A 57,238-nucleotide genomic window follows, 5' to 3' on the forward strand; every position below is an offset into this window, starting at 1 on the left:
AGCGTAAGCTCATGCTGAAGGAAGAGATCACGCGGCTCAGCCCGCATTAGGAGGAACGGATGCCGGGGCACGACCCCGGCTCTCCCCACCGGAGCGGCACGTACCTTTGAAACGCGCCCCCTCCGTCCAAGGCGCCTGCCGCATCCGCGTCGGGCGCCTTTTTCCTGTCCGACCTATAGGATCGCACTGGCATCGGGCGCCCTGCTCGGCTTTGCTCGCGCCATCACGTCCCGACGCGGGGCGCGCAGCAGGAGCCGAACCATGCCGGATATCGAACTCTACGGTCACCCGGATTCGGGCCATGCCTGCAAGGTGGCGCTGGCGCTCGGGCTGGCAGGCCTTGCCCATCGCACCTACCGCGTCGACATCTGGGCCGCGCCTGCAACGCGGCCGCCTGCATTTCTCGCGGCCAATCCGGCGGCCGAGGTACCGGTCCTGCTCATCGATGGCATCGCCCATGTGCAGTCGGGGGCGATCCTGCTCGAGATCGCGGGTCGATTTGCCTGTCTTGGCGGGGAGAGCGTGAGCGGGATGCGCCGCGCCCGCGAGTTGGTGATCTGGGAGGCGAACCGCATCGGCATGTGCCTGCCGCAACTCAAGGAAGCTCGCAGGCCCGGCGGCGATGACTTCGCGCCCGAGGTGCTGGACTGGTTGCGGATGCGCTTTGCGGCAGACGCCCGGCGCTTCGACATGCTTCTCGGCAGCGCCGCTTTCCTGCACGGCAGCAAGCCGGGCGTGGGCGACTGCGCGGTCTGGGGCTATGCCCAATGGCTGGAGGAGGCCGGGGTCGCGCCGACTCCGCGCATGGGGGCTTGGATCGACCGGATGCGGGGGCTGGACGCCATGCGGGTACCGGAGGCGTTCTTTCCACCCCATTAGGTGCCCCTGCCCGCCGGGCTCGGGCCGGGCAGACGGCGAACCGTCTGCCCCTATGGGTCAAGCGAGGTACTGGCCACCGTTGGCCGAGAGCGTCGAGCCGGTGACGAAGCCCGCCTGTTCGGAGGCGAGGAACACCACGCAGCGCGCGATTTCCTCGGGCTCGCCCAGACGGCCCACGGGGATCTGCGGCAGGATCACGTCGTTCATCACTTTTTCAGGAATCGTGCTCATCATCTCGGTGTTGATGTAGCCCGGGCAGATCGCGTTCACGGTGATCCCGGCGCGTGCGCCCTCCTGCGACAGCGCCTTGGTAAAGCCGATGTCGCCCGCCTTGGCGGCGGCATAGTTGGCTTGTGCGAACTGGCCCTTCTGGCCGTTGATCGAGGAGATGTTGACGATGCGGCCGAACTTGCGCTCACGCAGACCGGGCCAGACACAGTGCGTCATGTTGAACAGGCCGGTGAGGTTGGTGTCGATCACCTCGCGCCACTGCTGCGGCGTCATCTTGTGGAACGGCGCGTCGCGGGTGATGCCGGCGTTGTTCACGAGGATCTCAACCGGGCCGTGCTCGGACTCGACCTGCGAGATGCCTGCCTTGCAAGCCTCGTAATCGCCCACGTCCCATTTGTAAGTGGCGATGCCGGTTTCCTCGGTGAAGGTCTTCGCCTTTTCGTCATTGCCCGCATAGGTTGCGACGACGTTATAGCCTTCCGCCTTCAATGCCTTGGAAATGGCGGCGCCGATGCCGCGGCTGCCCCCCGTCACGAGTGCCGTTCTTGCCATCTCTGCTCTCCCTCGCATGCGATTGGTCTGTTCCGACAGTCTCGCATCACGCAGGGTCAAACAAGCCCAACCTCGTCGCAAAAGGTCTCGGCGTCGCGCGCGCCCTGCTCCCAGGTGCGGCACAGCTTGTCTGGATCGGTAAAATCGATCTTGTCGGCGGGGGTCTCGTCCGACGGCATCACATAACGCCGCCCCGAGACCCGCGGCAACTTGCGGTAGCGCCGGGTGAGCAGCACCAGCGTCTCGCCCTCGTCGGGCTCGGGCATCGGCGCCTGATCGGCCATGCCGCCATCGACGACCGGTCGCCCGTCCCAGTCGGGCGGCTCGAACACCGGGGGAATCACCGCCGCGGCGCAAACCAGATCGACAAGCCGTCCGTCGCTCGCGGCTGCGTTCGCATCCACGAGGCTGACCTCGAGACCCAGCTTTTCGGCCCATGAAAAATGCGGTGAGTTGATCAGATGCAGCTCGGCCTCATAGGCCAAGGTCGCCGCCACGCCGCTTATCTTCGGCAGACCGCCCGCGGGCGGGTGCGCGATCAGGATCTGCGTTCGCGGGCCTTGGGCGACCGTCCGCGCCGCCGCGTCGTCGAGCACCTTGCTCACGACCTTGCAGTAGATCCGCTGATGCGGACTGATGTCGCCCGCCTCGCGGTCGAACAGGTTGCTCTGCTGTTCTTCGAAGGCCTCGCACATCGCGTCGAGCAGTTTGCGTTCGCGGTCCGCCACATAGGCCGCCGCCGACAGCGCACCACCCGAGACGCCAGCGATGCGCTCGGGCGCGATCCGGGCGCGCTGGCCGAGCACTTCCATGAAGCCGCCCTGCCAGAAACAGCGCAGACCGCCCCCCGAAAACACGAGTTGCCGAGGAGCGGTCCAGGTCACGTCAGTCGCGCTCGATGCACAGGGCGACGCCCATGCCACCGCCGATGCACAGCGTGGCGAGGCCCTTCTTGGCGTCGCGGCGCTGCATTTCGTGCAGCAGGGTGACGAGCACGCGGCAACCCGAGGCACCGATCGGGTGACCGATGGCGATGGCGCCGCCGTTGACGTTCACCTTGGCCGGATCCCAGCCCATTTCCTTGTTCACCGCGAGAGCTTGGGCGGCGAAGGCTTCATTGGCCTCGATCAGGTCGAGATCGTCGACCGACCAACCGGCTTTTTCCAGCGCCTTCTTCGACGCATAGATCGGGCCTTCGCCCATGTAGGCCGGGTCGAGACCGGCGGTGGCATAGGCGGCGATGCGGCCCAGCGGCGTGATGCCCCGGCGGCTTGCCTCCTCGACCGACATCAGGAGCGTCGCGGCAGCACCGTCGTTGAGACCCGAGGCGTTGGCCGCCGTCACGGTGCCGTCTTTGGAGAAGGCCGGGCGCAGCTTGGCCATGGCATCGATGGTGGCGCCGTGGCGGATGTATTCATCGGCGTCGGTGACGATGTCGCCCTTGCGGGTCTTCACGATAAAGGGGACGATCTCATCCTTGAAGCGGCCCGCCTTCTGGGCCTCCTCGGCCTTGTTCTGCGAGGCGACGGCGAACTCATCCTGCATCTCACGGGTGATCTGGTGGCGGCTCGCCACGTTCTCGGCGGTGGTGCCCATGTGGTAGTCGTTGAAGGCGTCCCAGAGGCCGTCCTTGATCATCGTGTCGGTGAGCTTGATGTCGCCCATCTTCTGGCCCTGCCGCAGCGTCTGGGCGTGCGGGGCAAGCGACATGCTCTCCTGACCGCCGGCGCAGACGATCGAGGCATCGCCAAGCTGGATGTGCTGTGCGGCGAGGGCGACGGCGCGCAGGCCCGAGCCACAGACCTGGTTGAGGCTCCAAGCGGCGGCCTCTTGTGGCAGGCCCGCAATGATATGCGCCTGACGCGCGGGGTTCTGGCCTTGGGCGGCGGTCAACACCTGACCCAGAATGGTTTCGCTCACCTCGGACTTGTCGACGCCGGCGCGCGACACGACCTCCTCGAGCACGGTGGCGCCGAGCTGATGCGCAGGCGTGTTGGCGAAGGCGCCGCCGAAGCTGCCCACCGCAGTGCGGGCGGCCGAGGCGATAACGACATTGGTCATGAAACTCTCCCTGACAGACGGGCCGGCACGCGCCGGGGACCCGGATCGGGGATGAGCCTACCAGCCTCTGCCGTCAGGGCAACGGCATTCGGGCCGCGGGCCGGGGCACATGCGCCGGATGCCCCCAAAGATAGCCTTGCAGGCAATTCGCGCCGATCCCGGCGAGCGTCTTCGCCTCGGCCTCGGTCTCGACCCCGCAGGCGACATGCGCCATGCCGAACTGTCGGGCGACCGCGATCAGCGCACCGCAGAGCACCTGGTTGTCGGGGTCTTCCTCGATGCCGCGCACGAAATGCGCGTCGATCTTCACGAGGTCAAACAGGAAATCGCGTAGATGGCGAAACGCCGTCTGCCCCGACCCGAATTCATCAAGAGCGAAGCCCACACCGCGCGGCCGCAGCTCGGCCATGAAGCGGCAGACCACCTCGGGCAGTGTCATCGCCGAGGTTTCCGATATTTCGAGGATCAGCCTTTCACCGATGCCGGGGCCACGCGCGAGCCCATCCTCCAGCGCCCGCCGCCAGCGCCCGTCACCGATCGAGCGGGCCGACATGTTGATCGACAGCCTGAGTCTTGGGGCGCGGCGCAGCGCCTCGAGCCCTTCGCGCAGCGAGGCGCGGTCGAGATCGCGGCCCAGCGCGGTTTCCTCGACGCCGGGCAGGAAATGCCGCGCGGGCAGCAAACGACCGGCGTGATCGCGCAGACGGATCAGACCTTCATGAAAGGCGGTGTCGCCGGTCTTGGTCACCATGACCGGCTGATAGGCCAGTTCGGTGCGCCGCTCGGCCAGCGCCTCGCGCACGAGGCGCGGAATGTCGGCAAGGTCGAGGGCCTGCGCATGGGCAAAGGGATCTGTGGGCTGATCGGTCTTGGACGTCATGGCGGGCCCCTGTCTGAGGTGATCCCGCAACCCTGCACCATTCCCCCCTAAGGCGAGGTGAACGGCCCTACCAGCGCGACAGCGCGTCCTCGTCCTCGGGCGTCGCCTCGACCCAATGCGCGCCGGTCTCGGTAACCTCCTTCTTCCAGAAGGGGGCGCGCGACTTGAGATAGTCCATCAGGTATTCGGCGGCCTCGAAGGCGGCCCGGCGATGCGCCGCCGCCGTGGCCACCATCATGATCGGCTGGCCCAGAGGCAGCGCGCCGTAACGGTGGATCACCATGAGATCCGCGAGATCCCAGCGCGCCATGGCCGCCTCGGCGATCGCCGTGATCGCGGATTCGGTCATGCCGGGATAATGCTCGATTTCCATGCGGATCAGGCCGCCATCGCGGTCGCGTACGATGCCGGTAAAGCTCACCACCGCCCCGACCTCGTGGCGGCCATGGGCAAAGGCGTCGAGTTCGGCGCCGGCGTCGAAAGGAGCCTCCTGAACCGAGATCTTCACCTCAGCCCCCGGTCATCGGCGGGAAGAACGCGACCTCGCGCACGCCCGCGAGAGCCGCGTCGAACTCCGACAGCTCTTGATCGAGCGCCACGCGCAGCGCCGACACGTCCGAGAAGGCCATGGCATAGCGGTCCTCACGGGCGCGCAGTTCCTCGACCAGATCCGCCACCGTGGCGGCCTCGGTCTCGATCCGCTCGCGCGGCAGGCCGATGCGCTCGCGCACCCAAGCGAAATAGACCACGTCGATCATGGCGCGCGGCTCCGGCCCGCTTCGGGCTTGGGCGCATCACGCAGGAACGGCAGCGCCTTGGAGAAGTAATCCCAGCCGGTCATCAGCGTCAGCACCGCCGCGACCCACAGCAGAACGATCCCGGCCCACCAGCTGATGACCATGCCCCAGTATTTCCAGACCAGCCCCAATTCGTCCGGCGTGCCGCCCGAGAGGATCGAGTCGACCATGGTCTCATCCATGCCGAAGCTCTCCATGACGAAGTAATGCTCGAAGGCCCCGGTGGAAAACAGCACCGCGATGGCAACCATCTGCGCGGTGGTCTTCCACTTGGCGAGCTTGGTGACCTTCAAAAGCCCCGCCTTGGCCCCGAGGAACTCGCGCAGGCCCGACACGAAAACCTCGCGAAACAGGATCAGCGTCGCGGGCAAGAGAATCCATGGGTTCATGCCGGAAAAGCCGGTGATCACCAAAAGCGCGATGATCACCATCGCCTTGTCGGCGATGGGGTCGAGCATCGCGCCGAACTTCGACTCCTGCTTCCACGCCCGCGCGAGATAGCCGTCGAGAAAGTCGGTCACCGCGGCAGTGACGAAGAGCACCAGCGCGAACCAGTCGGCCCAGGGCCGGATGAAGAACAAGAACATCACCGCGACGCCGGGGGCAGCGAGGAGACGCATAACGGTGAGGATGTTGGGCAAGGTCCATGTCATGCGCCAAGAGATAGCGCGGCACCCCCGGTCTTGCCAGAGCCAGCGGTCGATCCGTGTCATCGGAACGGTCATGGCGCGCAGCGCCTGATTTGGCCCAGCGCAGGCGTGGTGGACCGGCGGTCCGCCTCCGGCAGGAGTATTTCAAGAGCAAAGTGGCCCGCCCGGCCTCAGCCTTGCTCGTGAAAATGACCGTAGATCTTCTCGGCCAGACTTTCCGAGATGCCCTGCACCACCTTGAGATCGGCGAGGTTGGCGCGGCTCACCGCCTTGGCCGAGCCGAAATGCGCCAGCAGCGCGCGCTTGCGCGTGGCGCCGACACCCGCGATCTCGTCGAGCGGCGTGGCGCCCACGGCCTTGGCGCGCTTGGCGCGGTGGGTGCCGATGGCAAAGCGGTGTGCCTCGTCGCGCAGCCGCTGCACAAAGTAGAGGACGGGATCGTTGCGCGGCAGGGCGAAGGGCCGCATGCCGGTGCGGTGGAATTCCTCCTTGCCGTGATCGCGGTCCACGCCTTTGGCGACGCCGATCATCGCCACGTCGTCGACACCCAGTTCGTCGAGGATCTCCTGCACCGCGCTCACCTGCCCCGCGCCGCCGTCGATCAGCAGAAGGTCGGGCCAGGCCGGGCTCTCGCGGTTCGGATCTTCCTTGAGGAGCCGCGCGAAGCGGCGCGTCAGCACCTCCTTCATCATGCCGAAGTCGTCGCCCGGCGTGATCTCGGTGCCCTTGATGTTGAACTTGCGGTATTGGCTTTTCTCGAACCCCTCGGCCCCGGCAACGATCATGCCGCCGACCGCATCGGTGCCCATGATATGGCTGTTGTCGTAGACCTCGATCCGGCGTGGCGGCGCGTCGAGACCGAAGGCCTCGGCCAGCCCTCGCAGCAGCTTTCCTTGCGTCGCCGTCTCGCTCATCTTGCGCGCAAGGCTTTCGCGCGCGTTGCGCGCAGCACCTTCGACCAGTTCGGCCTTTTCGCCCCGCTGCGGCACGACGATCTCGACCCGCCGACCAAGCGCCTCGCTCAGAGCCTCGACCATCAGGTCCGGATCGTCGAGACCGTGGCTCAGGATCAGCTGCCGCGGTGGCTCGCGATCGGCATAGAACTGGCCGACGAAGGCCTGCATGACCTCCGAAGGGTCTTCTTCGCCGGAGACGCGGGGATAGTAGTCGCGGTTGCCCCAGTTCTGGTTGCCACGGATGAAGAACACCTGCACGCAGGCCTGCCCCCCCTCGACGTGCAGTGCGATGACGTCGGCCTCCGACACGCCGCGCGGGTTGATGCCTTGGGCCGTCTGCACCTGCGTCAGCGCCCGGATCCGGTCGCGCAGGGCGGCGGCGCGCTCGAACTCCATCGCCTCCGACGCCTCGGCCATCTGGCGGCCCAGCACCTCCTGCACCTGCGTCGATTTGCCGGACAGAAAGCGCACTGCGTCGTTGACGCTCGCGGCATAATCCCCGGCGCTGATTTCGCCGGTGCAGGGCGCGGAGCATCGCTTGATCTGGTGCAGCAGGCAGGGGCGCGTGCGGCCCTCGAACACCGAATCCGTGCAATTGCGCAGCAAGAACGCGCGCTGCAACTGGTTCAGTGTACGGTTCACGGCCCCCGCGCTGGCGAATGGCCCGAAGAACTGCCCCGCGCCCTTGCGTGCGCCGCGATGCTTGCCGATCTGCGGGAACTCATGCGCCGAGATATGGATGTTCGGGAATGACTTGTCGTCGCGCAAAAGCACATTGTAGCGCGGCTTGAGCTGCTTGATGAGGTTCTGCTCGAGGAGCAGCGCCTCGGTCTCGGTCCGCGTGGTGAGGAACATCATCGACGCGGTTTCGCGGATCATCCGCGCGATCCGGCCCGAATGGCCCGTGGGCCGCGCATAGCTCGACACCCGCGCGCGCAGGTTGCGCGCCTTGCCGACGTAGAGCACCCGGCTTTCGGCATCGAGCATCCGGTAGACGCCGGGCGAGCCGTCGATCAGCCGCAGCTGCGACCGGATCAGCTCGTGGCCGGTGAGAGGGGTCCGTGGCGTGTCGGTCTTGGTGTCGGTCATGCGGTCCATATCGGCATCAGGCGCTGGACCTGCAATCTAGTTGTCCCGAGCCCATGTGCAAAGCTGTCCACCGGTTCTGGGGATAAGGATGTGGGCAGGGTCGGGACGGCGGGGATTTTGTGTGGAGAGTCAGGGAGTTGATGGGTATGCCCAATTATTAGGCAATGCCTATACTCCTGTTTTCCTTACGCAAACCGACCCGGTTCGCAAAGATTTCATCCCCAACCCGGTTTGGGACAGATTGCGCACAGCCCCGGTGGACGAACAGGTGGATGAGCCTGTGGGCAGGGCTGCGGGCAAGATCAGTTGTGGCCCTGGATATCCGGGGTCTGCCAGCCCAGATGCTGGCCGCCGTCGACGCACAAGAGCTGCCCCGTGACGCCCGGCGCATCGAGGAAGTAGCCCAGCGCCGCGCAGATGTCCTCGGGGTTGGAGCCGCGCTGCAGCACCGTGTTGGCGCGCTGTGCCGCGTAATGGTCGTCGGACTGGTTGGCGCCCTGCAGGGTCGGACCGGGACCGATGGCATTGACCCGCAGCCGTGGCGCCAGCGCCTGTGCCGCGGTGCGGGTGAAGGCCCAGAGCCCCATCTTGGCGATGGTGTAGGACATGAAGTCAGGGGTGAGCTTGCGCACCCTTTGGTCGATGATGTTGACCACAAGGCCTTGGGCCACCGGCTCGCCGCGCGCGTCGCGGGCAGGCTCGGTGATCCCTTGGGCCACGTGTTGCGTCAGCACGACGGGCGCGCGCAGGTTGCTCTCCATCGCGCGGTCCCAGCTGTCGCGGGTGCCGCTGTCGATGCTGTCGTATTCGAAGATCGAGGCCGAGTTGACAAGGCAGGTGATCGGCCCGCCCAAGGCCTCGGTCGCGCGCGGGATCAGGCCCTGCACCGCCGCCTCGTCGAGCAGGTCCGCGCCTAGCGCGTGGGACACGCGACCCATGGCGCGGATCTCGGCCACGACCTCCTCGGCAGGGCCCTGCGAGGTGTTGTAATGCACGATCACGTCGAAGCCGCGCGCCCCGAGATCGAGCGCCATGGCGCGGCCCAGACGCGTGCCAGCGCCGGTGACGAGCGCGCGCGCCTTCATGCCAGCACCGACACGCCGTAGGCGACGTAAAGCGCGGTCAGCGCCACGCCCCAGCCGCGGGTCACGTCGCGGCCCCAGTAGACGAAGGGCACCAGCAGCAGCGAGGCCGCCAGCATCACCCACAGATCGAAGCCGAGGAAATCGGCTCCCACGGGGATCGGCCCCACGAGGCTCGCCACTCCGAGGATTCCAAGAAGGTTGAACATGTTCGATCCAATCACGTTGCCCATCGCCACGTCGGCTTGACGACGGATAGCGGCCATGACGGTCGTTGCAAGCTCCGGTAGAGAGGTGCCGATCGCCACGAGGGTCAGGCCGATCGCGGTCTGCGAGATGCCCATCGCCTCGGCAATGGACACCGCCCCCGTCACCAGCAGGTCCGCACCCACCGGCAAACCGATCAGACCGGCCAAGAGATAGACCGCGATCTTCCAGCCGCGCATCTTGGGATCGGCACCCTCGACCTCTTCCTCATCGATGGTACCCCGACGATGCTTTCGCGCCGCGCGGGCGGCATAGATCAGCATTGCCGCCAGCGCCGACAGCAGCACCAGCCCCGAGCCCCAGCCCAGCACGCCAGTAAAGGCCAGCGCCATGAACAGCACCGTGGCGCCCATCATCTGCAAAAAGCTCGACCGCGTGTCGGACCCGCCGCTCGCGTGCAGCGTCGTGATCAGCGCGGGAATGCCGAGGACCAAAAGCACGTTGGCGACGTTGGAGCCCACCACGTTGCCCAGAGCGATGCCTGGTGCGCCGTCGAGAATCGCGTCGACCGACACCAGAAGCTCCGGCGCGGAGGTGCCGAAGGCCACGACCGTCAACGACACGATCAACGCCGGAATGCCCAGTCGCAGGGCAAGGTTCACCGCCCCCTTCACCAGAGCATCCCCCGCGAAGACGAGGAGCACGAGTCCCGCCGCCACCATCAGCCAGTCCATCAAAGCTTGTCCTTTCCACAGGGGCACGGCCCCTTGCCTATCCTCGGTCGCCCGCAGGCGACGCAGCGGCCCCGACCCAGCAGGCCCTTGGGGCCGCGGGGCTTCGGAAGCCGCAGTTTTCCGAACATGGCGAGCACGATCATGCCCACCAGAAATAGCGTGACGATCTTGATCAGCATCTCAGAGCCCGAAACGGGCAAAGCCGGCGCGCTCTTCGATGGCCCCCATCGTCTCGCCCGCTAGCGCTGCACCAAAGCGGCTCAGAAGTGGACGGCGCTTGGCATAGCGGCGCAGCCGCATCTTGTCTCCAAAGCGCGCCTTGAGCACCGGCACCAGATGACCGACCCCGTCGGCGAGGCCTTTCTCGACCGCGCGCGCGCCGATCCAGATCTCCCCGGTGAAGAGACTCGGATCGTCCGCGAGCTTCGCGCCGCGCCGTGTCTTCACATGATCGATGAAATAATCGTGCATTTCCCCGAGCCAGCGTTCGAGCCGCGCCACGTCTTCGGGCTTTTCGGGGCGAAACGGGTCGAGAAAGCTCTTGGATCTGCCAGCGGTATGCACCCGGCGTTCGACGCCGTGCCGCGCGATCATCTCATGCGCGCCGAAACCGGCCGAGATGACCCCGATCGAGCCCATGATCGAGCCGCGATCCACGAAGATCTCGTCGGCGGCGCTGGCCAGCCAGTAGCCACCCGAGGCCGCCACATCCTCGACGAAGGCGATGACCGGCACGCTCTTTTCCTCCGCGAGCCTGCGGATGCGCGCGGCGATCAGCGAGGATTGCACCGGCGAGCCGCCGGGCGAGTTGATCTCGATGGCGACGGCGGCGGGCTTGCCGCGCTTGAACGCCTTTTCGATCATCGCGGCAGTGCCCGCGTCATCAAGGCCGCGACCGGCGATGCCGATGGCGCCCTGAAGGCGGATGACGGAAACGACGGGGCCCTTGGGGCGAAACGGCAGCCAATTCATCATGGCTGACATCTAGGCCCCACATCACCCCATCACAAGATCACGAGCGAATGCGCCAGCCAGTGCGGAAAATAAGCCAGATGACCCCGAGGCAGATCGCCGTGAACAGGCTGATCGCCGCGAGGCTCACCGCGATCGACACGTCGGCCTGCCCGAAGAACGACCAGCGAAAGCCCGAGATCAGATAAACTACAGGATTGAACCGGGTGACGATCTGCCAAGCCGGGGGCAGCATCGAGATCGAGTAGAAACTGCCGCCGAGGAACACCAGCGGCGTGATGATCAAAAGCGGGATCAGCTGCAGCTGTTCGAAGTTCTTGGCCCAGATGCCGATGATGAATCCCAAGAGCGCAAAGCTGATGCAGGTCAGCAGCAGGAAGGCCAGCATCGCCAGAGGGTGCTGGATCGTGAAATCCACGAAGAGGAACGAGGTGGCCAGGATCACGAGACCGATGAACAGCGCCTTGGTCGCCGCCGCCCCGACGAAGCCGAGCGTCACCTCCAGAAAGCTGAGCGGGGCCGAGAGGTATTCGTACATCGTCCCGATGAACTTCGGAAAATAGATCGCAAAGCTGGCGTTCGAGGTGGCCTGTGTCATCACCGAGAGCATGATCAGTCCGGGAATGATGAAGGCCGCGTAATCAACCCCCTCGACCTGATCCATGCGGCTGCCGATGGCCGAGCCGAAGACCACGAAGTAGAGCGAGGTCGAGATGACGGGCGAGATGAAGCTCTGCAGCAGCGTGCGAAAGAAGCGGGCCATCTCGGCCTTGTAGATCGCGGATACGGCGCCGAGGTTCATGCCGCGTCCTCCTTCACGAGACCCACGAAGATCTCCTCGAGGCTGGAATTGCTGGTGGAGAGATCCGCAAGATGCAGCCCTGCCTCGCGCAGGTCCGACAACAGCGAGGTGATACCGGTCTGATTGGCACGGGTGTCGTAGGTGTAGATCAGGGCCGTGCCGTCCTCGCTTCGCACCAAACCGTCGCGCCTCAGGCGCTCGGGCAGTTCGGCCACCGGCTCGGCCAGCTCGATCCGAAGCTCCTTGCGACCCAATCGGGCCATCAGATCCTCGGTACGCTCGACCAGCATGATCCGACCTTTGGAGATCACGCCGATCCGGTCGGCGATGGCCTCGGCTTCCTCGATGTAGTGGGTGGTGAGAATGATCGTGACCCCCTCGCCGCGCAGCCGTTCGACCACGCGCCACATGTCGCGGCGCAACTCCACGTCGACACCCGCCGTCGGTTCGTCGAGAAACAGCACGCGCGGGCCATGGCTCAGCGCCTTGGCGATCAGTACCCGGCGCTTCATGCCGCCCGAAAGCTCCATCACCTTGGCGCCCTTCTTGTCCCACAGCGACAGGTCGCGCAGCAATCGCTCGAGATAGGCGTCGTCGCGCGGGCGATCGAAGAGGCCGCGGGTAAAGCGCACGTTGTTCCACACGGTCGAGAACGGCTCAAGCGCGATCTCCTGCGGCACCAGACCGATCAGGTCGCGCGCGCGGCGCCAGTCGCGCACCACGTCGTGGCCACCGACCTCGACCACGCCGCCAGAGGGCATGGTGATGCCGCAGACGGTGGAAATGAGCGTGGTCTTGCCCGCGCCGTTGGGGCCGAGAAGCGCGATGATCTCGCCCTCTTCGATGTCGATTGAGACGTGGTCGAGGGCGGTGAAGCCACCCGAATAGGTCTTGGTCAGGTCACGGACCGACACGATGGGGGGCATCTGGAAGCGCCTTTCTAGGGATCGTGGCGACGATAGCTCTGGCCCGCCCCCTGCGAAACCCCGCCCGCGGCCGATCTCCGCGCGCCAACGCACACACCAGTCTCGGGAACCGATCAGTCGTGGCGCATCCGCCAGGCCCGGAGCGCATGGCCCGGCAGGATCGCCGCGCAGCGCACGTAGCGCCCGGCGAGCCGCGCCGGATCCGAGCCCGCCCGCCACAACCATTCGAGCGCCAACCGGCGCACGAGGCGCGGCGCGCGGCGTTGCGAACCTGCAAGGAAATCGAGCCCTGCACCGATCGACACGAAGCCCATGCCGGGATGCAGATCCCGTCCCCGCGCGGCAAGCTGCTCCTGCTTGGGCGCGCCAAGCGCGAGAAACACGAGGCCCGCGCCGCTTTCGGCCACGGCATCGAGCGCCGCCTTGGCCTCCGCGCCGTTCGGGTCGAAACCCATCGTCGGCGCGATTCGGGCCGCGACCCGCAGCCCCGGTACAAGCTGCTGCAGAGCCTTGGCCGCGCGAGCGAGGCTTTCGGTGGTCCCGCCGATGAAGGCCAATGCCACGTCCTGTTGCACCGCCTCGCGCGCCAGTGGCACGATCAGGTCGGCCCCGGGCAAGAGCGCCACTTCACGCCCTGCCAGACGCGACAGCCAGACCACTGGGTTGCCATCGGCCGTGATCAACTCGTGGCGCACATAGGCCTCGAAGAAGCCCCGGTCGCGGCGCAGCTTCACGAGATGGTCGAGATTGAGTGTGGCCAGAGCGAAACCTTCATCGCGCCTGAAGCGATCCGCGACGTCGCTCAACAAAGCGGCCTGCCCGGTCACATTGACCCGGACCGCTCCGATACCGAAACGGAATTCCATCGCTCTTATCGAACCTCGTCTCGATATCATTTGCCGCGAAGCCTCACCGCGCGCTGCGGACCAAATCCCAAGTTCCAGACCATGGACGCGCCGATGTTCCCAGCCTACGGATATTCTAGGCGAAAATGAGGATGACCGCTACTTACGCTGCGGAATGGCGAACCGAAGCAAAGGTATACAACCCGTAGTGTCGGCAGCGCCGATAGACGGTCCGGTTCTGTCGAAGGAGGTCGAAAGCGACGAATGAGCGAAGTGTCCCTTATCGGCTGCGGCTATGTCGCCGACCTCTACATGCGCAGCTTCAAGGCTCATCCCCGAATCCGCGTGCTGGGCGCCCATGACCGCGATGCTGCGCGACAGGCCGCTTTCTGCGCGCACTGGGGCCTGACGCCACTGCCCGATGCCGCCGCCGCTTGCGCCGCCCTGCCGCATGACGGGCTGGTGCTGAACCTCACCAACCCCAAGAGCCACGCCGCGATCACCCGTGGCTGCCTGAGAGCGAGCCGTCACGTCTGGTCGGAAAAGCCGATGGTCACCGACATGGAGACCGCGCGCGAGTTGCACGACCTTGCCCGCGCGCGCGGGCTGCAGCTGGCCACCGCCCCCTCCTCTGTGCTGTCGCAATCGGCCCAGGGCCTTGGCCGGGCGCTGCGCATGGGCGTGGGCGGCCCGCCGCGACTGATATATGCCGAGCTCGACGACGGCTTTGTGCCCCGCGCACCTTATCACAGCTGGGCCAGCGAGAGCGGCGCGCCATGGCCCGCCGAGGACGAGTTCGCCACCGGCTGCACGCTGGAGCATGCGGGCTACTGGCTGTCGTGGCTCATCGCGCATTTCGGCCCCGTGGCGCGGGTGGTCGCGGCGGCGGCCGAGGTGATCCCCGACAAGCCGGGCGTGCGCCGCGCGGCGCCGGATTTCTCGGTGGCGGCGCTGTTTTTCGAAAGCGGCCCCGTGGCGCGGCTCACCTGCTCGATCGCGGCCCCGCATGATCATAGGCTGCGGGTGATCGGCGATGAGGGCGTGATCGAGGTAGCCCGGGCCTGGGACAACCACGCCCCCGTGCGCTACCGCCGCCGGATGCGCCTGCGCCGCCGCCTGTTGGAGAGCCCGCTGGTGCGCGATGTCTCGCTCAAGGGCGCGCATCAGTCCAAGCCCGGACGGCGCGGGGCCGCGAAGATGGATTTCGCGCTGGGCCCTATCGAGATGCTCGACGCCATTTCGCAGGGCCGCGAAAGTCGGCTCGCAGGCGCCTATGCGCTGCATCTGACCGAGGTGACGCTGGCCATTCAAGAGGGCGCGGTGCGCGAGATGACGACACGCTGCGATCCGATGGAGCCGATGCCTTGGGCGCTGTGATCGCCATTACCGGCGCGGGCGGGTTTCTGGGCCGCGCCGTGGTGGCCCGCGCGCGGGCCGCCGGCCATCCGGTGCGGGCGATCCTGCGTGGCGCGGTGCCGCCCGAATGGGCCGCCGATCCCGGTATCGAGGTGGTCCGCGCCGATCTCGAGCGCGGCATCCCCACCTGCGACGGCGTCGCGACGGTGATCCACGCCGCCGCGCGCATGGATGGCGACGACGCGGCGCAGATGCAGGCCACCGTGGCCCCGAGTGCCGCGCTGCTGGAACGTGCGGCGCAGGCCGGGGCGCGGCTGGTGCTGGTCAGTTCGATCTCGGTGTTGGGGACGCAAGACCTCGCGCCCCTCGACCTCGTGGACGAGACCACGCCGATGGAACAGCACCCGGAGACGCGGGATGCCTATGCCCGCGCCAAGATCGCGCAAGAGCGCGACGCCCGGGAGATCGCCGCGCGCCACGGCGTGCCGCTGCGGATCGTGCGGCCCGGCGCGATCTTCGGTCCGGGCCGGTTATGGAACGGGCATATGGGGCTGTCGCTCGGGCCGCTCACGCTTGGGCCGCGCCATGCGGGCGAGCTACCGCTGTGCTGGCTGCGGCATGCGGCGCAGATCCTCGTGCTTGCCGCCACGACACCGCAGGCGGAGGCTTTGGAAGTGATCCACGCGCTCGACGACGACCGGCCCGACCGGGCGCGCTATCTTTCGGCGCTGGGACGGCGCGGCCTGCCGCTGGGATGGCGCGGCTTTGACGCAGCCGCCGGGATGCTGGCCCCGCTCGGCTCCCGCCTGCCCGGCCTCTTGCGCCGCGAGACCCTGCGCGCGCGGCTGATGCCGCTGCGCTATGCCAACGCCCGCGCCCACGCGCTGGGGTTCAAGGCCGAGGCCGGGTTCGAAGCGGCGATGGCAGACGCGCGGGGCATGGCATGAGCGCGCCCGGCCCGGTGATGTGGCTCACCGGCGAATACCCCCGCGCCACCGACACCTTTATCCAACGCGAAGTCGCGGCGCTGCGCGGCCTCGGCGTGACGGTGGAGACGGCTTCGGTGCGGCGCACCGACCCTTCGCACCACGTCGGCCCCGAGCAGCGCGCCGAGGCCGCCGCCACGTTCCACCTGCTGGAGACAGCACTCCACCCGTGGCGCATGACCCGGGCCAAGCTCTCGGCGCTGCGCCACCCCCGCCGCTTTGCCCGCGCATTGGCGCTGGCTTGGCGCACCGCACCCAAGGGCCTCAAGGGCCGCATCTACAACCTCGTCTATTTCGGCGAGGCGCTGGTGCTGGCGAACCGCATGAAGGCGCGTGGCATCACCCATCTGCACAACCACATCGCCAAATCCTCGGGCACGGTGGCGATGCTTGCCTCGGAGGCGTCGGGCGTGCCGCACAGCTTCACCCTGCATGGCCCCGACATCTTCTTTGCGCCCGAGCACTGGGCTTTGGGCGAAAAGATCGCCCGTGCCCGCTTTGTCGCCTGCATTTCCGATTTCGCGCGCGCGCAAGCGATGCTGTTCTCGGACCCCGCGCATTGGCCCAAGCTGCACGTGGTGCATTGCGGCGTCGATCCCGCGCGCTACGCCGAGGCCCCTGCCGCGCCGGACGACCGCCTGCTCTTCGTGGGCCGTCTCTCGGCGGTCAAGGGCGTCGCGGTGCTGCTGCATGCGCTGGCGCAGGCGCGCGAGACACGTCCCGCTCTCACCCTCGACCTGATCGGCGATGGCGAGGCGCGCGGTGCGCTGGAGGCGCTGGCGCGCGATCTGGGGCTGGCAGAGGCGGTGCGCTTTCACGGCTACCAAGGTCAGGCCGAGGTGGCGCGCGCCCTGCGGAATACCGGCGTGCTGGTGCTGCCGTCCTTTGCCGAAGGCGTACCGGTGGTCCTGATGGAGGCGATGGCGGCGGCGCGGCCGGTGATCGCCACCCGGGTCGGCGGCGTGTCCGAGCTGGTCGAGGACCACCGGTCCGGCCTGCTGGTGCCGCCCGGTGCCCAGGCACCGCTGGCGTCGGCGATCGCCGCGCTTGCCGGTGACGCGACGCAGCGCGCGGCGATGGGGGCGCATGGGCGCGCGGCGGTCATCGCGGGATTCGACGCCGAGCGAGAGGCCGCGCGCCTGCTCAGCTTGCTGCGCCACGGCCCCGGCGGGCCGATCCGCCCCGAGCCCGCCGCATGAGCGCGCGGATCGGAGTCGTCGCAATCGGCCGCAACGAGGGCGCGCGGCTGAAGCGCTGTCTGGCCTCGCTCGCGGGCACGGGCGCATCCGTGGTCTACGTGGACTCGGGCTCGACCGACGACAGCCTCGCGATCGCGCGCGCCGCTGGCGCGCGGGTGGTCGAGCTCGACGCCAATGCCCCTTTCACCGCCGCCCGCGCCCGCAACGCGGGCTTTGCCGCGCTGCGCGAGGCGGGCTTGCCCGAGGTGGTGCAGTTCATCGACGGCGATTGCGCTCTCGATCCGGGCTGGCTCGCGACCGGCGCGGCGGCCCTGGCCGCAGATCCGGGCATCGGCATCGTCACCGGCTGGCGCACCGAACTGGCCCCCGAGGCCACGCTCTACAATGCCATGGCCGAATGGGAATGGCACCGACCGCCGGGCGACATCCCGGCTTGCGGCGGCGACATGATGCTGCGCGCGGCGCAGTTCGAGGCCTTGGGCGGCTTTGACGGGGCAATCATCTGCTCGGAAGACGAAGACCTGTGCCTGCGGGTGCGCGCGGAAGGCCTGCGGGTGCACCGCCTGCCACGGATCATGACCCGTCACGACATGGCGATGACGCGGCTGGGCCAATGGTGGCGGCGCTCGGTGCGCGCGGGCCACGGCTTTGCCGAAGTGGGCGACCGTCATCCGGGCCATTTCGCGGCCGAGCGTCGCCGGGTCCGCGCCTGGGGGATGGCGCTGCCGATGGGGGCGATTCTGGGAGGGGCCGCGCTTGGCCCGGCCGTGCCCTTGGGCGCGCTGATGCTCTATGCCGCGAGTTGGGCGCGCAGCACGCGCATGCTGCGCCGCGAGGGACAGGATGCGCGGCGGGCGGCCGGGCTGGCAGCGCTCCTGACGCTGTCCAAGTTGCCCAATGCCCAAGGCATGATCACCTACCGCCTGCGCCGCCTGCGTGGAGGCGAAATGCGGCTTATCGAATACAGATGAAGCGCGGCCGCGCAGAGCTGCGATCGAGGCTTATTCCCGCCCCACTTTCCGGGCTATTCTAGGCCCTGTTGAGCGGGTGACGAGGATCGGTAACGATGAGCGAACGCAGCAGACGGGACGGGCGCAGACGTCTGGACGCAGGCGCGCGCGCCGCGATTCTCGACCGGGTCGCAGCCCTCGAGCCGCAGGACGCACCGCCGGACGTGTCGAAGGCGCCCGTACGGCAGACCGAGCCGGTGCAGCCCGATGCCACCACGCGCGCATTGCGCGCCGCCGTGCTTGGCAACGAAGAAGCCTTGTTGCCGCAGTTGCACGACCTGTGGGGCAGCCTGCGCCGCATCCCGGTCGATGAGGCGACCCTCGAAAGCAACCTCGTCATTACGGCAAGCCGCCGCGATCCGGCCCACGCCGCCTTCGATCTGCTGCGCACGCGGCTGTTACAGGCGCTCGATGAACATGGCTGGAAACGGGTGGCGATCACCTCGCCCACGCGCGGCTGCGGCAAAACCTTTACCGCCGCCAACCTTGCCATCGCGCTGTCGCGCTATGAGAACCGGCGCACGGTGCTGCTCGATTTCGACATGCGCGCGCCGGGGCTGTCGGAGGTGCTGGGCCTGCCCGCCCCCGGCCCGATCTCGGACTGGATTCGCGGCGTCACATCGAGCGGTACGCATCTGCAACGGCTCGGGCAGAACCTGCTCGGCATAGGCGGCCTCGCGGTCGGCCTCAACGACAAGGTCGAGACCTATCCCGCCGAACTGCTGCAGGACCCCAAGGCTGGCATGGTGCTCGACCAGATGCAGGAGGAGCTCGCTCCCGATGCGGTGCTGTTCGACCTGCCACCGGCCCTCAGCCATGACGATGTCACCGCATTCCGCCAGCGCTATGACTGCGTGCTGATGGTGGTCGGCGGCGGGCGCAACAGCGCCGAGCAGATCCGCGAGGCGGTGCGCCGCATCGGTGACGACAAGCCAATTCTCGGGATGGTCCTCAACCGGGCCGAAGAGGAACACGCCTCGGGCACCGGCTGATCCGCCGGGCCGGGTCGAGACCTCAGGCGGGGGCCTGCCGCCACCAGCCCCGCAGCCGCCGAACACGCTCCCACTGACGCGAGAACATCTTCGCCTCACGGCGGCGTACGCGGCGCGCACGTCGGCGCGCCTGCCGCCGGTCGATCTCGGGGATCACAACCACCGCGCGCACGCCCAAGGCACGTTCCAGCTGCGCCGCCGTGCGGATCTGCGGGTTCACCACCTCGAGCGACAGCGCCAGCGCCAGCGCCGCAAGCAGCACCCCCACCCCTCCGGCGGCCGCGATCTTGCTGCGCGAGGAGGAGGAAGAATAATCGGGCGGCACCGCTTTTTCGAGGATCTCGAAGCGCGTGGTTTCATCCCGGCTCTCGAGCAGCTGCGCCATGGCGGCCTCGGTGCGACGGACCGTCACCGCCGCCAAAGCCTGCTGAAGCTGATCGCGGCGGCGAGCGAAGTCATTGTAGCGCCGTTCGGTCTCGGGCGCTGCGGCAAGGGCGGCCTCGATGCTTTGGATGTTGTCCGAGATCAGCCGCCGTTGCTGTTCGAGTAGCGACCGGCGACGCGTCGTCTCGTCGTCGCGCAGCCGGTCCGAACTGGTCTCGAAGGCGATGACCTGCTGTTCGAGATCGATGCGCTGGGCCACAAGCCGCGACAGCTGATCACGCTGCACCGCAACGCTGGAGGGCAGCGAATCGAAGTTCTCTTCCTGGAACCGGGCGAATTCGGCCTCGAGCGCGCCCAGCTCGTCGCCGAGCCGGGCTTCCTCGGCCTCGAAGAACGCCAGCGTGCGCTCGGTGCGCCCCTCGCGACGGCTCTGCGCGGCGGCAACGATTTCATCGAGAAGCGCGTTGGCGAGATCGGCCGCGACCTGTCGTTCGCCGACCTCGACGGTGATCGCCAGCCCCGAGGGCACGGTTTCGGGCCGCCAGGCCAGCGCCGGATCGACGAGCTTGGTGATCTCGATCGCCCTGCGCATCTGGGTCAGCCGTTCGGAGGGCGGCAGTTCGGCGAAGAGTTCGAACCTTTCAGCCAGCGTCAGAAGACGATCGCGCGCCATGATCTTCTGCTCGATGAGGTCGAGCTGCGTGTCCGCGACCGCGGCGGCGTCACCGCCCGCGTCGACCAGCGGCGTTTCGATCTGGATCACCGCCGTCGCCTCGTAGGACGGCGGCCGGGTCAGGGCGAACCATAGCACGAAGGGAATTCCGAGCAGGCAGACCAGCAGGATCGCCCAAGCCCGTCGGCGCAACGCACCGCGTAGATCGCGCAGCGAGGAAAGATATTCCATCAACGACTCCCGTTGCGCGCCGGTGGCCATCGCCAACCGCGCCGGTCCCATTGCCGCCACACCCAAGCCACAATTAGCGCATCACGGTTCGGCTGACCATGCCGGTCGGGTGGGTCAACTCAGTGTTGCGCAGCTTGAAACCAAGGTCTGCCTCATCATTGATCGACGGGGCCTCGATCATCACGACAAAGCGCCCGTCAATGATGGCCCAAGCCCCTCGAAACGCGGTGCCGACCGCATAGGGACCGACCGCCATCCGTAACCGCGCCACAAGCCCGTCACCCACGATCTCGATCCGCATCGCCTCGAAGCCCAGCACGCGGCCGCTCGCAGGATACTGCGCCTTGTAGGCAGCCTCCTTGGCGGCAAAGACCAGCCGGGCGACCTGGCCCGGGCTGACCCCCGGCACGGGTTGTCCGATCTCATCGGTGCTTGCGATCTCGCTCCAAAGCGCGGGATCGAGCGGCGTCGCGGGTTCGATATCGAGGCCCAGTGCCCCCGCGCCTCGCCGCACCACCGCGACCGCCAGATCCGCGTCGTGGCTGATGCTGCCGCATAGCCCCTCGGGCCAGAGCGGTGCGCGGTCGGGGCGCATCGGGACTGCCATGGCCGGAAGCCCGAGCCGACGCATCGCCCGGCGGGCCGCGTCGCGCCCGGCGGCGAACTCGGCACGGCGGGAAGGGATGGCGTGCGCCATCGCCGGGATCTCATGGGGAGCCAGCGCCCCGCCTGCCCCGATCGGCACCGCGCAGGCCGCGGCCTCGGGCCCGCCCCACGCCTCGATCCAATCCGCGATCTCAGACATGCCCGGTGCGCCGGGCCCGCAGCGCGCGGCGGCGGGCCATCATCTCCTCGCGCTGCCCGGCGGCGGTGAGCGCGGCCATGGGCGGTACCATTGGTTCCGGCGTCAGATCGGCCTCGATCCGTGCTGCGAGGTCTGACAGGCGCGGAAGTCCGAAGATGTCAGTGATCTGCAATCCGGTGACACCGAGCCTGTCGCGGATCTCGCGGTGTGCACGCACCGCAAGGAGCGAATGCCCCCCTAGATCGAAGAAGCTATCGTTTGGCCCGATGTCCTGCGTGCCCAGAAGCTCGCGCCAGATCGCCGCGATGGCCGGGGCCGCTGTCCCGGCCTTGACGATGGGCGAAGCGGAAACCACGGAGGCCGCCTTGGCGCGCGCGCGCGTGGCATCGATGGGGCGCGATGCGGAGGCGGAACGCCGCGCGGGGGGCGGCATCGCCGCGCGGTCCGTCTTGCGGTTAGGGGTCAGCGGAAACCGCGGCAGCGCCACGATCCGGGCGGGCACCATGATCGCGGGCAGCCGCGTCGTCAGCGACGCGCGCAGCGCCCCCTCGTCGATGGCCGCATCGGTTTCGAGATAGGCCACGAGCCGCGCGTCGCCGGGGGCATCCTCGCGCAGCACGACCACGCAAGGACCAAACCCCGACACCGCATCGAGGGCCGCCTCGATCTCGCCCAGCTCGATCCGATGACCGCGCAGCTTCACCTGGCTGTCGGCACGACCGAGATATTCGAGCGTGCCATCCGCCCGCCAGCGCGCGAGATCGCCGGTGCGGTAGATCCGCTCACCGGGCCGGAACGGATCCGCGCGAAACCGCTCCGCCGTCAGGTCCGGTCGGGCCCAGTAGCCCCGCGCCACCCCTGCCCCGCCGATCCACAGCTCTCCTTCCACCCCCACGGGGAGCGGCGTCATCGCGTCGTCGAGCACATAAGTCCGGGTGTTCAGGATCGGCGTGCCGATCACGGCGGCCGGGGCCTCCGGCGTCACTTGCCGGGTGGTGGACCAGATCGTCGTCTCGGTGGGGCCGTACATGTTCTCGAGATGGCTGACACCTGCGGCGCGCAGATCCTCGGCCAGCGCGGCAGGCAGGGCTTCGCCGCCCAGCAGCAGCCGCGACAGCCGGCCCAGCGCCGCGCGGCTCACCTCGTCGGCCACGAGCATTCGGGCCATCGACGGGGTGCACTGCAGATGCGTCACGCCGTGGCGATGGATCTGCGCCGCGATCGAGGCATCCTCGGCGACAGGTGCGGCGGCAAGCGCATCATTCAGCGCCGCGAGCCGCGGCAGGGCGGCCAGCACCCGCTCGGGCGCGATGCCGAAGTCGATCAGGCAGGCGATCTCGTCGGCCCCCGCCGCGCGCAGCTGCGCCAGCCGCGCCGCACCGTCCCTGACCGTGCCAAAGAGGCCTTGGTCCTCGAAGTACCGCTCGAAGGCGTGATCGAGCACGGCCTCCATTTCATCGGGGGTCAGCGCGTCGGGGTCGATCGCCCCGTCGGCGCCGCGCCGGATCGCGGGAAAGGCCGCCGCATGGCTGGCGATGAGACCGGCAGCCGAGCGCAAATAGGCCTTCATCGGTCCCCGTGCGGCCTCGCGCGCCGCCTCGCGGGTCTCGTCGAGATAGGCGTGCAGCATCACCGTCACCCGGAAATTCGCCGGATCGTGCCCCGCTTCGGCCAGCGCCGCGCGCCAATCGGCGATGCGCGCCCCGAGATCCTCGACGCTTTGCCCCAGAAGATGGGTGAGCACGTTGGCCCCGATACGGCCCGCCTCGCGCCAGCTCTCCGGGTTGCCCGCAATGGTGAGCCACAGCGGCAGCTCGGCGCTCACCGGGCGGGGGCGCGTCACCACCTCCTGCAGGCTGCCGTCGGCGCGCGGGAACGCCACGGCCTCGCCGCGCCAGAGCTTGCGCACCGCGTCGATGCTGTCACGCAAGGCGGTGCGGTTGTCGGGGGGCGCGTTTTCGGGGCGCAGCACGAAGTCGCCCGGTTGCCAGCCCGCCGCCATCGCCAACCCCGCACGTCCGCCCGAGAGCCGGTCGACCACGGCCCAATCCTCGGCGATGCGCGCCGGGTGATGCAGCGGCGCGACGCAGCTGCCCGCCCGGATTGCCACACGCGAGGTGACGGCAGCGACCGCGGCCCCGGTCACCGCCGGGTTGGGATAGGCCGCGCCAAAGCCATGGAAATGCCGCTCGGGCGTCCAGACCGCCTCGAAGCCATGCGCATCGGCAAAGCGCGCGCCTTCCATCAACAGCCGGTAATCCGCCCCGTCGCCGTCCTCGTGGCCCCAGTAGAACAGGCTCAGCGATGGGCCCGCCGTACGCGCCTGCGCACCCGACGAGGTAAGCAGACGCTCCGCCTCGCCTTGGATCACCACCGTCAACCCGCGCGAGAGGGTCCAGAACAGCTCGAGCACCGAGATATCGAAGGAGATCGATGTCACCGCCAGCAGCACGTCACCGGGGGCATGCGGCACCCGGGCGTCCATCGCGGCAAAGAAATTCATCACGTGCCGGTGCTCGATCATCACCCCTTTGGGGCGGCCGGTCGAGCCGGAGGTGAAAATCAGATAGGCCAGATCCTCGGGCGTGGCGCGAGGAGCGAGGGGGGTGGACGCTGCCTGTGCGATGCGCGGATCATCGAGATGCAGCACCCGTGCCGCCCGCTGTGGCAGGGCCGAGGCCCCGCCCGCATCGCTGATCACCAGAGCGGCGTCGCTGTCTTCGAGATAGAGCGCCAGACGCTCGGGCGGATAGGACGGATCGAGCGGCACATAGGCCGCGCCAGTCTTGAGCACCGCGAGCGCCGCGACCACCATGCCCGCCGAGCGGCGCAGGTGCAGCCCGATACGCTGACCCGGACCGGCCCCCATGTCGCGCAGCACCCGCGCCATGCGGTTGGCGCGGGCGTCGAGTTCGGCGTGGCTCAACCGCTCATCGCCACAGATCAACGCGGTGGCGCCGGGATTTTCGGCGGCATGGTGCGCGATGGCGGTGTCGATGGTGCCCTCGGGGATCACGCCATCCGTCGCGTTCCACGCCTCGAGCACGAGATGTCGCTCAGTCAGGCCGAGCGCGGGCAGCACCGACATGGCTCCGCCGGGCTGCGCCGCGTCGGCGTCGAGCAGGACAGCGAGACGTTCCGCCAGAAGATCGAGCGCACCGGGCATCAAGGCCCCCGGTGCGGCATGGAGTTGTCCGGTCTCGGGGTCGAGCGCGACCGTCGCGCCCTCGGGACAGGCCTCGCCCAACGCGAAGGCCGGCATAGCGAGCGGCATGCCCAACCGGGCAGGCAGATCGGCGGCAAATCCCCCCTGCCCGCGCAGCGCCGCGCATTGCGCGCCGATCCGGCTCGCCAGCGCGGCCAGATCCTCCCGCGGATCGATGACCACGCGCAGCGGCACCCAGTCGGAAACATGCCCGGCCACGGGTTCTGTCTCGGGCGGCAGCATCAGGGTAATATCGGCCGCACCGCCCGACAGCCGCGCCGCCATGAGCGCCCAAGCGGCAATAAGTCGGTCTGGCGCGTGGTCGCTTTCGAGGGTTCGGCTGTCGCCCATGCCCCCTGTGGTCTCGCCCTCTGGCCCGCCGTTACGCAGCAGACCCGGCAGACGGTGCGGGCGAAGAGCTTCGAGACGCGCCCGCCAATCCGGCTCGGCGCGCGCCGCCTGCGCCATGCGCAGCGTCAGTGCCTCTGCCGGGCCGGTCTCGGGCAGTCGGTCACCGGCGCTGGGCAGCGCCTCCGGGGGGCAGGCGGAGCCATCCGGGCGACACAGCCCGGACAGGCGCAGCACCCCGTCTTCGAACACGAGATCCATCGCCTCGGCCGACACGGCGCGCAACATGCCCGGCGCCTCGGACGGCTGGGTCGCCTCGAGCATTTCGGCATGCCGCACCAGCACCGGCCCGCGCGGGCCCGCGATCTTGGGGCAGCACAGCGGATTGGGATGCGCCCCATGATCGAGCGCGTGCACAAGGCGCCAGGCCTGTGCGACCGGCCCGCGCCCGTCGATCAGCGCATCGGCCGCCGGTCGGTCGGCGGCGCGGTGGACCTGCCCCGGCGCAGCAGGCTGCGGGCGTCGCCGCAGCCCATGCTGCATCTGTTCGAACACCTCGGGCAGGCTTTCGATCGCGGCGGCGAAGCACAGCGCGTTGAGGCTGCGCGCGGTCGCATCCCCTGCGACGTCAAAGCCGCGCCGCACGAGAATGTCGCCCGCATCGACCCCCGGCGTCATCAGGTGCCAGGTGATGGCATGGCGGCGCGCCCCGTCGAGCAGCGCCCAGACCGGCACGTTGCGCCCCACCCGTTCCGGCAAGGGCCCGTCGTGAAAGTTGATCGCACCCCGCGCGAACCGCTCCAGAACGGCTGCGGGCAGCACATCGAGGTTGCCTGCACTGAGGAGCCAGTCGATCCCTCCGGGCAGATCCTCCAACCGGTCGGGATCGAGCAACGCGATCCCTTCTTCGGCGGCCAGCGCCCGCAGCGGGGCAGAACGGGTGATGATCAACGCCAGATGCAGCCCCGCACCGCGCGCCATCCGCGCCGTCTCGAGCGTCAGGACGGTGTCGCCGATGAGGGCCAGAGTCGTGTTCATGCGGGATGATGTCCGGATCGGCCAGACGCCCCCGTGCGTCGGTACTGGCGCAGCTCGAACCAGGCCATGTCGCGCAGGAACCGCGGCGGATCGCCGGGATCGCGGCGCGTCATGAGGCAACGGAGGCGGTGCAGCCCACCGGCCCCCATGTGCAGCATCGTCGCCGCCGCAGCCCCCAGCGCGCCATGATGCTTGCGGAAATAATGACGGCGCGAGGCGAACCAGTAATCCGGCACGCGGCGCCATTCGCTCAGGCCGGTCGACACCGAGCCGATGTGCAGCACCACGCTTTCGCGCACGAAATGCGTCTCGAACCCGGCCTTTCGGGCGCGGCGGCACAGGTCGGTTTCCTCGAAATAGAGAAAGAAGGTTTCGTCGAATCCGCCGATCGCGTCGAGCAGTTCGTTGCGGATCATCAGGCTCGCCCCGGCCACCCAGTCGACCGGCCCCGTGCGTTCGGGAACCCCCATCCAGACGCTGTGACGCGACAGTATCCGCGTCACCGGGCCAAAGCGCATCGGCCCCTCGATCTCGGACAGCAGCGACGGAAACCGAAAGGCCGCCATGTGCTGCGTGCCGTCGGGGTCCTCGATCAGGCTGCCCGCCAGACCGGCGGCGGGATGCGCTTGTAGATGCGCCAGCAGCGCCCGGATCGCCGCCTTCTTCGGAAAGGCGTCGGAGTTCAGGATATAGACGAAATCCGCCCGACCGCCGTCTGACAGACCAGCGGCGATTCCGACGTTGTTGCCCGCGCCGAAGCCGCCGTTGTGCCCCGATTGCACGACCCGCACCCGTGACCCCCAGCCGCGCGTCTCGACCGCCTCGCGCAGCATCGCCTCGGAGCCGTCGCCTGAGTCATTGTCGACGATCACGATGCCGCCCTCGATCCCCTGCATCGCTACAAGAGCGCTTTCGGTGGCGCGCAGCGTCATCTCCGGCGTGCGCCAGTTCAGGATTACCGTCAGCAGTCTGCTCATGCGTGTCTACTCCGCGGCATGACGTTCAGAAGCCCGGGCCTCGGTCTCGAGCGCCTCGATCCGGGCCCGCATCCGTGCCGCGAGGGCCTTGGCATTGGGGTCCAGCACCATGCTGTCGTGATCGCCCGGCACTTCGACCACCTCCAGAGCCGGTGCCCAAGCGCGCCAGCCGTTGTCTTCGAGAACGTATTGCCGATCCTCGTTCACAAGCCGCCGACCCGCAAGATGCCAACGCCCTTCGATCGGGGGGCGGAACAGCGTCATGGGCCCCGGCCAACGCCGTAGCTCATAGGCGGCGGAGGCCGTGTAGAAGGCGGATTCGATCACGACGTCCACCGGGTTCGCAGTCGGCTGCGCCGCGGCGCGGCCATAGCGGCGGCGGTCAATCTCCCAGCGCAGCCGCTTCTTGAACCAGCGCAGCGGATAACTTGGCCCGGCCCGGCGCAACTCGATCGCCTGAATCGCCAGCCGGTCGCGTCGGCTCAGCGGCGGTCGCACCGGCAAGGGCGTGTCGAGCAGCATCAGCGCCGTCACCTGCTCATCGGCACGCGTCAGTTGCCGCGCCATCTCAAGCGCGATCAGGCCACCGCCCGAATACCCTGCAAGCATCCATGGTCCGCCCGGATGCACGCGTCGCATCTCGTCCAGATAATCCCGCGCGGCCTCCTCGAAGCTTTGATGCGGAGCCACGTCGCCAGCCAGCCCGCGCGCCTGCAGCCCCCATACCGGGCGCGCGTCGCCCAGATGCTGGGCGAGATGGCGCAGGTTCATGACGTTGCCGAACATGCCCGCCGCGATGAAGAGCGGCGTCCCGTCTCCGTTCGGGTTCAAGGGTACGAGATGCGCGGCCTCGCCGCCAATGGGGCGCAGCTGAACTGCATTTGCCTCGGACCCGGTCTCCGGCGCGGGTGTCGCCGCCCGCGTGCCTGCGTCCAGTCGAGCCGCGAGGCTGCGGATCGTCGGTGCCTCGAACAGTGCCGAGATCGGTAGCGACGTGCCGGTTTCGCGGCGGATCGCCGCGAAAAGCCGCACCGCGATCAGCGAATGCCCCCCGAGGTCAAAGAAGCTGTCGTCCGGCCCCACATCTTCGACCCCGAGCAGCGCAGCCCATTGCCCGGCGAGCCAAGCTTCGGTCTTGGTCTCGAAGCCTTCGGCGAGCGGCGCGGGCACCGCCTCCACCGGCGCAGCGGGGCGGATCGCCGCGGCGGCGGCGATCAGCGCGGGCAGCGGCTGCGCGGTCATCGCGATCTGCGGCAGGCCTGCACCCATCGCCGTGAGGAAAGCGGCACCGCCTTCGACAGGCCGAATGCCGTGGCGACGCGCTTCGCGCATCAATGCCCGCTGCGCCGTGGCGGCCGTGTCCTCCGGCGCGGCAGCGCCGCTGCTCGCGACAAGGTCCATGCCCTGCGGCAAGCGGCGCAGCTCGAAGCTCAACACTTCGACGCAGACCTGCCCCTCGAGCGTGCAGAGTACGAGATCGAACCACGCAGCTCCCTCCTGCTGTCGCGCCAAACGCGCGCGGCTCAATATTTCGGACGGCAAGGGCGCGTGGATCCGCAGCTCCGTATAGCCCGCGGGCACCCACATGAGACCCGGATCGTAGCCCTCGATCAGACCAATCGCCCAGCCGGTTGCCATGTCGAGCAGGCCGGGATGCAGCGCGAGGCCGCCCTGCGCGCCGGACGGCAGGCGCAGCCGGGCCAGACCCTCGCTCGCGCCCTGCCGGCTTTCGCCGATGACCTGCCACTGCGCGCCGAAATCGAGATGCGCGCCCTGCGGCAATACCAGCGGCGCAGGCGCCGGCAACCGGGCCGCGATCTCCTGCGGATCGATCGCTGCCACTGCGGGAGGGGCAGAGCCGAGGCGGCAGGTGGCGACCGGGCCGAAGGCAGCGCCCGGCGGCGCGGCCTCGATCTCGACCAGCCTGGGAGCTGCGCCATGAGCCATCCCGGGGATCAGCCGCGCCCGCACGCGGGTCGTGCCGTCATCGGGGGTGTGCAGCGGGGCTAGAAAGCGCAGATCGTGCAGCGTGAAGGGCACGAAGCCCTCCGGCCCGGCGATCTCGGCCATCATCTCGACATAGCCGGTGCCGGGCAGCAGCGCGTCGCCCGCCCGCGTGCGGTGCTGGTCCAGAAACCAGTGCGCGGCCGGTGTCCAGTGGGCACTGAACACCGTCTCCTCGCCTGTCTCGCCTCCTTCGGAGCATCGATCGAACATCGGCAGCGACACTTCGATGCCCGTGGTGACCTCCGCCTCGTCGACCGCGCCCCGATCCGCATCGGCCGCCATGCCGGTGTCCGCCCAGATACCCCAGTCGATCGCCACCACCCGCGTGGCCCCGCCCTTGCGCGACTGCGCATAGGCGTCGAGTGCCGCGTTGGCAGCGACGTAGTCGGCCTGACCCGCAGGCGTGGTCCAGCCCGAGCTCGACCCGCACAGCGCCATCCAGTCGAGCCGACCGTCGGCAAACAGAGCGTCGAGCACCATGAGGCCCTGCAGCTTGGGCGCGATCACGGCCTCTGCCGCCTCCGGATCGCGACCCAGCACCGGCGCGTCATCGAGCAGGCCCGCTGCGTGGATCACGCCGCTGAGTGGGCCGAGATCGGCTTCTGCCGCAGCGACGGCATCGCGCATCTGGTCGGGATTGGTCACATCGGCGCGCAGCACCTCGACCCGTCCGCCCAAGGCGTCGAGCCGCAACAACGCACGCAGCAAAAGCAAATTCCCGTCGCTGCCGCCAGCCGCGACAAGACCCGGCCATTCGGCACGGGGCGGCAGGTGGCGGCGCGAAACCAGCGCGATCGGGGCCCCCCATTCGCGGATCAGGGTTTCGGCCAGCGTCAGGCCGATGCCGCCCAAACCGCCGGTGATCAGGACCGCGCCGCCTCGGCGCAGCGGCAGGTCGGGCGTCTCGGGGAGTTGCGCGCGCTGCACGCCGCGGCGTCGCCGCACCCCGCCACGCCAAGCTACGGGCGCAGGATCGGGCGGCGAGAAGGCCTCCTCCAGCACCGCCTCGACCTGTGCCGCGCGCTCGCCCCGGCGTGGCGTGGCAAGGTCGAGCCGCGACAGACCGAGCCCGGGCAATTCGCGCGGGATCACCGTTGCCGGTCCGTCGAGCGTCGCCTTGGCCGGATCGGGTCGGTCCTGCGGACGCGCCGCATAGGCGTCGCTGCTCACCACCAGAAGACGCAGCGCCCGGTCGCCCTGCGCCGCGTGCCAGCCGCGCGCCAGATGCGTCAGGCTGTGATAGCCGCGATCCTGCATGTTCTGCAGATGCAGAACAGCGTTATCGCGCGCGGCGCCGGTCACGGTCCACAGATGCACCGCACGTTCGGGCAGCAGATCCGCCTCGGCCAGCTGCGCCAGCAGCCAGCCATAGGCGTCTTCGCCCGCGTCGGTCCGAATGACCCAGTCCGCCGGGCCGGTCTGCGCCTCGCGCGCGCCCGGCGTCACCGTGGCCACCGCGTGACCCGCTGCGCGCAGGCGGGCCACCAGCGCCGTGCCAAGTCCGGTCGCATCGCAGAACACGAGCCAGCTTCCTGCCTGCCGCGCCGCCAAATCGCCACCGGCCTCGAAGTCCCCCTCGGGGTAACGGCGCGACCAGTCGGGCCGCCAAGCCCAGCGCGCGATATCCTCTTCGCGCGCCGGCAGATCGGGGGCGACCGGGGCTGTGGCGCGGGCCGCGGTGGGGGCGATGAAATGGCGTGATTCGTCGAAGACGGTTCCCGGCAATGGCACCTTGCGACGACCCAAGCCCGAAAGCTGCGCCTCGTCGAAGCGTCCCCCCATGGCCCAGAACCGCCCCAGCGCCATGAGCATGTGACGGTCGTCGCCGCCAGGCTCGGACTCGGGGCGCAGACCGGCCAGCGTACGGCCCGGCCCGATGCCGGGCTGCTGCGTGGCAAAGGAGCCGAGGCTGGTGCCCGGCCCGATTTCCACGAAAATCCGCGCGCCCGTGCCAAGCCCGTGCAACGCCCCGTCGAAATCGACGGTCTGGCGCAGATGCCCGGCCCAATAGGCCGGATCGGTGGCTTCGGCGGCGGTGAGCGCGCGGCCCGTGCGATTGGAGATGACGGGAATCTGCGGCGGCGACAGGCGCATGCTCTGCAGATGCACCAGAAAGCGCGGCAGGATTGGCTCGAGCAGGCGGCTGTGCGCGGCCACCTCAATTGGAATGCGGCGGCTGTCGATGCCGCGCGCGGTGAGCCGCGCCGATAGCGCCTCGATCGCCTCTACCGGCCCGGAGGCCACGCACAGCGCCGGCGCGTTGATCGCGGCGAGGTCGAGATCGGGCCCCAGTTCGGCACGCAGCGCGTCGGCGGACAGCGCCACCGACAGCATCGCGCCGGGGTCGGTTTCCTCGAACAGCGCGCCGCGCAGCCGCACCAGCGCCAGCCCGTCCTCGAAGGACATGATCCCCGACAGGACGGCGGCGGTATTTTCGCCCATCGAATGCCCGATCAGCCGCGCAGGCCGCACGCCCCAGCCGATCCAGAGTTGCGCCAGCGCGTGTTCGACGATCAACAGCAGCGGCAATTGCAGCGAGGGCCGGCGCAGCTCGGCCGCGGCTTCGGCCTCGTTCCCCGGAGCCGGATCCCACAGCGCCCGCAGCGCGTCTCCCGCCGCCCCCATCGCGGCAAAGCCGTGGTCGATCCAGTCGCGGAACACCGGCTCGGTCTCGTAGAGATCGCGCCCCATGCCGGGCTGCTGCGCGCCACCGCCCGGAAACAGGAACACCACCTCCGGATCGGCTTGGGCCTTGAGCGTCGCGGCACGGCGCGGGTCGTGCCCGTCCAGCAGATCGGCGGCTTCCGCATGGCTCTCGGCCAGAAGCACCCGGCGATGCGGCTGCGCGCGGCGGCCCTGCGCCAGCGTGTGGGCGATGTCGGCCAGCGGCACCTGCGGGTGCGCCCGCAGATAGGCGGCGAGCCCGGCGGCGGTGGCGTCGAGCGCCGCGCGAGTCCGCCCTGACACCCGGATCAACTCGCACGGCCAGTCGGCCTCGGCGGCGGGCCCGCGCGCGGGAGCCTCTTCGAGCACCGCATGGGCGTTGGTGCCGCCGACACCGAGCGAATTCACCCCGGCGCGGCGTGGCGCTGCGCCACGCGCCCAAGGCGCCGTGGTCGCGGCCACCTCGAAGGGCGATCCCGCAAGCGCGATCGCGGGATTCGGCGCCTCGAAGCCGGGCGTGCCGGGGATCGTGCGGTAGTGCAGCGCCAGCGCGGCCTTGACCAACGAGGCGGCCCCCGCGGCGGTGTCGGTATGGCCGATGCCGGCCTTGACCGAGCCGATCCGGCAGAAACCTTGGGCCTGCGTCGTCTCGCGGAAGGCGCGGGTCAGCGCCGCGACCTCGATCGGGTCGCCCAGCGCGGTGCCGGTGCCGTGACATTCGACGAAACCAAGGCTCTCGGCCCCGACCCCGGCCATGCGCAGCGCCGAGGCCACCGCCGCTGCCTGCCCTTCGACCGAAGGCGCGAGGTAGCTCGCCTTGCGCGCACCATCGTTGTTGATCGCGGTGCCGCGGATCACCGCCCAGATATGGTCGCCCGCGGTCAGCGCGTCTTCGAGCCGCCGCAGCACCACCGCGGCGGCACCCGATCCGAACACCGTGCCACCGGCGCGGTGATCGAAGGCGCGGCACATGCCGTCTCGCGCGAGGATCTCGCCCTCGCGATACAGGTAGCCCTGCCCCTGCGGCTGCTCGATGGTGGAGCCGCCGGCGAGCGCCATGTCGCATTCGCCGGTCAGAAGCGCCTGCACCGCCATGTGCACCGCCACGAGAGAAGTCGAACAGGCGGTTTGCACCGAGATCGCGGGGCCGGTGAGGTTGAGCATGTGGCTCAACCTCGTGGCGAGGAAATCCTTGTCGTTGCCGGTGTGGCGCAGCAGGAAGGCACCAGTGCTCTCCACGAGCGCGGCGTTCCCCATCAGGTTGCGCATGTAGTAGTCGTTGGGCCCGCACCCGGCATAGACGCCGATGGCACCGTCAAAGCGTTCGGGCACGTGGCCCGCGTTCTCAAACGCGCCCCAGGCGGTGCGGATGAAACGGCGGTGCTGGGGGTCCATGATCGCCGCTTCCTTGGGCGTCAGACCGAAGAACCCCGCGTCGAACAGGTCGTGATCCTCGAGAGGCGCGCCGAACGGCACGTAATCGGGCTGTCGGCTCAGATCGGCGGGCACACCGGCCTTTTCCAGCTCCTCGGGCGTCAGCCGGCGGATCGCCGTGCGCCCTTCGGACAGCATGTCCCAGAAGGCGTCCAGTGAGGGCGCGCCGGGCAGGTCCACCGCCATGCCGACAATGGCGATATCGCCCGCTCCCAGCTCACTCGACCCCGTCATGACGCGCGCTCCCGCCTGCCTTGCACCGCTCTGCAGACTGATCGGGGAATGCGGCGGTTTTCCGGCCCTTCTCCGACCGCCCCGCGACGCGATCACCCCGGACCGATGGCCCCGAGCGTCGTCAGTGCAGGCCAGTTGATAGCCAGACAGATAGCCGTGACAAGGAGGCCCACCCCCCCGAACACGAGATCGTGCAATGGGTCCCAAGCCTGTTCGCGGCGCGCAACCCAGATCAGAACAGGATAGGCCAGAAGATGTGCGACGCCCTGCCCGATGAGCCCGCCCGGCAACCCGCCCCAAGCGAGGCCAAGCGCAAGCCCCGCCACCGTGAGAACCGCCCGCGTCGCCTGCAGCGCGAAGAAGTTGCGCGAGCGCCCCGAGGCCAGCACGGCCTGATCGTAGGTCACGCCGATCAGCACCGGGATCTGCAGCACCGAGACCAGCACCACCACGCTGCCTGCCGCCGCGTAGCGACCGTCATACATGATGTCGATGAACCAGTTGCCCAACAGCCCCAGCAGCGCCGTCGCTGCCAGAAGCCCCGAGGTGGCCAGCACCCGCAGCCGTCGCAGCCGGGTGAAGTTGGCGTGGCTCTGAGATGGCGGGCTTTCGCGGTAGACCGGGATCAGCATCCGGCGTGTCACCATCTGTCCGAGCATCACCGGAAAGGTCGCGAGGAACAGGCCGATGTTGTAGACGCCGAAATCCGACAGCGACAGATAGCCGCCAATGAGCAGCCGGTCGCTCTGGCCCGCGGCAAAGCCCGCGACCGTGGACAGAAAGATCCATTTGCCGAACCGCACCAGCTCGCGCGCCGCCTCAGCCTCGAACCGCAGCCGGTTGCGATGCCCCGGCAGGAACAGGTTGAGATAGACGAGCTGCGCCAGCGCCCCCAGCAGACCCGAGACCACCAGCGCCCAGATCGAACCCCAGGCCCAGGCCAGCGCCAGACCGAAGACCAACTGCGTGCTCTGCGTACCCAGCTCGATCAGCGTAACCCGGCCCGCGCGCAGATGCCGGTGCGCCGTCTCGAGCCGAGTAGGGTTGAAGCCGTTGAGAACCAGCGAGAACGCCGCCACCGACAGGTATTGCGCCAGCATCGGCTCGTCGTACCAGACCGCAGCCGGGCCCGCGAGCGCCAGCGCCACCAGCCACAGGCCGAAGCCGCGTCCGATCTGGATCGTCCAGGCGGTGTCGAGAAAGGCCGGATCGTCGCCCCGCCGGCTTTGCATGATGGCAGGGGTGATGCCCACGTCGGAAAACATGCCGAGGCCCATCATCACGACCATGACGATCGCCATGACGCCGAAGGCCTCGGGAAACAGCAGCCGCGTGAGCAGCAGGTTCGAGCCAAGCCGCAGCAGTTGGCTCGCACCGAAGCCCGCGATCATGATCCCGGCCGAGCGCAACGCCCGACCGCCGATGCCCTCCGACCGCAACCGCCCCATCAACGCCGCCGTCATCTTCCGCGGCTCCATCCATCCGGGGCAGGCTTCATCCGCACGCCCAGCGCCACGGCCCCGTAGACCGCGAAGCCCAGCGGGTCGCGCAGCGCCAGCCGGGCGGCTCCGCGCGCGCCCAAGGGGGGTTTGTCCTCGCGCGCCAGCAGCTCGGGGTGCAGGCGCGCAAGCTCGCGCATGCCCGCGTCCTGCCGCCCGCGCACCCGCACCAGCGCCCCGAGCCCCTCGGCCACCGGCCAGTCATAGGGCTCGGGCACTGCGATCCGTTCCTGCGGGGCGAAGTGCAGACGCACGAAACCGTCGTCGGAGATGAGATCGGGAAACCGGCCCCAACGCGCGCGGCCCGCCGGGTTCACCGCAAAGATGCCGCAGCCCGGCACGCCGTGGGACATGAAGGGCAGCCGCGCCCAGAGCCGCGCATAGGCCCGCGCGACGCCGCCCTGCCCGGTGATGCGGGGTCGACCGCTGGCGTAAAGCGGCACGGCCGCATCGAGCGCGGCGTGCAGCCTTATGAGCAGGCGCGGCGATACGGTGACGTCGGCGTCGAGATAGACCCGGATCGCCTCGGGCGGCAGATCCGCCTCGCCTATGTTGAGCGCCGCGATCTTGGAGCCCTGCGCAAGCTCGATCACCCGCAGCACCCAGCCCTTATGCGCGAAGGCATCGCGAAAGGCACAGGCACGCGCGGCGGTGGCGTCGTGACAGCCGTTTGCGATGACGGTGACGCCGACCGCGCCGCTCTCGGGCGGCGTTGCTGCAAGCAGCGCCACGAGGCAGCTGTCGATCAACCCGGCCTCGTTGCTGGCGGGGATCAGGATCTCCATCGGCCTAGGCCCGGTCATCGCAGCGTCTCCGTCATGATCGTGGCCTCGTCGTCGCGGCCATAGGCGATCTCCTCGATACCGGCCAGAAGCAGCCGCGCGCCCCCCGTGCCGATGGAGAGACGATCGCCCTGACGCGAGATTGCCATATCGCGCAGCGCCTCCGGCAACACCGCGCGGTCAAAGCCCGGCCCGCCGTCGACCCTGTCGCCGGGGCCTGCGTGGATCTCGTCGTCTCCGGCACCGCCTAATAGCAGATCCTCCTCGGGTGTGCCCACCAGCCTCTCGGCGGCCTCGCCACCGATGAGTGTCACCCCGTCGTCGAAGCTGCCCGGCGCGCGGCTTTCCCAATCGGGCCCGGTTTCGTTGTAGTGCATCAGGGCGTCCCAGCGCGGCGTGGCGTCATCGAGATGACGCAGCGCGCCCCAGCTGCCCCAGCGCGAGGGGGCGGCGATGTCGAGATAGGCGGTGGCCTGCGTGCCACCGACCTCGGCCCAGTCGTCGAACAGCGTCTCGATCAGCTCCGCGACCTGCGGCGCGTGCGACATCTCGCTCAGAAACGCGGTGATCGCTTCGTCGTCGCGCCCCGCTTCTCCCGCGACCATATGCGGCCCGCCCTCGTACATCACCAGCCGCAGCCCATGCCGGGCCGCGACCTGCGCATGGTGCGGCCAGAACCGTCCGACCAGTTCGTCGGCATCGGCGCGCAGCGTCTCGATCGCCCGATCCTGCGCGCGGCCCCGCACGATGTCATCGCGCAGCGCGTCCAGATTGTCGTCGCTTGCCAGATCGTGCCCGACATAGCCGGTCACGGCATAGGCATCGAAGCTCTGGGCCGGAGGCCGTGCACCCTGCGCCACGGCAAGCGGCGCCTCTAAGGCGGCGGTCTCGAGACCGGGCCAGCCGGTTTGCACGCCGATCACCCGCACAAGCCGCGCCTCGGCCTGCGCGCCAAAGGCGTTGGCCCAGATGTCGGCCACCTGCGCCGCGCGCAGCCCGGCGAACTGCATCCAGGCACCCCTTGGTGCCGCCTCGCCCCAGAGCGTGCGGGCTTGCGTCTCGGCCCAGCGCGCTTGCCTGAAGCCGAAGTTCCAGACTTCGTTGGACCACTCCGCATGGATCTTGAGCCGGGGATCGAGCGCGTCCCGCATCAGCGTGGCAAAGCCGCGCACATAGGCGTCGTCGGCCAGATGCGGCAGCGTCACCCAAGGATCGGCACCGATCTCGTTGGAGAGCCGGGCCAGCACTTCGGCGGGCACGCCTTCGGTCCAGCGTTGATCGCCCTCGCGCGGCCTCTTGGCCCAATGTGCCGCGTCGGAGCCATTGGTCTCCATCCAGTCCATGAAGCGCAGCAGCCGCAGGCTTGAGATCCGCGCGAGCCAGTCGGGGTTGAACAGCGCCCCCGCCGCGGCATGAGACAGCCGGTCCTCGCGTACCACGGTGATGTCGCGCAGCGGATCGGCGGGATCGATCGCGGTGACGTCGATCTCCACCGGCCCGGGTCCGGGGGCATAGTCGAAGACGATCTCGCCCGGTGCGCGCGATACCTCCTGCCCGCGCCCGCCGACCGAGACCTCGCCCCGCCCGGCGTGGCGCAGCACGTAGCGCCCGGCCAGCGAGGTCGCGGCTTCGGGCTGGTCGGTCAGGATCAACGTGCCGACGCGCTCGACGCCTTCGGGGATCGACAGGAGATGCCCGCCCGCATCGACATGTCCCTCGGCCCTCAGCGCCTCGGCCTCGACCCCGCCCCAGCGACCGGGCAGATGCCCGATCCACGGGCGCGAGGTCTTCATCAGATCGAGAAACGGCTGCTCGGTCGACCAGTCGGAGATCCCGGCAAGGTTCATTCCCAGCACTGGCGCGGCCATGACCGGAGGTACACCGACCGACATGAACGTAAGTACCAGCGCCAGACCGACGCGGCGCAGGCCCCAAGGCAGAGCCGCGCGCCTCACAACACCGTCCGGATCGGGGCCGGGCCGGAGATCGGCGGAGCGGACGCAGGGGATCGATACCCCCGCGCGGCGACCGCCTCGGTCAGCCCCAGCACCGCCCCCGCCCCGAGGAAAGTCAGCGGCGTCAGCGTCGCGTTGGGCAGCAGATCGAAGAGGTTCACCCCGAGGATCACCGCCAAGGTGATGCTGGCAGGGTCCGGTGGCACCCGCCCCGACCGCGCCCAGAGCAACAGCACTGGAAAGGCGAGCAGGCCGAACTCGGCCAGAAAACCGACCCAACCGAAGGTGCCGATCACCACCAGCCAGCGCCCATCGGTGACCGTCAGCTCGCGCCCGCTCTGCGCATCGTAGATCTGATTACGGCCCCAGATACCCCAGCCGAAGACCGGACGCTCCCCGACCCGCTCGAGCAGCACGTCCTCGTTGTCGAACCGAAACCCCATTGACTGCGCCCGGTCGGGATCGACGCTCTCGGCCCAAGCGAGGATGGCCTGCTGCGGCACCAGCTCCGCGCCCTTGAGCAGCGGATAGCCCAGCGCCAGCACCGCCATCGCGGCGGCGCCAAAGAGCTGAAGCCTGCGGGGCGCAAGAGCCAGCACCGGCACCAGCACCACGGCATAAAGCAGGGCCGCCAATGACTTGCAGAGGACCAGAAGGACGCCGAGCCCCGCCGTCACGGCCCAGAGCCCGACCGCCTCGCGGCCGCGCGCCTGCCGCGCCAGACCCGTCGCGGCGAGCACGGCCATCGCCACTAAGATCGCGACCCAGAGCCCGTGGTAAAGAAACACGATGGGCCGGAAGCCATCGCCGCGCACCATCTGGCTGAAACTGTGCTGGAAATAGCCATAGACCCAGATGTTGATCTGCGGGCTGAGCCGGACCTCGATCAGGATCGGCAAGGTGTAGGCCAACGCGCCCAGAACCATCGCCCAGAGCAGGAGCCGGTGGTCGCGGACCTCGCGCAGGAACACCCGTGCGAGCAGGAAGGGCACCACGAGCAAGAATTGTAAAAGCACCAGCCCCGGCACCTCGGCGAGCCGCAGCGCTGGCAGCAGCCTTGGCCCGTAGCGCAGCGCGTCGTCGTTGCCGAGCACCGTCATCAGCGGCGACAGCACGAACGCCGCCAGCGCGATCCGCATCAAGGGATGGCGCGGCACCAGCTCTGACAGGCGGACGCGGCCCAGCATCAAGGCCACGACCAGCACCGACAGGCTCGGGATCGTGTCCTTATTGAGCGAAGGCAGAAGCGGCGGGTCGAATTCCGCGGGCATAGGCGGCAGCAGCAGGTAGCCTGCCATCATGCTGGCCAGAAGCGCGCGCCCTGGGCTCAACCGCTTGAACAGCAGGAGTGTGACCAAAGGCCAGACCAGCAGGGCGATCGAGGCGACAGCGTTCGGCATGTGGGCCCTGTTCAGCGTTTCGCCTACCGCTCTGCCGCATCACGAGGGCGCGGCGATGGCAACCGGATGGCAAGGGTCCGGCATCCATCCGATACCCTCGGTCACAGGGACCGGGCAAGGGAGGGCTGTGACTTTGAGGTCAGACCCCGGTGCCGCGCATCACCACTTGCAGAGTCCGGCCAATCACCTGCAGGTCGGTCAGCGGCGACAGCGCGTGATAATAGCTGCGGTCATAGGCGGCGCGTTGCACGAAGCTCGCCTCGTTGCGGACCGAGGTCTGCCAAAATCCGGTGATCCCAGGCCGCATCGCGTAGTACTCGGTGCCGGGATACTGGTCTTGTTGCGAGGGCATGAATGGCCGCGGCCCCACAAGTGTCATATCTCCAAGCAGCACGTTGAAAAACTGAGGCAATTCATCGAGCGAGCTGCGGCGCAAGAAGCGGCCGATACGGGTGATCCGCGGGTCTCGGCGAAGCTTCTGATGATGGTCCCACTCAATGCGATCGGCCGGGTTCGCAGCCAGGTGGCGCTCAAGCACGGCATCGGCGTTGAGTACCATGGTCCGGATCTTGAACATGGTGAAGCTGCGGCCCCCCAAGCCCACCCGCCGCTGCGAATAGAAAGGGCGGCCACCTTCGAAGGCGACCACCAGGGCGATCATCAGCACGACGAGTGCCACCGGAAGAATTACTATCGAGGTGAACAGGAGATCGACGCCGCGCTTGGCCCGACGGCGATAAAACCCGTCCCAGTGGATCGCCGACATGCTTCGGCCCATAGGCGCACTAGCCACGGCGCCTCGCGCCAGCATCACGGGACGAAGTGCTTCATCCGGGCGGTCGCTAACTCTGCTGTCGATTGCCATAGTCCTCATCATCGAATTTCCGTCCCTGCCGCACCTCGCGGTCACCGTGGCGATCGATCCGGGCCGATCCCGAGCACTTCGCCTGAGGACAAATTTAAACACCGCACCATCCCGGTCAAAGCGTGACCGGCCATACGCGGTTCCCCAGTATTCCAGAAAATGCCGCATTACTGCCCAATTCCGGCTTCAGCCGACACGGTGGTCAGTCACGATCATGTGCAGCAATTTCGCAAAATTGTGCACCTTACGGCAACGGTGCCTTCGGTAGCGCCGTACTGGCGACGCTTGAGAAACCGCACATATCCCTAAGACATGGTTTGGCATCCCAATGCGCCACGCGGCGATGCCGATACGGACAATTTGAAGGCGGGGATGCGGCCGAGCGGCGGCATCACGACGGCCACGCCCGGTTCAGGTCGTTGAGGCCCTTCAATTCGGCAACAATATCAAAGCGCCCTTGGGAATTGTTGAGAAGGCGGGTAGCCATGGTGGGCATTCGTGATTCGCCGGGACGAATAGACGGCCATGTTTCATGCGGTGACACCGGCAGTGCCGAAGGACATTCGCGTAGGCGCAGATCCCTGCATGGGACTGCTTCACCAACCCCCCCTCGCGGTGCCGAAGACGGATCGATGCGCCGGGTCCAGGGCTTCCGACAAGGCGGGCATCAGCAACTGCCGCCACGCAAAAGGGGCACTCCGCCTTGGCGGGACGCCCCTTGGATCGGGCCCTGACCGGGATCAGGCGCGGAACAGGTGCGTCTGCTCGGGCGCGAAGGTGAGTGAGACCTCGCGGCCTCTTTCGAACACCGCATCCTGCGACAGCGTCGCGATCAACGGTGAGCCGTCGGTCAACTCGAGATCGACCACCGTCTCGGAGCCGAGCCGCTCGGTCAGCTTCACCTTGCCATGCAGCCTGCCCTCAGATGGATCGAGCGAGGGATGCAGATACTGTGGCCGGAGGCCCAGCGTCAGCTTTTCGCCCGCACGCACACCGTCGAGCCGGCACGGCAGGCGGATCGGGTCGAGAGCCGGGTTCGCCACCACGGCGCTGCCCTCCCCTACTTCGGTCACCTCGACGTCGATCAGGTTCATCGACGGCGCGCCAAGGAACTTGGCGACGAAGAGGTTCGCGGGATGATGATAGAGATCCATCGGCGCACCGATCTGCTGCACCTCGCCGTCCTTCAGCACCACGATCTTGTCGGCCAGCGTCATCGCCTCGACCTGATCATGGGTGACGTAGATCATCGTGGTCTTCAGCTCCTTGTGGAGCCGCCCGATCTCCATCCGCATGTCCATGCGCAGGGCCGCATCAAGGTTCGACAGCGGCTCGTCGAACAGGAACACCTCCGGCTTGCGGGTGATGGCCCGCCCGATGGCGACGCGCTGGCGCTGGCCGCCCGAAAGCTGGGACGGACGCCGATCAAGCAGATGCTCCATCTGCAGGATACGCGCGGCCTCGGCCACCGCGGCCTCCTTCTCGGCCTTGGAGGCCTTCGCGACGGTCAGACCGAAGCCGATGTTCTCGCGCACCGTCATGTGCGGGAAGATCGCGTAGGACTGGAACACCATGGCGATGCCCCGCTCCTTGGGCTGGACCTCGTTCACGACGCGGCCGCCGATTTCGAGCGCTCCGCCCGATATCGTCTCCAGCCCCGCGATCATGCGCAGAAGCGTGGATTTGCCGCAGCCCGAGGGGCCGACGAAGACGACGAACTCGCCATCCTCGATGTCGATGTCCACGCCCTTGATCACCTCCGTCGCGCCGTAGCGCTTGCGGATATCCTTCAGCCTGACCGTCGCCATGTCCTATTTCCCCCTGTCGCTGGGCTCGATGTAGAGCAGTCCGTCGTCGTCGAGCTTGAGCGGCACCGGGTTCATCACATAGCCGCCGAACCTGTCCTTGCCGCCATCGGCAAAGCCCATGATGACGAGGCCCTGGTTCGTCTCGAGCACTCGTGCCGCGTAGCGGTAGCAAGGCGTGTCACCGTCGAGAAAGCCCGGCGCCACGGTCCATGGACCCCGCACGTTGTCTGCCGTGAGGTAGTGGTTGCCGGTCACCGGTGCCGTGCCCGCCTTGGCCTTGCGCGTCTCTGACCAATGGATGTCGGCGGTGCAGAACAGGCAGTAATACCTAGAGCCCACCTTGAAGATCTGCGGTACTTCGAGCTGACCATAGTCACCCACGAATACTGGCCGCTGCAGGGTCCACTCATAAAGGTCGGGCGAGGTGGCAAAGCCGATCGCACCGCCCGCATTGGCCTCGGCGATGCCGGGCGCGCGAGCGGTAAAGTACATGAGGTAGCCGTCACCCTCGGGGTCCTTCATCACGAAGGGATCGCGCATCGCGCGGTCGGGCCAGAAGCCGTGCTGCATCTCGGCCTCATAGGCCTCGGCGTTCGGCCCCTTGAGGTCGAGACAAAGCCCCGAGCCGACCCGCTCCCATGAATGCATGTCGGTCGAAGTGGCATGACCGATGCGCTGGTAGAGTCCCTTCTCGGCCGAACCGCCCCCTGTGTAGAACAGGTGCCAGATCCCATCCGGCCCCTCGATCACCGAGCCGGTCCAGGTGGTGGTGTCGTCCCAGGCAGGCTTAGGCGCGGGCTTGAGGCAGGTGCCCTTGTGCTCCCAGTTGATCAGATCGTCCGAGACGGCGTGGCCCTGGGACACGTTGAAGTGGCGCAGGTCGGGATCGCCGAGCGACTTGTCGGCCTGCAGGAAGTAGCCGTGCCAGCGCTGGCCGTCATGGGCGTACCAGCTGTCCCAGATCCATTTGTCGTCGAGTGCGAGGGTCATGTCGTGTCCTTGGAAATAGAGGATCTCAGCCCTTCACGCCGGTCGAGGCGATCGAGGAAATGAAGGCGCGTTGCAGCGCGATGTAGAAGAGCAGCACCGGCAGGGTGATCATCGTCAGATAGGCCATGATCTCGCCCCAGGCGCGGTTGAGCTGGAAGAAGTACTGCAGGCCGACCATGACGGGGCGGTAGGTTTCCTCCTGCACCACCATCAGCGGCCAGAGGTACTGGTTGTACATCACGAGGAACTTCAGGATCGCCGCGGTTGCGAGCACCGGCCCCGCCAGCGGCATGACGATGCGGCGATAGATCATCCACCAGCTTGCGCCCTCGACGCGGCTCGCCTCGATCAATTCGCGCGGCAGGTCGCGGAAATACTGCACGAAGAGAAAGATGGTCAGCCCGTCGGCGGTCCAGGGCAGGATCTGCACCTGATAGGAATTGAGCCAGCCTGTGGTGAAGCCGTCGAGCCCGATCCAAGGCAATTGGTTGACGATGAGCAAAAGCGGAATCGCGATGGTCTCGAACGGCACGATCAGCGTGGCGAGGATGATCGACAGCACCAACCCCTGCCCGCGCCACTCCATGAACACGAAGGAGAACGCCGCGAGCGAGCAGACCAGAAGCGACAGCAGCACCGTCACCCCCGTCACCAGCACCGAGTTGAACACGAAGAGGCCGACAGGCGCGCGCTTGAACGCGGCGGCGTAGTTGTCGAGGCTGATGTCGCCCACCGGCAGGAAGGCCCGCAGGCTGCCGGTATCGGCCAGTAGCTGCTGGTCGGGCTTGAGCGAGCTGACCACCATGAAGACCAGCGGGAAGACGAAGATCAGCGCGATCAGGCTCAGCACGACATAGCGGATGGCGAGGCGCAGCCCGCGGTTGGAGGGATCGATCAAGGCCATCAGCTCTTCTCCCGCGTCAGGTATCGCTGGATCAGCGAGATGGTCAGGACCATGAGGAACAGGACGACCGAGATAGTGGATCCACCGGAGATGTCTTGCTTGCCATAGCCACGCTCGACGGCCTGAAAGACGATGGTCTGGGTGCTGTCGAGCGGCCCGCCGCCGGTCATCACATCGATCTGCGCGAACAGCGCGAAGGCCTGCATGGTGATCACGATCAGGATCAGCACGGCGGTGTTCCGCAGGCCCGGCCATGTCACGTATCGAAAGGTCTGCCAGCGCGACGCACCTTCGATCTCGGCGGCCTCGTAGAGCGTCGGGCTGATCGTTTGCAGACCGGCGAGCCAGATCACCATGTGAAAGCCCACCGCCTGCCAGATCGACATCGCCATGATCGCCGGAAGGGCCGTGTCGGGATTGCCGAGCCAGTCGACCGGCTCGAAGGCCCCAAAGGTCAGGCCCGAGAGCATGTTGTTCAGAAGCCCGTCGTTGCCGTCGTAGATGAAGCGCCACAACAGCGAGACCACGACGATCGAAACCACCACGGGCATGAAGTAGATCATGCGAAAGAGGTTGATGCCCCTGAGCCGCTGATTGATCAAAAGCGCGAGGCCGAGCGCCAGCGCCGCTTGCAACGGGGCTACGACGATCACGAATTTGAGCGTGTTGACCACGGCGGTCATGAACACCACGTCGCGCGCCAGCAGCACCAGCCGAACGTCGCCCCACTGCATGCTCTTCCATTCGCGCATCCCGTCGAGATGCGGATAGTCGGGGTTGTTCCGGGTGAAGTTGCGCAGCCGCGGATATTCGATCCCGCCGTCCTCGTCGCGCAGCACGGCGCCTGCGTCGTCGCGCTCGGGCTCGAGCGTGAGCACGCCCATGCCCATCAGCTGGCTGTAGTTGTCGAAGCCCACCCATTCGGTCGGATTGGGCGAAATGAGCCTTTGGTTGGTGAATGAAAGGCCGATGGCGAAGAAGAACGGCAAGACGATGAAGGTCGCGATCAGGCCGAAGCCGGGGATCGCCATCGCCCAGCCGGCGCGGTTCGACTGCGTCAGCTTGGATCGGGACATGTCAGGGGCCTCCTGGTGAAGGTCCGGCCCTCTCTCGTGAGGAAGGGGGCCGGAGAGGAGGATCAGTGGCCGTAGCCGGAGTTGCGCTCGATGTCGGCATCGATCTCGTCGACGGCCGCGTCGAGCGTGTCGATCACATCGGCCCCGTTGGCGATGTCGGCCAGCGCCTTCTCGAACACCTTGGCGGCGACGACATAGCCTGGCGTCACCGGGCGCAGCGTGCCCTGTGCTTCGGACAGCTCGTAGAACCCGGCCATCGGGCCGCCATCCTTGTAGTTTTCGGTCATCTCGGCCGAGGCGGTGGTCGGCGGGATCAGACCGATGCCGTTGGAGAAGTCGGCAAGGTACTCGTCATTGAGCGCGAACTCGATGAACTGCGACGCGCCTTCGGGATGCCCGGAAGTCGCCGAGACGCCGAACTGCCAGCTCGCGGCGCCGATCTTGGGGCCGTTGCCGAAATCGGGCGCGGGCAGGAACAGCGTGTCATCGCCGTGCTCTTCGAGAATGTTCATCGCGGCCCAGTTGCCGTTCCAGCTGATCGCGTATTTGCCTTCGGCAAAGCCGTTCTCGCGGTCGGCGGGGTCTTGGCTGGTGCCGGGGGCGAGGTCGCGCTCGAACAGCGACTGCCACCATTCGCCGAACTCGATGGCCGCGTCGCCGTTCAGAACGCCATCTGCAGTGGCATAGGTCTCGCGGTCGACGATGTCGCCGCCAAAGCTCTGCAGGAAGGGCGAGAAGGCATAGGGGTACCACTCGCCCGTCCAGGCCATGCCGAGATCGAGCGGATAATCGAAATCGCCGCTCTCCTTCAGCGTCACCAGCGCCGCGTCGAACTCCTCGCCGGTCCAGGGCTTTTCGAGCGTCGGGATGCGGATGCCGTGCTCTTCGAGAATGCTGCGGCGCGACACCATCGCCACGGCGGCGTCCCACAGGCCGATGGAATAGAGCTTGCCGTCCCACTCGCCCTTGGTGCCGGGCAGGTACTCGGCGATCTTCGCCTCGTCGATCTGCAGCGGCTGCAGATAGCCCGACCAGGCCCAGTTGGGCATCACGGGGCCGTCGACATCCATGATGTCTGGCAGGTTTCCGGCGAGGGCGGCGGCGATGACGCTGTCGTTGTAGCTGCCTTGCGGGAAGCTCTGCAGCACCACGTTCCAGTCGTCCTGGCTCTCGTTGAAGTCCAAGACGATGCGGTTGATGATCTCGCTTTCGACCTCGTTGCCGGCCCCGTGATACCACATGGACAGCTCGGTCTGTGCAGATGCGCCGGTGGCGATGGCCGAGGCGATGATCGTGCCCGCAAGAAGCTTGGTGTAGGTCATTCTGGGTCTCCTCCCCTTTAGAATGTCAGTGTTCCGTCACCGAGGCGCGCCAGCGCACCGGCCCGGAAATCAGCTCGGGGGCCTCTTCCCCCGTCTCGCCGCGGATCAGCGCCAAGAGACGGCGCGCCGCCGCCTCACCGATGCCGCGATAGTTCAGGTCCACCGTGGTGAGCGGCGGATAAAGCGTCTCGGAAATGATGCGGTAATCGTCGTAGCCCGCGATCGAGATCTGCTCGGGCACTTTCACACCGCGCGTGCGCAGGATGCCGTAGACCCGCATCGCCAGCTCGTCGTTGCCACAGCAGATGACGCTCGGCGGCTCTGGCAGCGCCAACAACCGATCGAGCCCGTCGGTCAGAAGCTCCACCTTGCCGCTACCGATGTCCGCGAAACCGAGAGTGACCAGCGCCGGGTCAAAGTCGATTCCGGCAGCGTCGAGCGCTTCGCGGTAGCCCTGACCGCGCAGGCCGGTGGCGATCAACCCGTCGGGCAGTGTCAGATAGGCGATGCGGCGATGCCCCGCCGCGACCAACCGCTCGACCAGCGCGCGCTGGCCCGCCTTGTCGTCGGGCAGGATCGCGGGGTGACCGGCGCGGTCGAAACAGTTGGCGAGCACGAGCGGCACGCCCCCCGTTTCGGGCAGATCGACCTGCTGGTGCGAGTCCGCCACGTAAATCAGCCCTTCGACCTGATGCTGCGCGAAAGTCGCGACCAGATCGGGCACGCGGTCGGCGCGGCCGCCGGTGTCGGCGATCATCAGGGTCATCCCGGCTTCGGCCACGACCCTCTGGATCGCCTGCACGATGAACAGGTCCGGCAGGCCCTGAGGCTGCCCGTCGCTACCGCGCGAGATCGCGCCGGTGATCAACCCGACGAGCCCCGAGCGGTTGGAGCGCATCATCCGCGCCGCGTTGGAGGGTCGGTAGCCGAGCGCCGCGATGGCGGCCTCGACGGCGGCGCGGGTCTTGGCCCCCACCGGCGCGTCCTTGTTGATGACCCGGCTGACGGTCTTGGGCGACACACCGGCGCTGCGTGCGACGTCGTAGATCGTGGCCATACCGTCCCCTCCCCTTGCCGAACGCGCCTCTCGGGGCACGTCCGCCTCCTCGTCTCCACTCAAGGCATCAGCTATGACACCGATGTCATGACACCGATGTCATAGAAAGCTTTCGGCATTTGAGTCAAGCTGGATTTGCTTGGTACCATTTGAGGCACCGCCTTGAAACGCGGGATGCCTGTGCCGTCGCGCAATGGCGACTACAACAGATTTCCCTCCTGCATGCCGGACTTGGGGACGAGAATTCTCAACAGTCGCAAGCCGTTTGCACAGCTTGTCTGATTGGCGAACCGGGCCATCTGACGATGGCACCCTGCTTGGTTTGTCAAAGAGGCTTCGATGAAAGCGCGCAAGAAGGCCGACCTACCAACCAAGATCTGCGCCTGCTGCGCCCGGCCCTTTGCGTGGCGCAAGAAATGGGAGCGTGACTGGCCATCCGTGCGTTATTGCTCCGAGCGATGCCGCCGACAGGCGCGCTGAACAGGCGTTGGGGGTCTGTGACCTCCTATCTGGTCGTCACTTGCCCCACGGCTGAGGCCCCCTCGAAAATGCCGCAGCAGGAGACAAGTTTCGCCCCGATCGACGGGCAAGCTCAAAGAGCGGACCACCGACCCACAAGGCTGCATCGAGATCGACCAGAACGACCAAACCTTCATCAAGGCCCACGCCCGATGCGCTGAGGTCGAACCGAACGACGAAAACCGAACGCGCAGCTTCGATCCCGACGGCAATCTCATGTCGCGACCTGTCGAACCGGACACGGTAGGAAGAGGCTCGAAAGGGGCGGCTCAGCCCGAGAACGCGGACCGCGGCGATGACGGTCCCGATGGGACCGGGGTCGAGCACGACGCCAAGAACTGTCAACGCCCGGCTTGGGGCCACGCAAAGGATATACGAGATGGCTATCTACGATCTCATTCGCTGCCGCATGACACTGCCGCCCGAAGTGGCCGGGGTTTCCGAATGGCGCACCGAGGATCTGGGGATTGGCTATCAGACCATCGAGATCGACGCCGAGGGCCGCTTGCGACGGTTTCATCTCGAACGACGCTTGCACAGCGGGCACCCTGCGCGTCCGGCGCTGCTCGATCCCGGCTACCACGACTGGCTCCGGGATTGGACCACGCTTGAGACATGCTCCTACGGCGCCTTGACCTATAGCGGCCCTCTGCGCCTTGCCGGCCGGGATGCTTCAGATGCCGAATGGGTAATCGAAGCGCAGGTCGCCGCAGGTCGGTGCCGAGAGTTCAAGCTGCGGACCCGCCCCTCTTCACACGGCATGCCGGATCATATGTGCCTATCCGCTTCAGCCACGATCACTCCGAAGAAAGACAGCGGTCTCCATCATCGCCGGTTCATCGGAGATATTTCCGCGGGGCCATACGCGGCGTAGAGCTCCCAGTCTTCAACACCCCGACGGGGTTTCAACCTGAGATTGCGCCGGGAAACAGGCGCGACCGAAACGCGGTGATCCGCAGATCTCGGTCGCGCCCGGCTCGATCGCTATCGGGGCTCAGTCGCTCAGAGTCAGGCGCGCCAGTTGCCAGATGCTGCGCGCCTCGACCTCTTCGCTGCGATAGGCCGGGTCGCTGTCATAGGGATAGATGATCCAGTAAGGGCCCATCTCGTCATCGGCGAGCGGCGCTCCGTCCATCTGATAGGCGACGATCGGGCCATCGGCGACGGCATCGGACGCCGGAATCTCGACCTCGTATCCATCGCGGGCGGCTGCATGGATGACCTTGCCCTCAATGCTCTGCTCTGCGAGCAGATCGGCAAGCGTCACACCGGTAAAGCGATGCACGCCATCGGTCCAGACGGTGCTCGTCTCGAACTCGGTGACCGGCATGGCCTTCAGCGCTTCGAGATCGAATTGCGTGTCCGTCTCACCCGCTTGCCCCGCCAAGGTGAGGATGCCCATGTCGACGGGTGCATCTTGTGCGATCAAAGGACTTGCGAGGGTCAGGGAGAGACAGACAGCAGTCAGAAAGCGGGAACGGAGCATGGGAGAACCCTTGAATTGGCCATAATTCCGGCATTGAACACGCAAAGCGTGTTATGGGCAAACACCATCTGCGTCATCGCACTGAACGCGAAGAGGGTAAGGAGTTCCTCGATCTTTGGACAGAATCTGACGAGTTAAACTCTGGGTAAATTGCTAGCCTCCTAGAAGCGCCAGCAAAGGCAAAGGCATCAATGCAGTGGCCAGCCCTGTCCAACTGCTGCCGTCAGATGGCGCCTGCACCTCTTGCGCCTCCTCCTGTGAATCATGTTCTTCGATATCGTCGATGGAAGATGCTCCCCCCGCATCGAACGCTTCATCGGCTTCCCACGCGTCCACGGCTGTTTCAGGTGGATAGATATCGTAAATCGCGGCCAAAGCCTCGGTCGGGACGATATCGCGGATGATGACCTGCATGATTTCGCGAGGCTTCAGCTCACACGCGATCATCATGTCACGCAAGACCTCGGCCTCCAGATCGTCATTCACGGTATCCCGCGCCGAGCGATCCATGTCCGCGGATCCCGCATCTTATTCGAGCACGGAAATCTCGATCGCCCCGGCATCTTCGAGCAGAACCGAGAGATCGATCTCTGTAGTGACCGGCGTGTCCGCCTTCGACAAGACATAGAGCAAGATCTCGCCCTCGCCCCAAAAGGCATGAACGTCGATCGCGCCCGCACTCAGCTCCGTTTCATCGGGATCGTTCCGGGCCAGATCAATGATGCTCTTGCCCGGAAGGTGATGCGACAGCATCGAGCCCATTCTTACGATGATGCGCGTCGCCAAGTTCGCGCGTGAAGCAAAGGGCGCGATGGTGCGACCGACCCTCAGAGGACATCAGTGCGTTGCGCAGCGGAAGTCCGGAATACGCGCTCATAGTGCTCTGAATACTTTTGGGGCCGGGCCTTGTAGCCCGGCCGTTGCAGTCGCCATCTTCTCTTGGGGCCGATCAACAGCCCTCGAGGGATATTTCATTGGACTACATTTACGTTGTTGCCGGGCTACTGGGGCTTTTCTTCGGCGGTGAGGCGCTTGTGCGAGGCAGTGTCGGGATCGCTCGGCGCATGGCGATACCGCCTCTGCTCATCGGCCTGACAGTGGTGGGCTTCGGGACATCCACCCCCGAACTTCTGGTCTCTGTCGAAGCTGCGTGGCGCGGCGTGCCGGACATTGCCATCGGCAACATCGTCGGCTCGAACATCGCGAACATCCTCCTGATCGTGGGCCTTACCTCTCTCGTTTGGCCAATCCGCGTATCGGGTGCGTCGCTTCGGCGGGACACGGCCGTCATGGTCGTGGCAGCGGTTGCGTTGGTGCCGATCTTCGCGATGGGCGAAATCGGACGGCTGCCGGGCTTTCTGTTGGTTGCCGCGCTCGCGGGCTATCTGACTTGGGCCTATGGCCAGTCCGGCGATGCCGGGGCCGAAGACGCCGACATGCCAGCGCCTGCCTCGTCGCTCGTGTCCGGCCTCTGGATTGTTGCCGGATTGATCGCCCTGATGTTTGGTGCCCGGTTTCTGGTGGACGGCGCTGCCTCCATCGCGCGGGGCTTTGGCGTCTCGGAAGCCTTCATCGGCCTGACAATTGTGGCAGTAGGCACATCCCTGCCTGAACTTGCGACCTCCGTGATCGCCGCTTTTCGCCGGCAGTCGGAGATCGCCATCGGCAACATCGTCGGCTCCAACATCTTCAACGTTCTGGGCATCCTTGGCGTCACGGCATTGATCGCGCCAGTGCCTGTCGCCGACAGGTTCCTGACCTTCGACCTGCCTGTCATGATCATAGCCTCGCTGATCCTGACGGGTCTGCTTCTGACGCGCCCGATCATCGGACGGGGAACCGGATTTGCCGTGCTGGCCGCCTATGCTGCGTATGTGTGGGCCGCCCAGGGATGACAGGTGAGGGCATACAGAGGTTGCGCCTATTGGCGCCCAGGTGCTGTTGGTCGGTGACAACTGATGGGTAAAATTCCGACCTCCCGCATCGACAAACTCCTGTCCTCGATGGGCTATGGTTCGCGTAGCGAAATTGCGCGAATGGCCAAGCGTGGCGGTATCACTCTGGACGCGGCCAACCTCCGGGACGTCACCAAGCGCGTCCCTATCACTCCAGATTTGTCGGCCCGCGTTGAGATCGACGGCGAGGCGCTCGATCCCGTCGCTGGCATCGTCATCCTTATGAACAAGCCTTTGGGCATGACCTGTTCGCACAAGGAGGACGGTTCATTGGTTTATGACATCCTGCCCGAGCGTTGGAACCGACGTGCTCCGGCGATTTCGACCATAGGCCGTTTGGACAAGCAGACCTCGGGTCTTCTGTTGCTGACCGATGATGGCGGTCTGCTGCACCGTATCATCAGCCCCAAGCGCCACGTCACGAAGATCTATCGCGCCAAGCTGGCCCGCCCGCTCGATGGCACCGAAGGGGACCTGTTTGCCTCGGGTCAAGTGATGTTGGAGGGCGAGGATAGACCGCTGGCTCCTGCGGAACTGCAAGTGGTCTCGGAAACTGAAGCACTGCTCAGTGTTACCGAAGGCCGATACCACCAAGTGCGCCGCATGTTTGCTGCTACCGGCAATCGGGTCGAGAAACTGCATCGTGAGCGTATAGGCGGTCTGTCATTGCCTGATGACATGGCTCCCGGTGAGTGGAAGCTGTTGTGCGAAGAAGAGGTCGCCTTGATCTTTAGGTAGCCGCTGTGACTGGAGTAGGATGTGGGTCGGATGGACATCCGCCTTGACGCTGAGGACTCCTGAAGCGGCGCACCAGTCAAAGGTAGATTTCTGTCCTTCCCTCTAGCGGTCTCGCTGGTGCGGCACTGACCAAGCGCCCGCGGCCAAGGTTCGGAAGATCCGCGGTCCGGACATTGGCACTTAGCGCTGCGAAAGGCCGCTTTCCGTCCGTTCTGACAGGAACCTGACAAGGGCGGCGCAGCTATCGAACCTTCGCTTCACCCATTACGTACCTGCGTGCCTTGCCGCTTCCGTGACCGACTTCCTCACCGCTGTTCTCATTTGGCCGAATGCGAACCAGTTCGCCCTGCAATCGCCCTGACCAACTGCCCGACAGAGGGTCGCCTTCGCCGATTTGATCAGGCTCTTCCTCATGGACCCGTGCCTCCACACCTCAAGGTCCGAGCATTCAAGCTGATCCCGCCAAGCTTGAGATAGCTCCTCATGGGCCTGAGATTTGCATTCGAGTTGAAGGACTGGCGGATGCGGGAGGCACCATCGACGACCGCAAGCACGGCCGGTGCCGTGATCGGTCCCACGCTGAGCACCGCCACGATCAAACGGATCGACGTGTGGCGCGTGGCAATTGCCCGAAACCGACCGTCAAGCACGGCAATACGTGCCGAAATGACGAGCAGCGCCTACCGCGCACGAAGCTGACTTGTGTCTTTCCGCACCCGTTTGCATAGAGGCGCCAGTTCTCGAATGGAGTTGGACATGTCGATCCGGCAGAGCATCGCTGAGACACTCGATCATCAGAAGACGCGGAATTTCATTACCGGCGTCGTGCTGTTCAACGCTGTGGTCCTTGGGCTCGAGACATCCGATGCCGCGATGGCCATGGCTGGGCCGCTCATCGTCTTTCTCGACGTCCTCTGCCTGTCGATTTTCGTGGTCGAAATCGCGCTAAAGATTTTCGCGCGGGGCGTCTCGTTCTTCCGGTCAGGCTGGAACATCTTCGACTTCACTATCGTCGCCATCGCACTCGTGCCGGTTACTCAAGGGCTTTCGGTGCTTCGGGCCCTGCGGATCCTGCGGCTTCTCAGGATCATCTCGGTCGCCCCGACGCTGCGCCGGGTCGTCGATGGCTTCGTGTCGGCCCTGCCGGGGATGGCTTCGGTCTTCTTGCTGATGGCGCTGATCTTCTACATCGCAGCGGTCATGGCGACCAAGCTGTTCGGAGAGGCGTTCCCCGAGTGGTTCGAGACCATCCCCCATTCCGCCTACTCGCTGTTCCAGATCATGACGCTCGAAAGCTGGTCCATGGGCATCGTCCGCCCGATCATGGAGACCTATCCCTACGCTTGGATGTTTTTTGTGCCCTTCATTCTGGTGACCACCTTCGCCGTCGTGAACCTCGTGGTCGGCCTCATCGTGAACAGCATGCAAGATGCACACGCGCAGGAATCTAATGCTGCTACGGAGGATTACCGGGACGAGGTTCTCAAGCGCCTGGATGCCATCGAGCAGCGCCTTTCGGAGAGCAGATCGCAACACAAATGACATCATGTCTATTGCAGCTGACCCAGGCCTGTTCGCAATGTCTATCATGGCGAAACCGCAACCGTGTTATATCGTCGCGAATTTCGGCATCTTAATTATTGCTGCGGCAAAAAGGAGCGGGTTCTCGCGCCGGGCCTCGGCTTGACGGGTTTCGTTTACGCTGGATGCGAACTTATACATCGAAGCCATTGAGGAAGCGTTGGCCCGCCAAAGATCTGCAATAGCGATCAGGGCGGCCAGCTCACTTCGAACGATGTCACCAAGGTTCTGGCAGCCTGGAAGAGCAAGATCAGCATGGACGGCAAGGGAGCTTGGCGGGACAACGTTTTGTCAAACGCCTGTGGCGGACCGTCAAATACGAGAAAGTCTACCTGCGAGCCTATGCTTCTGTCGGGGCCTACCTGCGCTCATACAACAGCCGGCGAGCCCATTCATCTCTTGATGGGCAGACCTCTGACCAAGCCTACTTGAGCCAGTCAACGCACAACACGACAGCAGCATAAACGATGCGGAAATCCACTTAGTGAATGCTCAGAAGCTGCTCCGACAAACCGAACCACCCTTTCGCAATCGAAGTTGCAGAGGTTTGGATTTGTTTGCGGGAGACTGAGATCACCAAGATCTGCGCGTTTCAGCACGAGCTTCAGGTCTCACGTGGTTGCTACTGCATTTCGGGCGGACAAAGGGCGCATGTGGGTCGGCTATGGGGCGTTCCATGGAGATGCGGCACCACGATTACGGTCGTCGCACAGGAGCGGCATGGCAAAAAAGCGATTACAGATCGAGGTGCCGGGGATCCGAGCCCGGCCACACCGGCGCTCGCGCTTGGAAGCCGGGCCGCCATCGGCCGTGTCAGGCGCGAAAACGTCGTCGCAACCGCTCACCGGGGAGTGAACACCCACGCAGTTGACGCGGCAGAAAAAACCTAAACACTTTCGTCAGCGGTGAAGGGCGCAGGCCTCTTCCTCCGGAGTCCCGACACGCGCCACGTTGAAGCGACAGGAGGCGTTTGAGATGTGCCAAGTCTTCGCGGGCCAGAACCCAGCCCGATACGCCAGCAGCACGCGCAGGCTTCGCCTCAACGGCCAGAGTACGAGCATCCGCCTCGAGAATTCGTTCTGGGACATCGTCGACCAGATCGCGGCCGCCGAAGGCGTCAGCACGCCGTCCTTCATCTCCAAGCTGCATTCGGAAGTTCTCGAACTGCGGGGCGAGCCCGAGAACTTTACCTCGTTGCTGCGCTGTGCCTGTCTCGTCGCGCTCGAGCGCGGCGATGTCGGCGGCAGGTACCTGATGGCGGCAGAATGAGGCGGATGCCATCGCAATTTCGGACGTAGTAAAGGACTACTACCCAGCGCCGGCCGGGCTGCCCCTATTCTGAAACCAGAGAGATGATACGGGACAAAGGGACGATGGCCAGACTGATTCACAGCATGATCCGCGTGCGCGACGAAGCGCGTTCGGTTGACTTCTACAATCGGGCCTTCGGCCTCGACGTGGCCGATCGGCTCGACTTCACCGACTTCACGCTGGTCTATCTGAGCAATGCCGACAGCGGCTTCGAGCTCGAGTTGACGGTGAACAAGGGGCGCGATGCGCCCTATACGCTTGGCGACGGCTACGGCCACCTCGCGGTCTCGGTCGAGGACCTTGCAGCTGAGCATGCCCGCTTCGAGGCGTCAGGCTTCGCCCCCCGGAAAATCGTCGAGTTCGCGCCGGACGGGGAGCTGGTCGGCCGATTCTACTTCGTGGCCGACCCAGACGGCTACCAGATCGAGGTTTTGGAAAGATCCGGCCGCTTCGGCTGACGCAACCCGGCGCGACGGCGCCCATGACCGACTTTGGGAGGAGACGGTAATGACACAGACAAAGACCCCAAGGGGCCTGACCCGCAGGCAGCTGCTGAGCCGGGCGACCGCAATCGGCGCGGGCTTCGTGGCCGGGACCGGCTTTCTGGCCGCGAGCGATGCGGCATGGGCCACCGAGATGAACGCGCTCAAGCCCGACACCTTCGCTACTCTGGTACAGCTCGCGCGCGACATCTACCCGCACGACCGGGTTCCGGACGAGAACTACGTCATTGCGGTCAAGGGCTACGACACGCCTGACGAGGTCGACGCGACCGAGGCCGGCATCCGGATGCTCGACGAGGCGGCGCGCGCCCGCGGCTACGGCCGCTACCTCGACATCGGTTGGGAGCGCGACCGGGTCGATCTGCTCAGGCAGATCGAGGACAGCGATTTCTTCCAGAAGATCCGCGGCGGCCTCGTGACCGGACTTTACAACCAGAAGGCTGTCTGGCCGATCTTCGGCTACGAGGGGGAGTCCTTCTCCATGGGTGGTTACATCGACCGCGGCTTCGACGACATCGCCTGGCTCTGAGCCGGACAGGGAGGACAAGATCATGAGTGCACCATTCGATCTCTCTGACGACAACGTCGTCGTCATCATCGGCACCGGCGCGGGCGGCGGCGTGCTCGCCAACGAGCTGGCGCAGCGCGGCGTCAGCGTCGTGGCGCTCGAAGCCGGCGGGCGCTACCTGCCCGAGGACTACATCAACGACGAGTGGGACAGCTTCGGCCAGCTGGCTTGGCTCGATCCGCGCACCACCAGCGGCGACTGGCGCGTGGCCAAGGATTTCTCCGGCCTGCCGGCCTGGATCGTCAAGGCGGTCGGCGGCACCACCACCCATTGGGCGGGCGCCTCGCTGCGGTTTCAGCCGCACGAGTGGAAGGCCGCGACGACCTATGGCAACGTGCAGGGCGCGAACCTGCTCGACTGGCCGATCGACGCCGAGGAAATGGCGCCGTGGTACGACCTCGCCGAAAAGAAGTTGAACGTCACGCGGACCAACGGCAATCCCGGTCTGCCGGGGAACAACAACTACAAGGTGTTCGAAGCCGGCGCCAAGGCGCTGGGCTACGAGAAGGTCCACACCGGCCGCATGGCGATCAACTCTACCGACAACTCCGATCGTCTGCCCTGCCAGCAGACCGGCTTCTGTTTTCAGGGCTGCAAGTGGGGCGCCAAGTGGTCCACGGCCTATACGGACATTCCCGACGGAGAGGCGACCGGCAATCTGGAGGTTCGCGAAAAGGCGCATGCGCTGCGGATCGAGCACGGCCCCGATGGCCGGGTGAACGGCGTCGTCTATGCCGATGCCGACGGCCGCGAGCACAAGCAGATGGCCCGCATCGTGGCGGTCGCCGGAAACTCGTTCGAGAGCCCGCGCCTGCTGCTGAATTCAGCAAGCTCGATGTATCCCGACGGGCTTGCCAACTCGTCGGGTCAGGTCGGACGCAACTACATGCGCCACCTCACCGGGTCGGTCTATGGCATCTTCGACAAGCCGGTGAAAATGTGGCGTGGCACCACCATGGCCGGGATCATGCAAGACGAGGCGCGGCATGACCCCAGCCGTGGTTTCGTGGCCGGTTACGAGCTTGAGACACTGTCGCTTGGCCTGCCATTCATGGCAGCGTTCTTGGACCCGGGCGGCTGGGGCCGCGAGTTCACCTCTGCCCTCGATCAGTACGAGAACATGGCCGGGATGTGGATCGTCGGAGAGGACATGCCTCAGGAGACCAACCGGGTAACGCTCAATCACGACGTGAAGGACCAGTTCGGCTTGGCCGTGGCGAACGTGCATTACTCCGACCACGCCAACGACCGGGCCATGCGGGCGCATGCCTACAAACAGGGCCAAGCCATGTATGAGGCGCTTGGAGCCACCCGCACCCTGCCGACACCGCCCTACCCGTCGACGCACAACCTCGGCACCAACCGGATGTCCGAGAACGCTCGCGACGGCGTGGTCAATCGCTGGGGCCAGAGCCATGACATCGACAACCTGTTCATCTCGGACGGCTCGCAGTTCACCACCGGGGCAGCCGAGAACCCAACGCTAACCATTGTCGCACTGGCGATCCGGCAAGCCGATCACATCGCAAGCGAAATGGCAGCACAAAACCTCTGATCTGAAATGCTTGTAAAGACGTCAGGAGCGGCAGCAACGCGCCACTCCTGACCAATCTATCGGATGGACAGCGGGTGCCTCATCATCAAAGCTCCCCGTCGCCGCGTGGGCGATACTTGAAGAATCCTGCGGGATGTTGACATCCGTAGGGGCAATTT

General features: G+C 66.8%; 50 protein-coding genes and 1 pseudogene (1 of these 51 only partly in view). 17 read left to right on the plus strand and 34 right to left on the minus strand.

Annotated elements, in window-relative coordinates:
- Both AADJ02_RS04400 and AADJ02_RS04405 read left to right on the plus strand, forming a co-directional pair.
- Window positions 1-50: the 3' portion of a YdcH family protein gene (locus AADJ02_RS04400; RefSeq protein ID WP_341211766.1), read on the plus strand. 118 nt of this gene lie to the left of the window's left edge; only the last 50 of its 168 coding nucleotides appear in the window; its start codon lies beyond the left edge, outside the window; the stop codon is at window positions 48-50.
- Between the two features lie 211 nt (window positions 51-261).
- On the plus strand, window positions 262-879 hold the full coding sequence (locus tag AADJ02_RS04405) for a glutathione S-transferase family protein (protein WP_341211767.1): 618 nt from the start codon (window positions 262-264) through the stop codon (window positions 877-879).
- A gap of 57 nt (window positions 880-936) precedes the next feature.
- On the opposite strand, the gene phbB is transcribed toward AADJ02_RS04405, so the two are convergent.
- The 15 genes from phbB to AADJ02_RS04480 all read right to left on the minus strand — a co-directional run bounded on the left by phbB (window position 937) and on the right by AADJ02_RS04480 (window position 13,684).
- The gene (gene phbB / locus AADJ02_RS04410) at window positions 937-1,662 is read right to left on the minus strand and encodes an acetoacetyl-CoA reductase (protein ID WP_341211768.1); all 726 of its coding nucleotides are present in this window, start codon (window positions 1,660-1,662) and stop codon (window positions 937-939) included.
- Window positions 1,663-1,718: 56 nt separating this feature from the next.
- Window positions 1,719-2,546: a patatin-like phospholipase family protein gene (locus AADJ02_RS04415; RefSeq protein ID WP_341211769.1), complete on the minus strand. Its 828-nt coding sequence runs from the start codon at window positions 2,544-2,546 to the stop codon at window positions 1,719-1,721.
- Window position 2,547: 1 nt separating this feature from the next.
- Window positions 2,548-3,723, minus strand: coding sequence for an acetyl-CoA C-acetyltransferase (locus AADJ02_RS04420; protein WP_341211770.1), 1,176 nt, complete (start codon window positions 3,721-3,723; stop codon window positions 2,548-2,550).
- Between the two features lie 73 nt (window positions 3,724-3,796).
- Window positions 3,797-4,603: an EAL domain-containing protein gene (locus AADJ02_RS04425; protein WP_341211771.1), complete on the minus strand. Its 807-nt coding sequence runs from the start codon at window positions 4,601-4,603 to the stop codon at window positions 3,797-3,799.
- Window positions 4,604-4,670: 67 nt separating this feature from the next.
- Entirely contained in the window at window positions 4,671-5,111 is a 441-nt protein-coding gene (locus AADJ02_RS04430) for a molybdenum cofactor biosynthesis protein MoaE (protein ID WP_341211772.1), read from the minus strand.
- Window position 5,112: 1 nt separating this feature from the next.
- Window positions 5,113-5,361 (minus strand): molybdopterin converting factor subunit 1, encoded by a 249-nt coding sequence (moaD, locus tag AADJ02_RS04435; RefSeq protein WP_341211773.1) that lies wholly within the window; start codon window positions 5,359-5,361, stop codon window positions 5,113-5,115.
- Entirely contained in the window at window positions 5,358-6,053 is a 696-nt protein-coding gene (pgsA, locus tag AADJ02_RS04440) for a CDP-diacylglycerol--glycerol-3-phosphate 3-phosphatidyltransferase (protein ID WP_341211832.1), read from the minus strand. Before pgsA ends, moaD begins: the two co-directional genes overlap by 4 nt.
- 167 nt (window positions 6,054-6,220) lie before the next feature.
- Entirely contained in the window at window positions 6,221-8,104 is a 1,884-nt protein-coding gene (gene uvrC / locus AADJ02_RS04445; RefSeq protein ID WP_341211774.1) for an excinuclease ABC subunit UvrC, read from the minus strand.
- Between the two features lie 293 nt (window positions 8,105-8,397).
- Window positions 8,398-9,180, minus strand: coding sequence for an SDR family oxidoreductase (locus AADJ02_RS04450; RefSeq protein ID WP_341211775.1), 783 nt, complete (start codon window positions 9,178-9,180; stop codon window positions 8,398-8,400).
- On the minus strand, window positions 9,177-10,118 hold the full coding sequence (locus AADJ02_RS04455) for a calcium/sodium antiporter (protein ID WP_341211776.1): 942 nt from the start codon (window positions 10,116-10,118) through the stop codon (window positions 9,177-9,179). The genes AADJ02_RS04450 and AADJ02_RS04455 overlap by 4 nt, the downstream gene beginning before the upstream one ends.
- Window positions 10,118-10,297 carry a hypothetical protein gene (locus AADJ02_RS04460; RefSeq protein WP_341211777.1) on the minus strand — a complete coding sequence of 60 codons (180 nt, stop codon included), beginning with the start codon at window positions 10,295-10,297 and terminating at the stop codon, window positions 10,118-10,120. Before AADJ02_RS04460 ends, AADJ02_RS04455 begins: the two co-directional genes overlap by 1 nt.
- Window position 10,298: 1 nt before the next feature.
- Window positions 10,299-11,093: a S49 family peptidase gene (locus AADJ02_RS04465; protein WP_341211778.1), complete on the minus strand. Its 795-nt coding sequence runs from the start codon at window positions 11,091-11,093 to the stop codon at window positions 10,299-10,301.
- 37 nt (window positions 11,094-11,130) lie between these two features.
- The gene (locus AADJ02_RS04470; protein ID WP_341211779.1) at window positions 11,131-11,892 is read right to left on the minus strand and encodes an ABC transporter permease; all 762 of its coding nucleotides are present in this window, start codon (window positions 11,890-11,892) and stop codon (window positions 11,131-11,133) included.
- On the minus strand, window positions 11,889-12,818 hold the full coding sequence (locus tag AADJ02_RS04475; protein ID WP_341211780.1) for an ABC transporter ATP-binding protein: 930 nt from the start codon (window positions 12,816-12,818) through the stop codon (window positions 11,889-11,891). Before AADJ02_RS04475 ends, AADJ02_RS04470 begins: the two co-directional genes overlap by 4 nt.
- 113 nt (window positions 12,819-12,931) lie before the next feature.
- On the minus strand, window positions 12,932-13,684 hold the full coding sequence (locus AADJ02_RS04480; RefSeq protein WP_341211781.1) for a WecB/TagA/CpsF family glycosyltransferase: 753 nt from the start codon (window positions 13,682-13,684) through the stop codon (window positions 12,932-12,934).
- 243 nt (window positions 13,685-13,927) lie between these two features.
- Between AADJ02_RS04480 and AADJ02_RS04485 the strand changes: the two genes are divergently transcribed.
- The 5 genes from AADJ02_RS04485 (at window position 13,928) to AADJ02_RS04505 (ending at window position 19,206) form a co-directional block, all read left to right on the plus strand.
- The gene (locus tag AADJ02_RS04485) at window positions 13,928-15,040 is read left to right on the plus strand and encodes a Gfo/Idh/MocA family oxidoreductase (protein ID WP_341211782.1); all 1,113 of its coding nucleotides are present in this window, start codon (window positions 13,928-13,930) and stop codon (window positions 15,038-15,040) included.
- The gene (locus AADJ02_RS04490; protein WP_341211833.1) at window positions 15,037-15,966 is read left to right on the plus strand and encodes an NAD(P)-dependent oxidoreductase; all 930 of its coding nucleotides are present in this window, start codon (window positions 15,037-15,039) and stop codon (window positions 15,964-15,966) included. Before AADJ02_RS04485 ends, AADJ02_RS04490 begins: the two co-directional genes overlap by 4 nt.
- Complete coding sequence (locus AADJ02_RS04495) at window positions 15,963-17,204, plus strand: glycosyltransferase family 4 protein (protein ID WP_341211783.1); 1,242 nt, start codon at window positions 15,963-15,965, stop codon at window positions 17,202-17,204. The genes AADJ02_RS04490 and AADJ02_RS04495 overlap by 4 nt, the downstream gene beginning before the upstream one ends.
- Window positions 17,201-18,175: a glycosyltransferase gene (locus tag AADJ02_RS04500; protein WP_341211784.1), complete on the plus strand. Its 975-nt coding sequence runs from the start codon at window positions 17,201-17,203 to the stop codon at window positions 18,173-18,175. Before AADJ02_RS04495 ends, AADJ02_RS04500 begins: the two co-directional genes overlap by 4 nt.
- Before the next feature lie 95 nt (window positions 18,176-18,270).
- Complete coding sequence (locus tag AADJ02_RS04505; RefSeq protein WP_341211785.1) at window positions 18,271-19,206, plus strand: CpsD/CapB family tyrosine-protein kinase; 936 nt, start codon at window positions 18,271-18,273, stop codon at window positions 19,204-19,206.
- 22 nt (window positions 19,207-19,228) lie between these two features.
- Here AADJ02_RS04505 and AADJ02_RS04510 read toward each other — a convergent pair whose 3' ends face one another.
- The 16 genes from AADJ02_RS04510 to AADJ02_RS04585 form a co-directional block, all read right to left on the minus strand.
- On the minus strand, window positions 19,229-20,494 hold the full coding sequence (locus tag AADJ02_RS04510; RefSeq protein ID WP_341211786.1) for a Wzz/FepE/Etk N-terminal domain-containing protein: 1,266 nt from the start codon (window positions 20,492-20,494) through the stop codon (window positions 19,229-19,231).
- 73 nt (window positions 20,495-20,567) lie between these two features.
- A complete protein-coding gene (locus AADJ02_RS04515; RefSeq protein WP_341211787.1) occupies window positions 20,568-21,299 on the minus strand; it encodes a 4'-phosphopantetheinyl transferase superfamily protein in 732 nt (243 codons plus the stop codon).
- Window positions 21,292-25,890: a MupA/Atu3671 family FMN-dependent luciferase-like monooxygenase gene (locus AADJ02_RS04520; protein WP_341211788.1), complete on the minus strand. Its 4,599-nt coding sequence runs from the start codon at window positions 25,888-25,890 to the stop codon at window positions 21,292-21,294. The genes AADJ02_RS04515 and AADJ02_RS04520 overlap by 8 nt, the downstream gene beginning before the upstream one ends.
- Window positions 25,887-26,867 (minus strand): glycosyltransferase family 2 protein, encoded by a 981-nt coding sequence (locus AADJ02_RS04525; protein ID WP_341211789.1) that lies wholly within the window; start codon window positions 26,865-26,867, stop codon window positions 25,887-25,889. The genes AADJ02_RS04520 and AADJ02_RS04525 overlap by 4 nt, the downstream gene beginning before the upstream one ends.
- A 6-nt stretch (window positions 26,868-26,873) precedes the next feature.
- Entirely contained in the window at window positions 26,874-33,206 is a 6,333-nt protein-coding gene (locus tag AADJ02_RS04530; protein WP_341211790.1) for an SDR family NAD(P)-dependent oxidoreductase, read from the minus strand.
- A 92-nt stretch (window positions 33,207-33,298) separates the two neighbouring features.
- Window positions 33,299-34,669, minus strand: a complete 1,371-nt coding sequence (locus AADJ02_RS04535) for an oligosaccharide flippase family protein (protein ID WP_341211791.1) — start codon at window positions 34,667-34,669, stop codon at window positions 33,299-33,301.
- Complete coding sequence (locus AADJ02_RS04540; RefSeq protein WP_341211792.1) at window positions 34,666-35,508, minus strand: glycosyltransferase; 843 nt, start codon at window positions 35,506-35,508, stop codon at window positions 34,666-34,668. The genes AADJ02_RS04535 and AADJ02_RS04540 overlap by 4 nt, the downstream gene beginning before the upstream one ends.
- Complete coding sequence (locus AADJ02_RS04545; RefSeq protein WP_341211793.1) at window positions 35,505-37,442, minus strand: hypothetical protein; 1,938 nt, start codon at window positions 37,440-37,442, stop codon at window positions 35,505-35,507. The genes AADJ02_RS04540 and AADJ02_RS04545 overlap by 4 nt, the downstream gene beginning before the upstream one ends.
- Window positions 37,439-38,842: a hypothetical protein gene (locus AADJ02_RS04550; protein ID WP_341211794.1), complete on the minus strand. Its 1,404-nt coding sequence runs from the start codon at window positions 38,840-38,842 to the stop codon at window positions 37,439-37,441. The genes AADJ02_RS04545 and AADJ02_RS04550 overlap by 4 nt, the downstream gene beginning before the upstream one ends.
- Before the next feature lie 139 nt (window positions 38,843-38,981).
- On the minus strand, window positions 38,982-39,608 hold the full coding sequence (locus AADJ02_RS04555; protein ID WP_341211795.1) for a sugar transferase: 627 nt from the start codon (window positions 39,606-39,608) through the stop codon (window positions 38,982-38,984).
- Between the two features lie 839 nt (window positions 39,609-40,447).
- Window positions 40,448-41,515 (minus strand): sn-glycerol-3-phosphate ABC transporter ATP-binding protein UgpC, encoded by a 1,068-nt coding sequence (gene ugpC / locus AADJ02_RS04560; RefSeq protein WP_341211796.1) that lies wholly within the window; start codon window positions 41,513-41,515, stop codon window positions 40,448-40,450.
- A gap of 3 nt (window positions 41,516-41,518) precedes the next feature.
- Entirely contained in the window at window positions 41,519-42,505 is a 987-nt protein-coding gene (locus tag AADJ02_RS04565; protein ID WP_341211797.1) for a levansucrase, read from the minus strand.
- Between the two features lie 25 nt (window positions 42,506-42,530).
- Entirely contained in the window at window positions 42,531-43,409 is an 879-nt protein-coding gene (locus AADJ02_RS04570; protein WP_341211798.1) for a carbohydrate ABC transporter permease, read from the minus strand.
- Window positions 43,409-44,485, minus strand: coding sequence for a sugar ABC transporter permease (locus AADJ02_RS04575; RefSeq protein ID WP_341211799.1), 1,077 nt, complete (start codon window positions 44,483-44,485; stop codon window positions 43,409-43,411). Before AADJ02_RS04575 ends, AADJ02_RS04570 begins: the two co-directional genes overlap by 1 nt.
- 62 nt (window positions 44,486-44,547) lie before the next feature.
- Window positions 44,548-45,807 (minus strand): extracellular solute-binding protein, encoded by a 1,260-nt coding sequence (locus AADJ02_RS04580; RefSeq protein ID WP_341211800.1) that lies wholly within the window; start codon window positions 45,805-45,807, stop codon window positions 44,548-44,550.
- 25 nt (window positions 45,808-45,832) lie between these two features.
- Window positions 45,833-46,864: a LacI family DNA-binding transcriptional regulator gene (locus AADJ02_RS04585; RefSeq protein WP_341211801.1), complete on the minus strand. Its 1,032-nt coding sequence runs from the start codon at window positions 46,862-46,864 to the stop codon at window positions 45,833-45,835.
- A 339-nt stretch (window positions 46,865-47,203) separates the two neighbouring features.
- Between AADJ02_RS04585 and AADJ02_RS04590 the strand changes: the two genes are divergently transcribed.
- Both AADJ02_RS04590 and AADJ02_RS04595 read left to right on the plus strand, forming a co-directional pair.
- The gene (locus tag AADJ02_RS04590; RefSeq protein WP_341211802.1) at window positions 47,204-47,344 is read left to right on the plus strand and encodes a DUF2256 domain-containing protein; all 141 of its coding nucleotides are present in this window, start codon (window positions 47,204-47,206) and stop codon (window positions 47,342-47,344) included.
- A 418-nt stretch (window positions 47,345-47,762) separates the two neighbouring features.
- Entirely contained in the window at window positions 47,763-48,257 is a 495-nt protein-coding gene (locus AADJ02_RS04595) for a hypothetical protein (RefSeq protein ID WP_341211803.1), read from the plus strand.
- 120 nt (window positions 48,258-48,377) lie between these two features.
- Here the strand turns inward: AADJ02_RS04595 and AADJ02_RS04600 are convergent, their stop codons facing one another.
- From AADJ02_RS04600 to AADJ02_RS04610, 3 genes are all read right to left on the minus strand, one after another.
- A complete protein-coding gene (locus AADJ02_RS04600) occupies window positions 48,378-48,869 on the minus strand; it encodes a molybdopterin-dependent oxidoreductase (protein WP_341211804.1) in 492 nt (163 codons plus the stop codon).
- 153 nt (window positions 48,870-49,022) lie between these two features.
- A complete protein-coding gene (locus AADJ02_RS04605; protein WP_341211805.1) occupies window positions 49,023-49,379 on the minus strand; it encodes a hypothetical protein in 357 nt (118 codons plus the stop codon).
- A gap of 18 nt (window positions 49,380-49,397) precedes the next feature.
- Window positions 49,398-49,655 carry a hypothetical protein gene (locus AADJ02_RS04610; RefSeq protein ID WP_341211806.1) on the minus strand — a complete coding sequence of 86 codons (258 nt, stop codon included), beginning with the start codon at window positions 49,653-49,655 and terminating at the stop codon, window positions 49,398-49,400.
- Window positions 49,656-49,762: 107 nt separating this feature from the next.
- On the opposite strand from AADJ02_RS04610, the gene AADJ02_RS04615 reads away from it, so the two are divergent.
- The 8 genes and pseudogenes from AADJ02_RS04615 (at window position 49,763) to AADJ02_RS04650 (ending at window position 57,080) form a co-directional block, all read left to right on the plus strand.
- Window positions 49,763-50,764, plus strand: a complete 1,002-nt coding sequence (locus tag AADJ02_RS04615; RefSeq protein ID WP_341211807.1) for a calcium/sodium antiporter — start codon at window positions 49,763-49,765, stop codon at window positions 50,762-50,764.
- A 63-nt stretch (window positions 50,765-50,827) separates the two neighbouring features.
- Complete coding sequence (locus AADJ02_RS04620) at window positions 50,828-51,562, plus strand: pseudouridine synthase (RefSeq protein ID WP_341211808.1); 735 nt, start codon at window positions 50,828-50,830, stop codon at window positions 51,560-51,562.
- A 756-nt stretch (window positions 51,563-52,318) separates the two neighbouring features.
- Window positions 52,319-53,104 carry an ion transporter gene (locus AADJ02_RS04625; protein ID WP_341211809.1) on the plus strand — a complete coding sequence of 262 codons (786 nt, stop codon included), beginning with the start codon at window positions 52,319-52,321 and terminating at the stop codon, window positions 53,102-53,104.
- Between the two features lie 121 nt (window positions 53,105-53,225).
- Window positions 53,226-53,607 (plus strand): annotated as a pseudogene (locus AADJ02_RS04630) (integrase core domain-containing protein); the annotation flags it as partial.
- 511 nt (window positions 53,608-54,118) lie between these two features.
- Entirely contained in the window at window positions 54,119-54,412 is a 294-nt protein-coding gene (locus tag AADJ02_RS04635) for a ribbon-helix-helix domain-containing protein (RefSeq protein WP_341211810.1), read from the plus strand.
- A gap of 104 nt (window positions 54,413-54,516) precedes the next feature.
- Entirely contained in the window at window positions 54,517-54,912 is a 396-nt protein-coding gene (locus tag AADJ02_RS04640) for a VOC family protein (RefSeq protein ID WP_341211811.1), read from the plus strand.
- Between the two features lie 49 nt (window positions 54,913-54,961).
- Window positions 54,962-55,486, plus strand: a complete 525-nt coding sequence (locus AADJ02_RS04645; protein ID WP_341211812.1) for a Twin-arginine translocation pathway signal — start codon at window positions 54,962-54,964, stop codon at window positions 55,484-55,486.
- A gap of 22 nt (window positions 55,487-55,508) precedes the next feature.
- A complete protein-coding gene (locus AADJ02_RS04650; protein WP_341211813.1) occupies window positions 55,509-57,080 on the plus strand; it encodes a GMC family oxidoreductase in 1,572 nt (523 codons plus the stop codon).
- Window positions 57,081-57,238: the final 158 nt, after the last annotated feature.

Origin of the sequence: uncultured Limimaricola sp., assembly GCF_964022235.1 — a bacterium.
In the GTDB taxonomy this organism is placed as follows: Bacteria; Pseudomonadota; Alphaproteobacteria; order Rhodobacterales; family Rhodobacteraceae; genus Limimaricola.

What these genes read in the sequence shown, in the direction of transcription:
- moaD (WP_341211773.1), bottom strand. Translation starts at nt 5,361, where the DNA reads ATGATCGACGTGGTCTATTTCGCTTGGGTGCGCGAGCGCATCGGCCTG.
- AADJ02_RS04520 (WP_341211788.1), bottom strand. Translation starts at nt 25,890, where the DNA reads ATGAACACGACTCTGGCCCTCATCGGCGACACCGTCCTGACGCTCGAG.
- AADJ02_RS04640 (WP_341211811.1), top strand. Translation starts at nt 54,517, where the DNA reads ATGGCCAGACTGATTCACAGCATGATCCGCGTGCGCGACGAAGCGCGT.
- AADJ02_RS04585 (WP_341211801.1), bottom strand. Translation starts at nt 46,864, where the DNA reads ATGGCCACGATCTACGACGTCGCACGCAGCGCCGGTGTGTCGCCCAAG.
- phbB (WP_341211768.1), bottom strand. Translation starts at nt 1,662, where the DNA reads ATGGCAAGAACGGCACTCGTGACGGGGGGCAGCCGCGGCATCGGCGCC.
- AADJ02_RS04420 (WP_341211770.1), bottom strand. Translation starts at nt 3,723, where the DNA reads ATGACCAATGTCGTTATCGCCTCGGCCGCCCGCACTGCGGTGGGCAGC.
- AADJ02_RS04645 (WP_341211812.1), top strand. Translation starts at nt 54,962, where the DNA reads ATGACACAGACAAAGACCCCAAGGGGCCTGACCCGCAGGCAGCTGCTG.
- AADJ02_RS04455 (WP_341211776.1), bottom strand. Translation starts at nt 10,118, where the DNA reads ATGGACTGGCTGATGGTGGCGGCGGGACTCGTGCTCCTCGTCTTCGCG.
- AADJ02_RS04650 (WP_341211813.1), top strand. Translation starts at nt 55,509, where the DNA reads ATGAGTGCACCATTCGATCTCTCTGACGACAACGTCGTCGTCATCATC.
- AADJ02_RS04605 (WP_341211805.1), bottom strand. Translation starts at nt 49,379, where the DNA reads ATGGATCGCTCGGCGCGGGATACCGTGAATGACGATCTGGAGGCCGAG.
- AADJ02_RS04600 (WP_341211804.1), bottom strand. Translation starts at nt 48,869, where the DNA reads ATGCTCCGTTCCCGCTTTCTGACTGCTGTCTGTCTCTCCCTGACCCTC.
- AADJ02_RS04620 (WP_341211808.1), top strand. Translation starts at nt 50,828, where the DNA reads ATGGGTAAAATTCCGACCTCCCGCATCGACAAACTCCTGTCCTCGATG.
- ugpC (WP_341211796.1), bottom strand. Translation starts at nt 41,515, where the DNA reads ATGGCGACGGTCAGGCTGAAGGATATCCGCAAGCGCTACGGCGCGACG.
- AADJ02_RS04505 (WP_341211785.1), top strand. Translation starts at nt 18,271, where the DNA reads ATGAGCGAACGCAGCAGACGGGACGGGCGCAGACGTCTGGACGCAGGC.
- uvrC (WP_341211774.1), bottom strand. Translation starts at nt 8,104, where the DNA reads ATGGACCGCATGACCGACACCAAGACCGACACGCCACGGACCCCTCTC.
- AADJ02_RS04475 (WP_341211780.1), bottom strand. Translation starts at nt 12,818, where the DNA reads ATGCCCCCCATCGTGTCGGTCCGTGACCTGACCAAGACCTATTCGGGT.
- AADJ02_RS04470 (WP_341211779.1), bottom strand. Translation starts at nt 11,892, where the DNA reads ATGAACCTCGGCGCCGTATCCGCGATCTACAAGGCCGAGATGGCCCGC.
- AADJ02_RS04425 (WP_341211771.1), bottom strand. Translation starts at nt 4,603, where the DNA reads ATGACGTCCAAGACCGATCAGCCCACAGATCCCTTTGCCCATGCGCAG.
- AADJ02_RS04530 (WP_341211790.1), bottom strand. Translation starts at nt 33,206, where the DNA reads ATGACGGGGTCGAGTGAGCTGGGAGCGGGCGATATCGCCATTGTCGGC.
- AADJ02_RS04540 (WP_341211792.1), bottom strand. Translation starts at nt 35,508, where the DNA reads ATGACCGGGCCTAGGCCGATGGAGATCCTGATCCCCGCCAGCAACGAG.
- AADJ02_RS04500 (WP_341211784.1), top strand. Translation starts at nt 17,201, where the DNA reads ATGAGCGCGCGGATCGGAGTCGTCGCAATCGGCCGCAACGAGGGCGCG.
- AADJ02_RS04550 (WP_341211794.1), bottom strand. Translation starts at nt 38,842, where the DNA reads ATGCCGAACGCTGTCGCCTCGATCGCCCTGCTGGTCTGGCCTTTGGTC.
- AADJ02_RS04580 (WP_341211800.1), bottom strand. Translation starts at nt 45,807, where the DNA reads ATGACCTACACCAAGCTTCTTGCGGGCACGATCATCGCCTCGGCCATC.
- AADJ02_RS04595 (WP_341211803.1), top strand. Translation starts at nt 47,763, where the DNA reads ATGGCTATCTACGATCTCATTCGCTGCCGCATGACACTGCCGCCCGAA.
- AADJ02_RS04485 (WP_341211782.1), top strand. Translation starts at nt 13,928, where the DNA reads ATGAGCGAAGTGTCCCTTATCGGCTGCGGCTATGTCGCCGACCTCTAC.
- AADJ02_RS04565 (WP_341211797.1), bottom strand. Translation starts at nt 42,505, where the DNA reads ATGACCCTCGCACTCGACGACAAATGGATCTGGGACAGCTGGTACGCC.
- AADJ02_RS04525 (WP_341211789.1), bottom strand. Translation starts at nt 26,867, where the DNA reads ATGAGCAGACTGCTGACGGTAATCCTGAACTGGCGCACGCCGGAGATG.
- AADJ02_RS04535 (WP_341211791.1), bottom strand. Translation starts at nt 34,669, where the DNA reads ATGACGGCGGCGTTGATGGGGCGGTTGCGGTCGGAGGGCATCGGCGGT.
- AADJ02_RS04570 (WP_341211798.1), bottom strand. Translation starts at nt 43,409, where the DNA reads ATGGCCTTGATCGATCCCTCCAACCGCGGGCTGCGCCTCGCCATCCGC.
- AADJ02_RS04590 (WP_341211802.1), top strand. Translation starts at nt 47,204, where the DNA reads ATGAAAGCGCGCAAGAAGGCCGACCTACCAACCAAGATCTGCGCCTGC.
- AADJ02_RS04575 (WP_341211799.1), bottom strand. Translation starts at nt 44,485, where the DNA reads ATGTCCCGATCCAAGCTGACGCAGTCGAACCGCGCCGGCTGGGCGATG.
- AADJ02_RS04450 (WP_341211775.1), bottom strand. Translation starts at nt 9,180, where the DNA reads ATGAAGGCGCGCGCGCTCGTCACCGGCGCTGGCACGCGTCTGGGCCGC.
- AADJ02_RS04480 (WP_341211781.1), bottom strand. Translation starts at nt 13,684, where the DNA reads ATGGAATTCCGTTTCGGTATCGGAGCGGTCCGGGTCAATGTGACCGGG.
- AADJ02_RS04555 (WP_341211795.1), bottom strand. Translation starts at nt 39,608, where the DNA reads ATGTCGGCGATCCACTGGGACGGGTTTTATCGCCGTCGGGCCAAGCGC.
- AADJ02_RS04635 (WP_341211810.1), top strand. Translation starts at nt 54,119, where the DNA reads ATGTGCCAAGTCTTCGCGGGCCAGAACCCAGCCCGATACGCCAGCAGC.
- AADJ02_RS04405 (WP_341211767.1), top strand. Translation starts at nt 262, where the DNA reads ATGCCGGATATCGAACTCTACGGTCACCCGGATTCGGGCCATGCCTGC.
- pgsA (WP_341211832.1), bottom strand. Translation starts at nt 6,053, where the DNA reads ATGACATGGACCTTGCCCAACATCCTCACCGTTATGCGTCTCCTCGCT.
- AADJ02_RS04625 (WP_341211809.1), top strand. Translation starts at nt 52,319, where the DNA reads ATGTCGATCCGGCAGAGCATCGCTGAGACACTCGATCATCAGAAGACG.
- AADJ02_RS04510 (WP_341211786.1), bottom strand. Translation starts at nt 20,494, where the DNA reads ATGGAATATCTTTCCTCGCTGCGCGATCTACGCGGTGCGTTGCGCCGA.
- AADJ02_RS04515 (WP_341211787.1), bottom strand. Translation starts at nt 21,299, where the DNA reads ATGTCTGAGATCGCGGATTGGATCGAGGCGTGGGGCGGGCCCGAGGCC.
- AADJ02_RS04495 (WP_341211783.1), top strand. Translation starts at nt 15,963, where the DNA reads ATGAGCGCGCCCGGCCCGGTGATGTGGCTCACCGGCGAATACCCCCGC.
- AADJ02_RS04460 (WP_341211777.1), bottom strand. Translation starts at nt 10,297, where the DNA reads ATGCTGATCAAGATCGTCACGCTATTTCTGGTGGGCATGATCGTGCTC.
- AADJ02_RS04465 (WP_341211778.1), bottom strand. Translation starts at nt 11,093, where the DNA reads ATGATGAATTGGCTGCCGTTTCGCCCCAAGGGCCCCGTCGTTTCCGTC.